This window comes from Bacillus sp. LQ01, from assembly GCF_057624735.1.
The window spans coordinates 115,343-173,013 of the sequence record NZ_JBYEZL010000005.1 but is presented as its reverse complement, the minus strand read 5'-3'; the positions used below and the strand labels follow the sequence as shown (position 1 = coordinate 173,013).

The following is a 57,671-nucleotide window of genomic DNA, read 5'->3' as shown; positions in this document are numbered from 1 at the left end:
TGTGTGACAGAAAATGATAAAATTATGGGGATTTCTTCACTGTGCTTTGATTTGTCAGTTTATGATGTTTTTGGTGCATTGAGCTGTGGAGCGGCCCTTGTAATTATAGATGATCAAAGGGATGTATATAACCTAAAAAAAGTTGTAAAGAAAGAAGGAATCACAATTTGGAACTCAGTTCCAGCAATTATGGAACTGACAGTGGACTTATATAATGATAGTGAACAGGATGATAGTCTAAGGCTTGTATTGCTTAGTGGGGACTGGATACCGCTGGAACTTCCTCAGAAGATAAAGAAAACTTTCAAAAATGCGGAAGTTATTAGCTTAGGTGGAGCAACTGAGGGGTCAATATGGTCCATATATTACCCTATTAAGGAAATTAAGGGTGATTGGAAAAGTATACCATATGGAATGCCGTTGGCTAACCAGAAAATTTATGTATTAAATCAAAATAAGCAATTGTGTCCCGTAGATGTAGAGGGAGAATTGTACATTGGTGGAGTGGGAGTAGCAAGTGGGTATATAAATGATATTGAAAAAACTAAGATGTCATTTATTTCGCACGAAGAATTAGGATATATTTACAAAACTGGTGATTATGGTGTGTTAAAAAAGGACGGATATGTCGAATTTTTAGGAAGAAAAGACAGTCAAGTTAAGATAAGGGGATATAGGGTAGAATTAGGGGAAATTGAAAATTGTATAATCAAATATAAAGGTGTAAATAAAACAGTAGTAATTGACTATACAAACGATAATAAAATGAAAAGCCTGTATGCTTTTGTAGTTTCAGATGAAGACATAAACCCAAATGAACTAAAACAATATTTGCAAAATCAGCTCCCAAATTATATGATTCCATCAAGATTTTTCAAAATAGATGAAATACCATTGACTGTAAATGGGAAAGTAAATAAGAGTATTTTGGGGGAATTAATAAAAAATCATGAACTAGATGAAGTTGCAGCAACTACATGTGAAGAAGCAGAAAATGAAATTCAAGCCCAAATATTAGATATATGGAAAGATGTATTTGGAATAGAAAACATAGGAATAGATACTAATTACTATGAAATAGGCGGAGATTCATTAAAAGCGATATCGATTGTTACTGAAATTAAAAAGAGAATGAATATAGAGGTGCCTATAGGAGAAATATTTAAAAATGACACTATAAAGGTATTAGATCAATATTTGAAAAATAGCCAAGACAATCATAGGGGAAATATGATTGAAAGGGTATCGAAAAAGGATTATTATGCTACATCGCCTTCTCAAAAACGAATGTACATGCTTTCTATGATGGAAAATAATAGAGGAGCATATCATATTCCTATGGCGTTACTTGTCGAAGGTGAAATCGAATGTAATAGACTTGAAAATGCATTTAGAAAATTTATAGATAGACATGAAATCCTGAGAACAGGATTTGAAGTATTAGATAATGAATTAGTTCAAAAGGTTTATGATAAAGTTGATTTTGATTTGGAATACCAATGTTTAGATATAGTCGTAACAGATGATGAAGGTTTAAGAGATTTAACTAGCAAAATGTGTAAGGAATCAACAAAGCCTTTTGATTTAAGTAAACCATCATTAATGAGAGCTAAATTAATTAAAATCGGAGTAGAGAAGCATATATTGGTTGTTAACTTCCATCACATAATAGCAGATGGGGTATCACAAGGAATATTTATGAATGAAATACTCGATTTATATAACAATCTTGATTTACCTAAGATAAATATACAATACAAGGATTATGTAGAATGGAATAATACGTATAATCAATCTAATGCTATAAAAAAACAAGAGCAATATTGGCTGAATTTATACAGTCATCTGCCATCTAAATTAGAATTACCTTATGATTATAGAAAAGAAAATATTGATACCTTTGCAGGAGAAAATGCATACTTTCATATAGAAAAAGAGTTATCTGAACAGATAAGAAGGGTAGCTAAGGATACAGGGTCAACTTTATATATGCTTATGCTTAGCGCTTATCATATATTACTTCATAAATATACTGGAAAAACTGATATCGTTGTCGGAACAGCAGCATCAGGTAGGTTACATCAAGATTTACAAAATATTTTTGGTGTGTTCGTCAATACTATTGCTTTAAGAAACAATATAGATGCTACAAAAAGTTTTAAAGAAATTTTGGAACAGGTAAAAGAAAATACAATTACAGCATTTGAAAACTCAGAGTATCAGTTTGACGAACTAATTCGCAGTATAGACTATGAAAGAGACTCTAATAGAAACCCTTTATTTGATACCATGTTTGTATTGGAAGACGCTAAATTATTTACTAAGAAGCAAGGTGCTTTAAATCTTAGTCCAATTATATTTGAATTAGATAATGCAAAATTCGATATCACTTTTAATATCTTAGATTATGACGATGAGATCGTGTTAAATGTCGAATATAGTACTGGATTATTCGAAAGAGACACAATATTAAGAATGACAGAAAATTATATTAATATTCTGAGGGAAATATCAGAAAATCTTTCGATAAGTGTAAATAAAATAGATATGATCCCACAAGAAGAAAAGCGCTTTTTATTGTATGAACATAACGATACAAATGTAGATTTCTCTAAAAACCAGTTAATACACAAGTTATTTGAAGAACAAGTAGAACGAACGCCAGATAGCATTGCAGTTGTTTTTGAAGATAAGCAATTGACATATAGGGAGTTAAATGAAAAATCTAATCAATTGGCAAGAGCGTTAAGAGAAAATGGTGTTGGTTCTGATAAAATAGTAGGAATATTATTAGAACGTTCGGTTGATGTGATTGTGGGAATTATGGGGATTTTAAAAGCTGGTAGTGCGTATTTACCAATTGATCCTACATATCCTATAGATAGAATTAAATATATACTTCAAGATAGTCAAACTGAAATATTATTGACCCAGGATAAATTAATTAATTTAGTTGATTGTACAGAAGTTGATGATATTAGCATTATTAATATTCATAATGAGCATTTGTTTAAATACGGAACCGAGAACTTACGTATTGATAGCAGCAGTAAAGATTTAGTCTATGTCATTTATACATCTGGTTCTACTGGAAAGCCAAAAGGAGTTATGGTGGAGCATCATTCATTGGTGAACTTATGTAATTGGCATAATTCCTTCAATGAAATAAGTGAAACTGATAAAAATGCTAGTTATGCAAGTATAAGTTTTGATGCATTTGCTTGGGAAGTATTTCCTTATATCATAGCGGGTTCAGAGATTCATATTATAAATGATAATTTAAAATTAGATATTACGAAATTAAACAAATATTTTATTGAAAAAGAGATTTCAATAAGCTTTTTACCTACACAAGTATGTGAACAATTTTTAATGCTTGAAAATACATCTTTAAGAAGATTATTAACAGGTGGAGATAAACTAAATTATTTTGAAAATAAAAGTTACCAGATTGTTAATAACTATGGTCCTACAGAGAATTCAGTAGTAACAACAAGCTTTATTATAGAAAATTCTTATGACAATATACCGATAGGAAAACCAATATGTAATACAAAAGTTTTTATTTTAAACGAATCTAATGGGCTTTGTCCATTGGGAGTGCCAGGCGAGCTTTGTATCAGCGGAGAAGGTTTGGCCCGTGGTTATTTAAATAGACCAGAGCTCACAGCAGAAAAATTCATTCCAAATCCATTCATTCCAGGGGAAAGGATGTATCGAACAGGAGACCTTGTGAGAATGTTACCTGATGGAAATATTGAGTTTTTAGGAAGAATTGACCATCAAGTGAAAATTCGTGGTTTCAGGATTGAACTGGGTGAGATAGAGAGTCAACTTCTAAAACATAAGGAAGTAAAAGAAGCTGTTGTTATCGCAAGAGAAGATAGTAATAATCATCAATATTTATGTGCGTACTTTACTTCCGAATCATCGAAGGGCGAGACTAGGGTTCAAGAAATTCGAAAGTTTTTGGCAAAAGAGTTACCAGAGTATATGATTCCTGCTTTTTTTGTTCAGCTAGACAAGCTACCACTTACTACAAATGGGAAAGTGGATCGAAAGGCTTTACCAAGTCCTGATGAAAGTTCGGTTGCAGGAGTAGTAGAGTATGAGGCGCCAAGGAATACAGTCGAAGAAAAGCTTGTATCCATTTGGCAAGATATTTTAGATATAGAAAACATAGGAATTCAACACAACTTTTTTGAAATTGGAGGCCATTCACTGAAAGCGACTACGATGGTTTCTAGAATCCATAAGGAACTTATGGTGGAGATACCTTTAGGACAAATATTCCAAGCACCTACTATAAAAGGGATTGGAGAATTTATTGACTCTACAAAAGAAAGTGTATATGCATCCATCAAAAAAGTAGAAGAACAAGATTATTATCCGCTTTCATCTGCCCAAAGAAGACTCTACATTTTAAACAAAATAGAGGGTAGCGGAGTATCTTATAATATGCCTTTCGCTATGAAAATAAAAGGTGATTTAGATGTTCATCAGCTTGAACAGGCTTTCCATAAATTAATCGAAAGACATGAAGCTTTAAGAACTTCTTTTGTAATGGTAGATGGTGAACCAGTTCAAAAGATTGAAAAAGACATAGATTTCCAAGTGACGTATAGAGAAATGGGTACCAATAAGCTAGATGATATAATCAATGGATTTGTTAAACCGTTTGATTTGGAGAAGACTCCTCTTTTACGGGTTGAAATCATACATGTTACAGATGATGAGCACGTGATGGTATTAGATATGCATCATATCATTTCAGATGGTGTATCAATGGGGATTTTCATGCAGGAATTAGCTGAATTATATAATGGTCAAAAATTATCTCCATTAAGCATTCAATATAAAGATTATTCTGCGTGGCAAAGAGGCTTGTTTACTCAAGAAGAAATCACAAAGCAAGAAAAGTATTGGATGAATGTGTTCAATGAAGAAGTACCAGTACTAAATATGCCAACGGACTATAAAAGGCCAAAAAGAAGAAGTTTTGCTGGAGATAGAATCAATTTAAAAATCAATAGTGAAACTTATAATCAGTTAAACAAGTTGGCTACAGAAAATGAAGTTACTATGTATATGCTGATGTTAGCAGGATACACGACTTTGCTTTCTAAATATTCAGGGCAAGAGGATATAGTAGTAGGATCACCAATTGCAGGAAGAAAACATGTAGATTTAAATAATGTAATGGGAATGTTTGTGAATACCCTTGCGATGAGAAATTATCCAAAGGGCAATAGATCTTTTAGAGAGTACTTAAAAGAAGTAAAAGAAAATACATTGAAAGCATATGAAAATCAGGATTATCAATTTGAAGAATTGGTAGAAAAGGTAAATGTAAGAAGAGACATTTCACGAAATCCACTATTTGATACGATGCTGGTATTTCAACACACTGATAATATGCTATTAAATTTGGATGGACTAAAGGTTAGCATGTTAGAAGATCAGAGGAAAATAGTTAAGTTTGATATTACTATACATGTAAGTGAGTTAGAGGACGGATTAGGATTAGAAATTGAATACTGTACGGCTCTCTATAAAAAGGAAACAATAGAGAGGTTTTTAGAGCATTTTATAAACGTCTTAAGAGAAGTAGTAGAAAATCCAGAACAGAAATTAAGTGAAATAAATATATTAACAGAGAAAGAAAAAAGTAAGTTATTAAACGAATTTAATAATACCAAAGGAAAATATGCTAAAGAAAAAACACTTCCAGAGCTTTTTGAAGAACAGGTAGAGAAGACACCTAATAATGTGGCACTTGTTTTTGAAAATCAAAGTATAACATATAAAGAGCTAAACGAAAGGGCAAATAGCCTTGCGCATATACTTCGCGAAAAAGGAGTTGGTCCTGACGTAGTAACGGGAATAATGGTGGAACGCTCTATTGAAATGATAGTAGGTATAATGGGGATTTTAAAAGCTGGAGGAGCTTATTTACCGATTGATCCAACTTATCCTAGGACAAGAAAAGAATATATGTTACGTAATAGCCATATAGAGATACTATGCGTAACGAATGAGGTTCATAGCGATATATCTTTTCATGGACAAATTATACAATTAGATAAATTAGAATATAAAGAAAATAGAGCGAATATCAGTAAATTAAATAGTCCCCGAAATTTAGCTTATGTAATATATACATCAGGTTCTACAGGGAATCCTAAAGGGGTAATGATAGAACAAAATAGTGTAAATAACTTAGTCAATGGGTTAAATGATGTAATTTATAAAAGGTTCAATACTAATGTTAATGTCGCGTTGCTAGCACCATTTATATTTGATGCATCGGTGAAACAAATATTTGCAACATTACTTTTAGGGCATACCTTATTTGTTGTGCCAAAGGAAGTAAGTTGGAATGCAATGAGTTTAATTGAGTATTATGCAACAAATAAAATACATGTATCGGATGCTACTCCGGCACATTTAACAATGCTTAGCTATGTAAATAAAATAGAACAAGAATTAGAAATTAAAGAATTTATTGTAGGAGGAGAGGCATTAACGCCTTATTTAATCAAAGGTTTATTTGAAAAATTTGCTGATTTTAAACCTAATATCACAAATGTTTATGGGCCTACAGAGTGTTGTGTAGATTCCACAAGTTATAGAATTGAGTTTGATCAAATAAGCGGTGATAAGGTAATTCCGATTGGAAAACCAATTTTAAACACTAATATATATATATTAGACAAGGGAAATAATCTTCAGCCAATTGGAGTAGCTGGGGAACTGTGTGTATCAGGTGAGGGGATAGCAAGAGGATATTTGAATAATCTAGAATTAACAGCTGAAAGGTTTATTGAAAATCCATTTAATAACGGTAAATCTATGTATCGAACTGGAGATCTTGCAAGGTGGTTACCTGATGGGAATATAGAATTTTTAGGACGGATAGATCATCAGGTGAAAATACGTGGTTATCGAATTGAACTTGGAGAAATAGAAAGTCAACTGTCAACTCATCAAGATATCGAAGAAACGATTGTTATAGCTAGAGAAGATAAGGAAAGTAATCAATATTTATGTGCGTATATCGTTTCACAAAAAGAATTACATGCAAGGGAAATTCGAGAATATTTAGAACAGAAACTTCCGGATTATATGATTCCTGGATATTTTGTGAAATTAGATAAACTTCCGTTGACAACGAACGGGAAAGTAGACAGAAAAGCACTTCCTGAACCAGATGGAAGTATTAATACTGGGGTAGAGTATGAGGAACCGAGAAATGAAGTGGAAGAAAAGCTCGTTGAAATTTGGAGAAGTATTATTGGGATAGAGGATATAGGGATTAATCATAATTTCTTTGTATCTGGAGGAGATTCCATTAAGGCAATCCAAATTATATCTAGATTATCTAGAATTGGTCTTAAACTAGAAATGAAAGATTTATTTGCAAATCCAAAAATTAAAAATCTTGGAAAATATATAAAACGAGAAAAGAAAGAACAAAAGGTTCATGAAATAGTAAAGGGGGAAGTAGAATTAACCCCGATACAAAGCTGGTATTTTGAGAAAAACCAAGAAGAGATACATCATTTTAATCAATCGTTCATGCTATTTAGAGAAAATGGATTTGATGAAAAACAGATAGAAGAAGTATTTAATAAAATTATGGAACATCATGATGCTTTACGCATGATATATAAAGAAAAAGAGGGAGAAATAATTCAATATAATAGGGGTTATGACAAGAACCTATTTGATTTATATATTCATGATGTTAAGGGCGTTGAGAATAAGGAAGAGAAGGTATATGAAATTGCTACAAATATTCAAAAAGAGATGGATATTAAAGAAGGTAAACTTGTAAAGCTTTGTATATTTAAATCGGATGAAGGAGATCATCTTCTGATTGCGATTCATCACCTTGTAGTGGATGGAGTATCATGGAGAATCCTACTCGAAGATTTGGAGACTTTATATTCACAACTAGAAAAGGGTGAAAAGCTAGAAATAGGATTCAAAACAGATTCCTATAAAGAATTTGCATCAAAGTTAAAAGCTTATAGCGTGAGTAGGGAATTAATGAAAGAAAGGGAATATTGGACAAGTATATCAAAAGAGAATGTACAGTTTATCCCTAAAAAGAAAGAAATCACAAAAAACAACTTTGAAAATAGTAGTACAGTAAGTATTACATTAGATAAAGAACTCACTACATCTTTACTTAGAAATACAAATAGGGCATATAACACAGAAATAAATGATATTTTATTAACAGCTTTAGCAGTTGGAACCAGAGAATTGACGGGGAAATACAAGCTAAAAGTAAATATGGAAGGGCATGGAAGAGAGGACGTAATAGAGAATTTCGAAATCAATAGGACTGTTGGCTGGTTCACGACGATGTATCCAGTGCTTTTAGATATAGGGAATGAAAATGAACTTTCGACCAACATAAAGACAGTTAAAGAAACTTTGAGGAAAATACCAAATAAAGGAATAGGTTATGGGGTATTAAAACATTTAGCAAAAGATAAGGGATTTATGAATGAAGAAAAGGCACCAATTTCATTTAACTATTTAGGTGAATTGGATCAAGATATTAACAGGAGAGAATTCTCTGCATCGAAATGGTCTATAGGTGAAACAGTGGGTAAGAAAATTAATAGGAATACATCTATAGAAATGAATTCAATGGTTTTAAATGGTGAATTGGTTATTCATACAACATTTAATAAATTAGAATACAGTGAAAAAATGATAAAGGACTTAAATCAGAAATATAAAGAAAGTCTTGAAATGATAATTAATCACTGTGCGAATAAAGTAGAACCAGAACAAACACCTTTTGATTATGGAGATATAAATATAACATTAGAAGAACTTGAAGAAATAAAAGAAAAATACAATGGTTTTATTATTGAGAAAATATATCCGTTAGCAAATATGCAAAAAGGGATGTTATTCCACGCATTAGAAGATAAAAATTCAAGTATGTATTTTGAACAAATTGTAATGGATATAAAAGGGACTGTGGATGTAGATATTTTAGAAAAATCATTTAATACAATAATGAGGAGACACGAAATATTAAGAGCAGCATTTGAGTATGAATTAGTGGAGGAACCAAGACACGTCATACTTCAAGATAGAAAAGTAGGTTTCAAACATTATGATATTCAAGACGAAAGCATTGAGCAGAAAACAAAGTTTATAGAGAATTATTTACAAAATGATAAACAAAAAGGCTTTAATTTAAGTGAAGACACATTAATGAGAATTAGCTTAATTCAAATGAATCAGGATTCATATAAATTGGTATGGAGTCATCATCACATATTGTTAGATGGATGGTGTCTTGGGATTATATTAGGTGAGTTATTTGATGTTTATGGAAGAAAGATGAAAGGTGAAGATAGCCATTTAGCGGAGCCAACACCATATAGTGATTATATAAGATGGCTGGAAGAACAGGATAAAGAAGAAGGATTAGCACATTGGAAGAGCTATTTGGATGGATATGAAGAACAAGCACAGGTTCCTAAAATCTTGAATAAAGTTAATGAGTATAAAAGAAAAGAAAAAATGATAGAATTTTCAAAAGCAATGACTCGTAACATTATTCAACTCGCAAATAGAAATCAAGTTACTTTTAATACCGTACTGCAGGCAATTTGGGGCATTCTTTTAGCGAGGTACAATAATATAGAAGATGTTGTATTTGGAACAGTCGTATCAGGAAGAGAGGCAAAAGTAGAAGGAATTGAAGCGATGGTAGGATTATTCATTAATACAATTCCGACTCGAGTTAAACTGGAAAAAGATAGTAGTTTTAAAGAGGTTTTAAGAAATGTCCAGGATGAATCAATAGAAAATAATAAATATAACTATATAAATTTAGCTGAAATTCAATCTTTACATGATCTAAAAAGAAATTTAATTGATCATGTAATGGTATTTCAAAATTATTCACTGGATGATAGTAGTTTTAATCATGCAGAAAGTAATACAGGTTTTATGTGTCAAAATATAAGGGGAGAAGAGCAAACCAATTATGGATTCAACATTGTAGCAATTCCTGGAGAACAGTTAGTATTAAAATTAACTTATAACGAAAAGATTTATCCACAGGAAATAATAGACAATATAGAAATGCATCTTAAAAAAGTAACGGAACAAGTTGTTATAAATGAGGATAAGAAATTAAATGAGATAGACATAATCCCAGAGAAAGAGCGAGATGTATTATTGTATAAATTTAATGATACAAAGACGAATTATCCGAAGGATAAGACTATACATCAGCTGTTTGAGGAACAGGTAGAGAAAACGCCTAATCATATTGCCGTTGAATTTGAAGGCACTAAAATGACGTATCAAGAATTAAATGAAAGGTCTAATCAAGTTGCTAGATGGTTACGAGATAAAGGGATTACTGCAAATACAATTGTGGGAATTATGGTTGAGAGATCCCCTGAGATGATAATTGGAATAATGGGTATCTTAAAATCAGGTTCAGCTTATTTGCCGATAGATCCTAAATCTCCTCAGGATAGAATCAAATTTATGATACAAGATAGTGATATTCAAATTCTATTAACGCAGGAGAAGTTCATTAATGATTCCTCATTGGATGTAGAGATGGTTAGTTTAGATAAGAGTGAGAATTTTCAATTGAGTAAAGAGAATTTAGCTCCTATCAATGATTCTGGGAACATAGCTTATATCATATATACATCGGGCTCTACTGGAGTACCAAAAGGTGTGGTTACATCACATTCTAATGCAGTAAGGGTTGTTCGTGACACAAACTATATTAAGATTGATGCAGATGATATTATTTTACAGCTTTCAAATTATTCTTTTGATGGATCCGTATTTGACATCTACGGTGCATTGTTAAATGGTGCAAAATTAGTGATGGTATCAATAGATACAGTATTGAATTTAAATAAGCTAACAAAATTAATAAAAGAAGAAAAAATTAGTGTTATGTTTATAACTACAGCCTTATTTAATACGTTGGTTGATTTAGAAATAGAGTGTCTATCTAATATAAGAAAAATCCTTTTTGGTGGTGAAAGAATTTCAGTATCACATACAAAACGAGCATTGGAGTATTTAGGGAAAGATAAGCTGATTCATGTATACGGTCCGACAGAAAGTACTGTTTTTGCTACGTATTATTGTATAAATGAAATCAATGAAGAATTCGACACAATACCAATTGGGAAGCCATTAGCAAATACTTCAGCATTTATAGTAGATGGAAATCAGAGACTACTTCCAATCGGCGTAGCTGGAGAACTTTGTTTAAGTGGAGCAGGATTGGCTCATGGATATTTAAACCGACCAGATTTGACAGCAGAAAAGTTTGTCTCAAATCCATTTATACCAGAAGAAAAAATGTATCGAACAGGGGATCTCGTTAGGATGTTGCCTGATGGAAATATTGAGTTCTTGGGTAGAATAGATCATCAAGTGAAAGTTCGTGGTTTCAGGATTGAACTTGGTGAGATAGAGAGTCAGCTACTTAAATATAAAAAAGTAAAGGAAGCTATTGTTATCGTAAGAGATGATATTCATGGTGAAAAATATATATGCGCTTACTTTACTTCTGAAACATGGAAAGATGAATTAATAATTCAAGAAATTAGAAAGTATCTAACTAAAAAGCTTCCAGAGTATATGATTCCTGCATTTTTTGTTCAACTTGATAAGCTACCGCTAACTACAAATGGGAAAGTAGATCGAAAGTCATTACCAAAGCCTGATGGGAATGTAACAACTGAGGCAGAGTACGTAGCACCAAGTAATTTTGTAGAAGAGACTATTATTTCAATTTGGGAAGAAATCCTAGGCATCAAATCTATTGGAATTTCTCATAACTTCTTTGAAATAGGAGGAAATTCACTGAAGTTAATGAGTGCTGTTGCTGCTATTAATAAAGTTTTAAATACAGATATAAGCATTCACAATTTCTTTGAGAATCCAAGTGTAATGGGTTTAGCAAATTATATCCTATCAACTGAACATGATCGTCAAAATAGTTCTTATGATTATGTTGAGGAAGAGGTATAACGGTTTAAAATGAAATTCATTTCTTTTGGAGGTAAAAGATATTAGTAATAGGTGTAAAAAGGCAGATTTTCTATAATGTTGATTGTTTTGAGATTTAAGATTTAATTATAAGAAAAGGGGATTTATCCTAGGAAAACTGTACAATCTATACTTCTTCTCAGCAGAGAAAAAGGAATAGATTGTGCAGTTAAACTAGGCCCAATGGTTTGAATTTCAAAGATGTATATGAAATTTGATAGTTGTTTTAGTTATTTACTAATAGTGTGAGAAATTGAATGGGCACCGCGAAGGGAATGATTCTAGTTATGGATATTAAAGGGTTTATAAATGATTTGAAAAAATCAAACATTTTCTTATATCAGAATCAAGGGAAGATAAAAATTATTGGACCTCGTGAACTAATAACAGCTGAATTAAAGGGAAAAATAAAGTTATATAAAGAAAAAATTATTATAGCTTTAAAAAATGAAGATATAGAAAAAAAGAATGAAATTCCAAAAGCGAAACAATCAGAAAATAATTGTTATACCTTATCAATGGCACAAAAAAGGATGCTTATTTTAAATAATTTGGAATCTAAAGGTACGACATATAATATTCCTTTAGTTATCAAAATCGTGGGCGATTTTCAAATGCAAGTTTTTGAGAATGCTTTTAAGGCACTAATTGATAGACATGAAGCATTAAGAACATCCTTTGTAATGATTGATGGAGAAGCAGTTCAAAAGATAGAAAAAGAAATAGATTTTAAAATTGAATATAGTGAATTAGGAGAAGATAGCGTATCAGAACGAGTGGCACGATTTATAAGACCTTTTGATTTAGAGATAGCTCCGCTTCTAAGGATAGAGATTTTACGTGTTAATCAGAATGAGCATATCATGATGCTTGATATGCATCATATTATTTCAGATGGAGTATCAATGGGCATTTTAATGAAGGAGTTAGCTGATTTAGTTAGAGAAAAAGAATTAGCGCCATTAAAAGTTCAGTATAAAGACTATTCGGAATGGCAAAAAGAATACTATAAAGGAGATAACATAAAGCAGCAGGAGGAATATTGGCTCAAGGTATTTGAGGGTGACATTCCAGTTCTGAATATGCCAACTGATTTTCCAAGACCACAAATACAAAGTAGTGAGGGAGATAGGCTTGGTTTTGAAATAGATTCTGAACTAACAAATAAACTTAAATTTCTTGCAAGGGAAAATGGAGTTACTATGTATATGCTTCTTTTAGCAGTATATAAAACGCTTCTTTCTAAATATACAAGGCAAGAGGACATAATAGTTGGTTCACCAATTGCGGGAAGAACACATGATGATTTAAAAAATACAATTGGCATGTTTGTCAATACCCTTGCAATGAGAAGTTATCCAAAAGCAGATACTAAATTCATTGATTATTTAAAACAAGTAAAAGAAAACACATTAAATGCTTATGAGAATCAAGAATATCAATTTGATACATTAGTAGAGAAACTAAATTTAAGAAAAGAAACAAGTAGAAGCGCATTGTTTGATACGATGTTTGATATACAAACTCAAAATAATTTTGAGTTTAATATAAATGGAGTAACCACTGAGGTTTGCGATATTGATTTTAATGTGGCGAAATTTGATTTAAGTCTTACGGCGATAGAATATACAGATCATTTGAAATTTGATTTGCAATATTGCACAAAATTATTTAAAAAAGAAACAATCAAAAGACTTGCAGGTCATTTAGTAAATGTAATAAAGGAAATTACCAATAATCCGGGGCTTAAATTAGGAGAAATAAATTTACTTTCAGAAGAAGAAACGGAAATCATATTACACAAATTTAATGATACTATGGCCGAATTTCCTAAAAATAAGACCTTAAACCATGTATTTGAAGAGCAGGTTCTAAAAACACCAAATCATATTGCAGTTATATTTGAAGAGGAACAATTAACATATAAACAACTAAATGAAAAAGCAAATCGACTGGCAAGGTTGCTTAGAAAAAATGGTGCAAAGCCGGATACTGTAATAGGAATTATGGCGGATAAATCCCCAGAAATGATAATTGGCATATTGGCGATTTTAAAAGCTGGAGCAGCATATTTACCAATTGACCCTGAGTATCCTGAAGAAAGAATTGAATATATGCTAAAAGATAGTGAAGCAAAATTAGTTGTTACTCAGGAGTACTTACAATTCAAAGTAAGAACAGTTCCAAGTATTTTATTTAATGATGAAGAAATTAGTTCTTTAAATAAGGACAACCTAGAAAATTTAAATCATTCATCTGATTTAGCTTATTTAATATATACGTCAGGTTCTAGTGGAAAGCCTAAAGGGGTTATGACTACACATCGTAATGTCATTAACTATATTTATGCATTTTCAAAACAAATTACTTTAAATGAAGAAGATTCTATATTACAAGTAGTTTCATTTTCATTTGATGCTTTTACGGAAGAAACATTTCCTATTTTGGCTAATTCAGGAAAATTAATCATTAGTAAAAAAATTGGTGATCTGAACATAGATGAGCTAGTTAAAAATATTGAAAATTATAATGTGACTTTAGTAAGCTGTTCACCACTGTTACTCAATGAAATTGATAAAAATAAGCATTTAATACTTAATAAAAATATGAAATTTATTAGTGGTGGAGATGTTTTAAAGTATGAATATATAAAAAATATTATTGAGATTGCCGATGTTTATAATTCATATGGTCCTACAGAAACAACTGTTTGTGCAACATATTATAAGGTCAGTTCCAATGATTATATGGGAATGAGTGTACCTATAGGTAAACCACTAAGCAATTATAAATTGTATGTTTTGGATAATAATGCTCAATTACTGCCGATAGGAATACCTGGTGAATTATATATAGGTGGAGAAGGTGTAGCGCGAGGATACAAAAATAAAAAAGAATTAACTGAAGAAAAATTCAAGTCTAATGCTTTTAGTTTAGGAGAACGAGTGTATCGGACTGGAGATTTAGTAAGATGGCTACCTGATGGAAATATTGAATTTTTAGGTAGAATAGATAATCAGGTAAAAATTCACGGTTTTAGAATTGAACTGGAAGAAATTGAATATCACTTATTAAGACAATCGAACATAAAAGAAGCTAAAGTAATTGATAAAGAGGGGATAGATGGAAACAGATATCTTTGCGCATTTATTACAGTTAATGATTTGAATGAAGAACTGAACATAGATAAAGTGAGAGAGTTGCTTGCCAAAGAGCTTCCTGGTTACATGATTCCTTTGCATTTCATAGAGATGGAAAAATTGCCGATTACACTTAATGGAAAAGTGGATGTGAAAGCATTACCGGAACCAGATTTCAATAAATTTATAGAAAATCATTATGAAGCACCTCGAAATCTAGTAGAAGAGAAGTTGGCTTTAGTGTGGAAGGACGTTTTGGGTATAGAGAAAATTGGAATAAATCATAACTTCTTTGAAGCTGGAGGACATTCACTAAAAGCTTTTTCATTGGTATCAAAGATACACAAAGAATTAAATGTTGAAATACCATTAAAACAAATATTTAATTTTCCTACTATCAAAGGCATTGGCGAATATATAAAAGGGAAAGAAACGAGTACTTACTCAAAAATAAAGAAAGCTGAGGAAAAGCAATTTTATAATCTTTCATCGGCTCAAAAAAGGCTATATATTTTAAATCAAATAGAGGATAGTGGAATTACTTACAATCTACCAGTTGTTATACAAATGAAGGGGCGCTTTCAATTGGACACTTTTGAAAAAGCCTTTAAAGCATTAATTGATAGACATGAAGCATTAAGAACTTCTTTTGTAATGATTGATGGAGAACCAGTTCAAAAGATAGAAAAAGAAATAGATTTTAAAATTGAATATAGTGAATTAGGGAAAGAGAACGTATCAGAACGAGTGGCGCGATTCATAAGACCCTTTAATCTAGAGGTAGCTCCTCTTCTAAGGGTAGAAATCGTACAAGTTAGTCAGGATGTGCATATCATGATGCTTGATATGCATCATATTATTTCAGACGGAGTATCAATGAGCATTTTGATGAAAGAGTTAACAGATATATTTGAAGAAAAAAAATTAGCGCCATTAGAAATTCAATATAAAGACTATTCAGAATGGAAAGAAAAGTTTTGTAACGGTGATAATATAAAGAAACAGGAGGAATATTGGCTTAAAGTATTTGAGGATGAGATACCAGTTCTGAATATGCCAACTGACTTTCCAAGACCACAAATACAAAGTAGCGAGGGAGATAGATTAAGTTTTGAAATAGATTCTGAACTAACAAACAAGCTTAAAATGTTTGCAAGGGAAAATGGAGTTACTATGTATATGCTACTTTTAGCAGCATATACAACGCTACTTTCGAAATATACGGGACAAGAAGACATTATAGTTGGCTCGCCAACTGCAGGAAGACAACATGATGATTTGAAAAATACTATTGGTATGTTTGTTAATACTCTTGTGATGAGAAATCGTCCTAAAGCAGACAGTAGATTCATTGATTATTTGAAGAAAGTAAAAGAAAACACCTTAAATGCTTATGAAAATCAAGATTATCAATTTGATGAGTTAGTTGAAAAGCTAGCCTTAAAAAGGGATATTAGTAGAAACGCATTGTTTGATACGATGTTTTCTATTCAAAATTTAGATAATCTAGAGTTGAATATAAAAGGCTTAAAAATCGAACCGTATGACATTGATTTTAAAGCGGCAAAGTTTGATTTAAGTTTATCGGCAATTGAAAATACAGATCATATAGAATTTATTTTAGAGTATTGCACAAAATTATTTAAAAAAGAAACTATACAAAGAATTGGAAATCATGTAGTTAATATCTTAAAAGAAATTGTTAATAATCCTGAACAAAAATTAAGTGAAATAAATTTGCTTTCACAAGAAGAAAGAGAAATGATATTAAACAAGTATAATAATACTGCTGTTGAATATCCAGTAGGTACTATACACGAACTTTTTGAAGAGCAGGTTAAAAAAACACCAAATCATATAGCTGTAGTGTTCGAAGAAAAGCAGTTAACCTATGAAGAATTGAATAAAAAAGCAAATAAACTAGCTAGAACTTTGAGAGAAAAAGGTGTTGTACAAAATAGTATAGTTGCAATAATGGTGGATAGATCAGTAGAAATGATTGTAGGAATATTGGGGGTTCTAAAAGCTGGAGGAGCATATCTGCCGATAGATCCAGAATACCCTACAGAGAGAATAGAATTTATGCTTGAGGATAGTAATGCGGACATTATTATTACCCAAGAACATCTAACGGATAAAAATGGTTCCTACGGTGAAGTAGTAAATATAAATCATATAGATATATATGATATCGATGAAGATAATTTGAATCATATCAATTCACCAGATGATTTAGTGTATATCATATATACATCAGGAACAACTGGAAACCCTAAAGGTGTGTTAGTAGAGCATAAAAATTTGGTTAATGCCCATTACACTTGGAGAGATCACTATGAATTGTCAAAGTATGAAGTAAATTTATTACAAATGGCTAGTATGTCGTTTGATGTATTTGCAGGGGACTTATGTAGAAGTTTATTAAATGGCGGGACAATGTATATAGTACCGAGTCATATCAAGCTAGAACTGGATTTATTATATAAGACAATTAAGAAGTATAAGATTAATATTTTTGAATCCACTCCAAGTCTTATTATACCTTTTATGAATTATGTATATGAAAATAATTTTGATCTCACGACATTACGATTATTAATATTAGGTTCTGATAGCTGTCCTATACATGAGTACAAAAATTTGGTTAAAAGATATGGGGAGAATATGAGAGTAATTAATAGCTATGGAGTTACAGAAGCAACTATTGATTCTAGCTATTATGAAGAAGAGTACGATTATATACCACAAATGGTAAATACTCCTATAGGAAAGCCGTTAAATAACACAAAATATTATGTTTTAAACTCTTTATTAGAACCACAACCTATAGGGGTGTATGGTGAATTGTACATTGGTGGAAAAGGTCTTGCAAAAGGATACTTAAACAAGCCAGATCTTACTCATGAAAGGTTTGTTTCAAATGGCTTTATACCTGGTGAAAAAATGTATAAAACAGGAGATTTGGCAAGATGGCTTTCAGATGGAAATATTGAGTTTTTAGGAAGAATAGACAATCAAGTAAAGGTTCGAGGGTTTAGGGTAGAAATAGGAGAAATTGAAGCTAAACTATTAGGTAATCAAAATATAAATCAGGCGGTAGTAATTGATCGGAAAGATAATGCTGGTTTTACCTATTTATGTGCATACATAATAGCTAAAGAGGAGCTAACTACAAGTGAATTAAGAGACTACTTGTCAAATTATTTACCAGATTATATGATTCCTTCATTTTTTATTCAATTAGATAAAATGCCTCTTACACCGAATGGAAAAATAGATAGAAAAGCATTGCCTCTTGTACAAGAGGGGGACCTTTCTAAGGGAACAGATTATGAAGCGCCTCGAAATGAAGTGGAAGAACATCTTGTATCAGCTTGGCAGGATGTCTTGGGTATTAAAGAAATTGGAATTAACGATAGTTTTTTTGAGGTTGGTGGAGATTCTATAAAAGCGTTACAAATAGTTTCTAAACTATCGAAAGTGAATCTTAAACTCAAAATTAAAGATTTATTTGAAAACCCGAAAATTAAAAATCTTAGTAAGTATGTAAAAAATGAATCGAGAGTAAAGAAAAACTATGAAATAATTCAGGGAAATGTTCCTTTAATGCCAATACAGAAAAGACATTTTGTATTAAACGAAGCATTAAATAATAAAGAGCTAAATCACTATAATCAATCATTTATGCTGTATAGAAAAAATGGATTTGAAGAACAGATTGTAGAAAAGGTGTTTCGTAAAATTTGTGAAAAACACGATGCTTTACGAATGATTTATAAAGAGGAAAATGGTGAAATTATTCAATATAATCGTGATTTAAATGGGGATTTCTTTGATTTATATGTCCATGATATTAAGAATCAAGATAATCAACAGGAGATAGTGGGTCAACTAGCAACAAATATACAAAAAGAAATTTCGATTACTGACGGTAAAATGTTAAAACTTTGCATTTTTAGAACAAATGAGGGTGATCATTTGCTTATTACTATCCATCATCTTGTAATAGATGGAGTATCATGGCGAATATTATTCGAAGATTTCGAAATGTTATACAAACAAGCATATCTCAATGAAAAACTTGATATAGGTTTTAAAACGGATTCATTTAAGGAGTTTTCAGAAAAGTTAATGGATTATGCGGTAGGTAATAAACTTCTAAAAGAAAAAAAATATTGGGCAGACATATCTAAAATGAAAGTAGATTTTTTAGCAAAAAATGAAGAAATAGATGTGACCGATTATAAAAATAGCAAGACCTTAACCATTTCACTAAATAAGGAGAACACTCAAAAGTTATTGGGAGAAACAAACAAAACATATAATACTCAAATAAATGATATCCTTTTAGCGGCTTTGTTAGTAACAGTAAGAGATTTAACAGGAGAAAACAGGCTGAAAATTCTCATGGAAGGTCATGGAAGAGAAGAAGTCATTGAAAACATAGATGTTAGTAGGACTATTGGGTGGTTTACTACAATATACCCTGTATATTTTGATTTAGGTAAAGAAAAAGAAATTTCTATGAGTATAAAATTGGTAAAAGAGGCTTTAAGAAAAATTCCTAATAACGGAATAGGATATGGGGTTTTAAAATACCTAAAAAAGGATCAAGATTTGTTAAATGATGAAACGGCACCTATATTATTTAATTATTTGGGAGAAATGAGTAAAAAAGCGACCGATGAAGAATTTTCTGCATCATGGCTATCACCTGGCGAAAGTATAGGTGGCGAAAATGCAAGAGATGCTTCTATAGAAATTAATTCAATAATTGTAGAGGATACATTAATAATAAACACTACCTTCAATGAAGGGGAATATTCTGAATTTTTAATCGCTGATTTTAACCAAAAGTATAAAGAGAACCTTGAAATGATAATCGATCATTGTATTAATCAAACGGAATCAGAAAAAACAGCTTCCGATTATGGTTACAATAAAATGTCACTAGAAGAGCTTGATGAGTTACTAGGTGAATATGAATTCATCGATAATTAAAGCCTGGAGGCAAAACACAATCATAGCGAATACTTAATTGTACAAATCATATTTATAATTTTTGTGCCTTTTCCGACGGAAACTATTTAGGGGGATAAATATATGAAAGTTAATAAAGTTGAGAAAATCTATCCATTGTCAAATATGCAAAAGGGGATACTGTTTCATGCTATTGAAGATAAAAATTCAGAAGCATATTTTGAACAAATTATATTAGATATAAAAGGTTATGTAGATGAAACTATTTTTGAGGAAAGTTTCAACGAGATTATGAAACGGCACGAAGTGTTAAGAGCATCATTTAATTATAAATTGGACGAGCCATTACATGTAATATTAAGGGATAGAAAAATTAAGTTTAGCTACAATGATGTAAGTAATTTAGATTTAAACACTAAAGATTTATATGTGGAAAAATATATAGTAGATGATAAGATGAAGGGCTTTGACCTAACAAAAGAAACCCTTATGAGAATTTGTTTGATCAAAACAAATGATAACTCATATAAAGTAATTTGGAGCTTTCATCATATATTACTTGATGGTTGGTGTATTGGGATTATATTAGATGAGTTATTTACTATCTATTCACATAAAATGAAAGGTGAAGAGCATCAATTAGAAGATCCTAGACCCTATAGTGATTATATAAATTGGCTAAATAATCAGGATAATGAAGAAGGATTGAAGTATTGGAGTAAGTATCTGGAGGGGTATGAGTTAACTGCTACCCTCCCTAAATTTAATAACTCTAGTGCTGGAAAGTATCAGAGAAGAGAAAAAGTGATAGAGTTTTCAAAAGAGTTAACTGATAAGATTACACAACTGGCAAATAAAAATAACGTCACCTTAAATACAGTGATGCAGAGTATTTGGGGGCTTATTCTAGCGAAGTATAACAATAGTGAGGATGTTGTTTTTGGAACAGTTGTCTCAGGCAGAGATGCAGCTGTAGAAGGTATAGAGAATATGTTAGGTTTATTTATAAATACAATACCAACTAGAATAAAGTTGCAAAGTGAAAAATCATTTAAAGAAGTTTTAAAAGCAACTCAACATGATGCAATAGAGGGTAATGATTATAATTATATTAATTTAGCCGAAGTTCAAGCTCTTAGCAACTTAAAAAGTAATCTTATTGATCATATATTAGTATTTGAAAATTATGCTATTGATGAAAAAGGATTGGAAGAAAAGGAAAGTGGATTAGGGTTCGAAGTTGTATCTGTAACCGACGAAGAGAGAAGTAATTATAGCCTAAGCCTTACTGTAGGAATAGGAGAGAAATTGAAACTAACAATTGTATATGATGAAAATGTATATGAAGAAAGACTAATCAATAATCTAGAGTGTCATATTCAAAATGTAACGAAGCAAGTTATCGAAAATGATGCTAAGAAATTGATCGATATAGATTTAATTTCAGAAGAGGAAAGAAACATCCTTCTTTATAAATTTAATGAAACAACCGTTGAATATCCTAAAGATAGGTTGATACATCAATTGTTTGAGGAACAGGTTGAGAAGACACCTGACCGTGTGGCAGTTAGCTTTAAAAGTAATAACCTAACTTATAGGGAATTAAATGAAAAATCAAATCAAATAGCTAGACTACTGCGAGAAAAAGGTGTTCAATCAAACACAATTGTAGGAATCATGGTCGACCGTTCTTTAGAAATGATTATAGGAATTATGGGGATTTTAAAATCCGGAGCGGCTTATTTACCAATTGATCCTGAGACTCCTAAAGAGAGAATTGACTACATGTTACAAGATAGTAATGTAAAATTTTTATTGACTCAAGATAGATGTATAAGTCAATTTAATTTGAATGTGGAGTTAATTAATTTAGATCAAGAGAATTTTTTAAGGCTAAGTACAGATAATTTGAATTTGATAAATCATTCAAGTGATACAGCTTATATCATTTATACTTCAGGATCAACAGGAACACCAAAAGGAGTAGTTATTCCGCATTATAGTGCAATTAGAGTAGTTAAGAATACAAATTATATTGAAATTAATGAGAATGATACGATACTACAACTTTCGAATTATGCTTTTGATGGGTCTATATTTGATATTTATGGTGCGCTTCTAAATGGTGCAAAGTTAATAATGGTTGAGAAGGACACTGTATTAAGTCTTGTTAAACTAGCTAAGTTAATAAAGGAAGAACAAATAAGTATTATGTTTATTACCACAGCTTTATTTAATGCGCTTGTAGATTTAGAAATAGATTGTTTAGATAAAATAAGAAAAATATTATTCGGTGGTGAAAGAGTTTCAGTTTCACATGTGAACAAAGCCCTTGAGAAATTGGGCAAAGATAAAATTATTCATGTTTATGGTCCAACTGAAAGCACGGTATATGCTACTTATTATTTTGTTAATGAAGTAACTGAGGTTATCCCAATAGGAAAACCGTTAGCAAATACTTCGGTTTTTGTAGTAGATAAAAATTCTAACCTGCTTCCACTTGGTGTGCCTGGAGAACTATGTATTTCTGGAGACGGATTAAGTAAAGGGTATTTAAATAACGAGAGATTAACAGTTCAGAAATTCGTTCCAAATCCGTTCATTCTAGGAGAGAGAATGTATCGAACAGGAGACCTTGTGAGAATGCTACCTGATGGAAATATTGAGTTTTTAGGAAGAATTGACCATCAAGTGAAAATTCGTGGTTTCAGGATTGAACTGGGTGAGATAGAGAGTCAACTTCTAAAACATAAGGAAGTAAAAGAAGCTGTTGTTATCGCAAGAGAAGATAGTAATAATCATCAATATTTATGTGCGTACTTTACTTCCGAATCATCGAAGGGCGAGACTAGGGTTCAAGAAATTCGAAAGTTTTTGGCAAAAGAGTTACCAGAGTATATGATTCCTGCTTTTTTTGTTCAGCTAGACAAGCTACCACTTACTACAAATGGGAAAGTGGATCGAAAGGCTTTACCAAGTCCTGATGAAAGTTCGGTTGCAGGAGTAGTAGAGTATGAGGCGCCAAGGAATACAGTCGAAGAAAAGCTTGTATCCATTTGGCAAGATATTTTAGATATAGAAAACATAGGAATTCAACACAACTTTTTTGAAATTGGAGGCCATTCACTGAAAGCGACTACGATGGTTTCTAGAATCCATAAGGAACTTATGGTGGAGCTACCTTTACGACAAATCTTCCAAACACCTACTATAAAAGGAATTGGAGAATATATTGACTCTACGAAAGAAAGTGTATATGCATCGATCAAAAAAGTAGAAGAACAGGATTATTATCCGCTCTCATCTGCCCAAAGAAGACTCTACATTTTAAACAAAATAGAGGGTAGCGGAGTATCTTATAATATGCCTTTCGCTATGAAAATAAAAGGTGATTTGGATGTTCATCAGCTTGAGAATGCATTCTATAAACTAATCGAAAGACATGAGGCCTTAAGAACTTCTTTCGTAATGGTAGATGGTGAACCAGTTCAAAAGATTGAAAAAGAGATAGATTTCCAAGTGACGTATAGAGAAATGGGTACCAATAAGCTAGATGATATAATCAATGGATTTGTTAAACCGTTTGATTTGGAGAAGACTCCTCTTTTACGGGTTGAAATTATACATGTCACAGATGATGAGCACGTGATGGTCCTAGATATGCACCATATCATTTCAGATGGAGTTTCAATGAACATTTTAAATAGAGAGCTCTGTAAACTGTATGAAGGGAAAGAGTTATCCCCATTGGACCTACAGTATAAAGATTATGCAGTATGGCAAAAAGACTTGTTTACTCAAGAGGAAATGAAGAAGCAAGAAGAATATTGGATAAATGTTTTTAAAGAAGAAGTACCTATTTTAAATATGCCAACAGATTATAAAAGGCCGCCGACACAAAGTGTTGAAGGGGCTCGAAGAAGTTTTGAAATAGATAGTGAGTTGACAAAGAACCTTAATAGAATTGCAAAAGAAAATGGGGTTACCATGTATATGCTTCTGTTAGCTGGATATACAACTTTACTTTCAAGATATACGGGTCAAGATGATATTGTGGTAGGATCTCCAATTGCAGGAAGAAGCCATCATGATTTTAAAAATATTGTCGGAATGTTTGTGAATACCCTTGCGATGAGAAATTATCCAAATGAAGATAAAACATTTCGTAATTATTTAAGAGAAGTAAAAGAAAATGCATTAAAGGCTTATGAAAATCAAGATTATCCTTTGGATGAACTGGTTGAAAAGCTGGACTTACAAAGAGATATGAGTAGAAGTGCATTATTTGATACGATGTTTGTGCTACAAAACTTAGATACCTCTAATGAAGAGATTAAAGGGTTAAGTTTTGAAACATATGATAGTGAACTTAATATAGCAAATTTTGATTTAACATTATCAGCAGTAGAAACTAATAACATCATAAAATTTGATTTAGAATATTGTACAAAATTGTTTAAGAAAGAGACAATAGCTAAAATATCAGAGCACTTTGTTAGTATTTTAAGAGAAATTACTAATAATCAGGAAGTTTGTTTAGGTCAAATAGATATGCTTTCGGGAGAAGAAAAGCACATTCTTTTGAATGAATTTAATGAAACTTATATGGATTATCTAAAGAATAAAACCATTTATCAATTATTTGAGGAGCAGGTAGAGAGAACTCCAAACAAGGTTGCCGTAGAATTTGAGGGGCAACAAGTTACTTATAAGGAGCTCAATGAAAAATCCAATCAAGTAGCTAGAGTACTTTATGATAAGGGTGTTCATCCAGAAATGATTGTAGGAATTATGGTGGAACGTTCTTTAGATATGATTGTCGGTATCATGGGTATATTAAAATCAGGGGCAGCGTATTTACCAATAGACCCTGAATATCCTGAAGAGCGAATTAAATATATGGTAGAAGATAGTAACGCAAAATGCGTATTAACGCAGACTCATTTATACGATAAACTTCATTTTATCAATAATGAATGTATAACTAAAATCTCAATTAATGATGAAACAATAAAAAATCAAGAGCAAATTAATATGGAAAGGCGTAATAATAGAAATGATTTAGCCTATGTCATTTATACGTCTGGTTCCACGGGTTTACCAAAAGGGGTGTTAGTGGGACATCATTCCTTAGTCAATTTATGTAATTGGTATGTAGATTTTCATAAAATAACAGAAAGAGATCGAATTACAAACTATTTGAAAGTCTCATTTGATGCATCTATTGGAGAAATTTTCCCTTGTTTAATCACCGGAGCTACTTTGCACGTTTTAGGCAAAGATATGAGGCTTGATCTAGATAAATTAAATGAATATATGAATAGTAAAGACATAACAGTTGCAACATTCCCATCTAAGGTAAGTGAACAATTTATATTACAAGATAATCATTCTTTAAGAATGTTAGTATCCGGTGGCGAAAAGTTAATTTTAAATAAGAATACTCGCTATCAACTTGTAAATGCCTACGGTCCAACCGAAAATACAGTAGTAACTACAAGTTTCTTAATGAATAACAATGATGATAATATTCCAATTGGAAAACCGGTGTATAATACTAAAGTTTATATAATAAATAAGTATAATCAGCTTTGTCCAATTGGAGTAACAGGAGAGTTATGTATATCTGGAGTTGGATTGGCAAGAGGTTATTTAAATAATCCAGCCTTAACTGCCGAGAAATTTGTGGGAAATCCTTTCGTCAGTGGAGAAAAAATGTATCGTACAGGTGATCTTGTAAGATGGATGCCTGATGGAAATGTTGAATTCATAGGAAGAATTGATCATCAAGTAAAAATACGTGGGTATAGAATAGAACTTGGTGAAATAGAGAGCCAGTTGTTAAAACATCAAGATATAAAAGAGGTCGTAGTAGTAGCAAAAGAGGATAAGAAAAATCATACGTATATAAGTGCTTATATTGTGTCTGAAAAAGCAATATCTTCAGCCAAGATAAGAGAATTTTTAGAAAAGGAACTTCCTGATTACATGATTCCCTCTTATTTTGTTCAACTTGACCAGTTACCACTTACATCAAACGATAAAGTGGATCGAAAAGCACTTCCAGAGCCAGATAGAAGTAGTCAATCAGGGGTAGAATATGAGGCACCAAGAAATGAAGTTGAAACACATCTTGTTGAGATTTGGAGGGATATCCTAGGCATAGAGGATATAGGGATAAATCATCATTTCTTTGTATCAGGTGGAGATTCTATTAAGGCTCTGCAAATTGTGTCCAGGTTGTCTAGAATAAATCTTAAGTTAGAAGTGAAAGATCTATTTGCAAACCCTAAAATTAAAGATCTTAGTAAGTATGTAAAAAAGCAAAACAAACGGTTAAAACCTTATGAAATAGTTACAGGAGAAGTAATATTATCTCCAATTCAAAAATGGTATTTTGAGAAAAATAAAGAAGAACTAGATCATTTTAATCAATCATTTATGCTGTTTAGGGAAGAGGGATTTGATCAAAAGAGAATAGAGAGAGTCTTTAATAAGATATTAGAGCAGCATGATGCCCTTAGAATGATTTATAGAGAAAATGATGGAGAGATCATTCAGTATAATAGAGGCTATAAGGATAACCTCTTTGATTTATACGTTCATGATGTTGAGGGAGTAGAGAATAAGGAAGAGAAAATATATGAATTAGCGACAAATATCCAAAAGAAATCTTCCATCAAAAATGGTAAACTCGTTAATCTTTGTTTATTTAAAACGAATCAAGGTGATCATCTGCTTATTACCATTCATCATCTTGTAGTAGATGGAGTATCATGGAGAATAATATTAGAAGATTTTGAAACTCTATATTCTCAGGATTTAAGAGGTGAGAAGTTAGACGTTGGATTCAAGACTGAATCCTTTAAAGAATTTTCCTCTAAGCTGAGGGAGTATGCTAGAAGCAATAAATTATTAAAGGAAAAAGAGTATTGGCAAGAGATAGCAAATACTGAGGTTGCATTTATACCTAGAAAAAAAGAGCTCAAAAGTGACACATTCGAAAATAGTAAAACAGTTAGTATTTCTTTAAATAAGGAAAAGACTATAAGTTTATTAAGAAAATCTAATAGGGCATACAATACAGAAATAAATGATATATTGTTAACTTCCTTATTATTAGGTGCTAGAGAGATAACAAGTGAAAATTGTATAAAAATAAATATGGAGGGACATGGAAGAGAAGATATCTTAGAAAATGTAGATATTAGTAGGACTGTAGGTTGGTTTACAACTATGTATCCAGTACTTATAGATTTAGGCAATGAGACCGATCTTGCTACTAATATAAAAATGGTAAAAGAAACTTTAAGGAAAATTCCTAACAAGGGAATCGGATTTGGTATACTAAAATATTTATCAAAAGAGAAGTATCTATTAAATGAACAAAAAGCACCAATTTCATTTAACTATTTAGGTGAAATGGATAATGATGTTAACAGAAATGAATTTTCTGAATCAAAATTTTCTTATGGGGAAACAATTGGAGGAAAGATTTCAAGAAATAATTCGATAGAAATCAATTCGATAATTATTAATAATGAATTGGTTATAAATACTACCTTTAATGAGCTAGAGTTTGATGAACTAACAATCAGGAAATTAAATGATAAGTTTAAAGAAAGTCTTGAAACTATAATTGATCATTGTGTTAGTCAAATAGAGGTGGAAAAAACGCCTTATGACTATGGGGATACTAAATTAACTCTAAGTGAACTTAAGGATATTAAAGAAAAGTATAAAGATTTCGAAATTGAAAAGATTTACCCGTTAGCAAATATGCAAAAAGGAATGCTGTTCCATGCTTTGGAAAACAAAAATTCAAAAGCATATTTTGAACAAACTGTCATGGATATAACAGGATACGTTGATGTAGAGATATTAAAAACAAGTTTTAATAAAATCATGCAAAGATACGAAATACTAAGAGCATCATTTGAATATGAAATAGTTGAGGAGCCTAGACAAATAATAATAGCGGATAGAGAAATAGGTTTTCAATATTGCGATATAAGTGAAAGAGGAACTATAGAAAAAGAGTTATTCATAAAAAATTATAGAGAAGAAGATACAGAAAAGGGATTTAACTTAAGTAAAGATACTTTAATGAGAGTATGTTTGATTAGAACAGATGAAAACTTATATAAATTGGTATGGAGTCATCACCATATTTTATTGGACGGTTGGTGTCTTGGAATCGTATTAGGTGAGTTATTCACTGTATATGGAAAATTAATAAATGGTGAAGAATATGAGTTAGAAGAAACGAAACCTTATAGCGATTATATAAAATGGCTGGAAGAGCAAGATAAAGAAGAAGGTAAAAGTTATTGGGAGCAATATTTAGATGGTTATGAAGAGAAAGCGCAAATACCAAAATTACAGATTACTAAGAATAATAGTGAGTATTTAAGAAGAGAAAAAGTAATTGAATTTTCGAACGAACTAACAAATAGGATTACACAGCTTGCTAATAGGAATAGCGTAACCTTTAATACAGTATTCCAGAGTATTTGGGGTATTATTTTGGCGAAGTATAATAATACAGACGAAGTAGTATTTGGAACTATTGTATCGGGAAGGGAAGCACCAGTAGACGGAATTGAAAAGATGATTGGTTTATTTATTAATGCCATTCCAACTAGAATAAACCTTGGAAAGAATCAGAAGTTTAAAGAGGTTTTAACGGTTGTACAGAGTGAAGCTATAGCTAGCAATAATTATAACTATATGAATTTAGCTGAAGTTCAAGCAATGAGTAAATTAAAGAATGATCTTATTGATCATATAATTGTGTTTGAGAACTATGCTGTTGATAAACGTATTGCTGGAAATGAAAAAATGGATATAGGTTTTGAGGTAGAAGATATACATGCAGAAGAGCAGAGCAATTATAGTTTTAGTATTGCTGCAACTCCAGGTGAGAAGTTAAATTTAGTTTTAACTTATGATGGCAATATTTATGATGACAAAATAATAGATAATATCGAAATGCACATTAAAAAAGTAACTGAACAAGTGATTGCAGATGAGAATAAGAAAATAAATGAAATAGACATAATTTCAGAAGAAGAAAGAACAACTTTATTGTATGAATTTAATGATACAAAAGTAGATTATCCAAAAGAGAAGACGATACATCAATTGTTCCAAGAACAGGTAGAAAGGACACCTGAAAATATTGCAGTTGTGTTTGAAAATCAACAATTGACTTATTGGGAACTTAACGAAAAATCTAATCAAGTCGCTACTCTGCTAAGAGAAAAAGGTGTGAAATCTAATACTGTGGTTGGTATTATGGTTGAACGTTCGATTGAAATGATAGTTGGTATGATGGCGATATTAAAAGCCGGGGGAGCATACCTTCCAATTGATCCTGAGTATCCAGAGGATAGAAGAAGATATATGTTAGAAGACAGTGGTATAGAAATATTGTTAAAACAAGAAAATAAACATGTAGATTATGATTTAACTTGTATTGATATAAATGTACAAAAGGTTAAGGATAGATTTACAGAAAACTTGCCTAGTCTAAATAAGTCCTCTGACATGGCTTATATAATATACACTTCAGGTTCAACAGGAAAACCAAAGGGTGTTATGGTGAATCATAAATCTATTCTCAATACGTTATGTTGGAGAATAGAATCATATCAATATAGTGAAAGTGATATTACGTTACAGATGCCTTCTTTCTCTTTTGACAGCTCTGTTGAAGATATTTTTACTACTTTGCTTTCTGGAGGTAAATTAATTTTAATAGAAGATATAAGAATGAATTTCAGTAAATTTATAAATATTATTCAAAATAATAAAGTAACTAATTTGTTAGCTGTTCCAAGCTATTATAATAATCTATTAAACACTATTGATAAGCCTTTAGTAGATTTGAGATTTGTGACAATTGCAGGTGAAGGTTTTAATGAAAATCTAATTACAAAACATTTTCAGAAAATGCCTCACGTAAAATTGTTTAATGAATATGGTCCAACAGAAAATAGTGTTTGTTCTACAATATGTGAATTAAAACAGGAAGATCAGAAGGTACTTATTGGTAAACCAATAAGTAATAACAGGGTTTATATCCTTGATATGGAAAATAATTTATTGCCATTAGGAGTTGCTGGTGAACTTTGTGTAAGTGGGGAAGGTTTGGCACGTGGTTATTTAAACAGACCAGAGCTCACAGCGGAGAAGTTTGTTCCAAATCCATTCATTCCAGGGGAAAGGATGTACCGGACAGGAGATCTTGCAAGGTTATTGCCTAATGGGAATATCGAATTTTTAGGTAGAATTGACCATCAAGTGAAAATTCGAGGTTTCAGGATTGAACTAGGTGAGGTAGAGAATCAACTTTTGAAGCAGAAAGAGATTAAAGAAGCCGTTGTCATCGCAAGAGAGGATAATAATGGTCAACCATATTTATGTGCTTATTTTACGTCTGAAACACGTAAGAAAGAATCCATATTACAAGAAATTCGGAAGGTTTTGGCGCAAGAGCTTCCAGAGTATATGATTCCTGCGTTTTTCGTTCAGTTGGATAAACTGCCACTTACAGCAAATGGAAAAGTGGACCGAAAGGCCTTACCAGAACCTGATGAAAGTGCAGTTGTGGGAGTAGAGTATGAGGCACCAAGGAATGAAGTCGAAGAAAGACTTGTATCCATTTGGCAGGAAATTTTAGGAGTGGAAAAAATCGGTATCAACCAGCACTTTTTTGAAATAGGAGGTCATTCTCTTAAAGCAACTACGATGGTTTCTAAAATCCATAAGGAACTTATGGTGGAGATACCTTTACGACAAATCTTCCAAACACCTACTATAAAAGGGATTGGAGAATTTATTGACTCTACAAAAGAAAGTGTATATGCATCGATCAAAAAAGTAGAAGAACAAGATTATTATCCACTTTCATCTGCACAAAAAAGACTCTATATTTTAAACAAAATAGAGGGTAGCGGAGTATCTTACAATATACCGTTCGCCATGAAGATAAAAGGTGATTTGGATGTTCAGCAACTTGAGAAGGCTTTCCATAAATTAATCGAAAGACATGAAGCTTTAAGAACTTCTTTTGTAATGGTAGATGGTGAACCAGTTCAAAAGATTGAAAAAGACATAGATTTCCAAGTGATGTATAGAGAAATGGGTACCAATAAGCTAGATGATATGATCAATGGATTTGTTAAACCGTTTGATTTGGAGAAGGCTCCTCTTTTACGGGTTGAAATCATACATGTTACAGATGATGAGCACGTGATTGTATTAGATATGCACCATATTATATCAGATGGTGTATCAATGGGGATCTTTACACAGGAATTAGCTGAGTTATACAACGGGAAAGAATTATCTCCATTAAGCATTCAATATAAAGATTATTCTGTATGGCAAAGAGAATTGTTTACTCAAGAAGAAATGAAAAAACAAGAAGAGTATTGGATGCATGTATTTAAAGAAGAAGTACCAGTACTAAATATGCCGACAGATTATAAAAGACCGCCAATTCAAAGTACAGAAGGTGACCTTGTACATTTTGAAATCGATAGTGACATATATGTTAATCTTAAGAAGATGGCGAAGGAACATGGTGTGACGCTGTATATGCTTCTGTTAGCGGGATACACAACACTGCTTTCAAAATATACGGGGCAAGAGGAAATCGTAGTGGGATCTCCAATCGCAGGAAGACCTCATGATGATTTGAAACAGATTATGGGTATTTTTGTTAATACTCTTGCAATGAGAAATTATCCAAAACGAGACGTTTCATTCCAAGATTATTTAAAAGAAGTTAAAGAGAATGCTTTAAAAGCCTATGAAAATCAGGATTATCCATTTGATGAATTAGTTGAAAAATTAGATTTAAAGAGAGATATGAGCAGAAGTGCTTTGTTTGATACAATGCTCGTCTTACAAAACTTTGACTATGATGATTTTGAAATACAAGGTTTAACTTTCTCACCATATCAAATGAAGGCGCATGTTTCTAAATTTGATTTAACACTTACCGCTGTTGAAGAAGAGCGTAGTATCAAATGTGTATTAAATTACAGAACTAAATTATTTAAGAAGGAAACTGTAGAAAGATTAGCTAAACATTTAATCCAGGTTTTTAAAGAAATTATTGAGAAGCCAGAACAAAGCATTCAGGATATTATGTTGCTTTCAGAAGAAGAAGTGCAGATGCTATTGCAGGATGATAAAGATACAAAAGCTGATTATCCGAAAGATAAAACAATTTCACAATTATTTGAGGAACAGGTGAAACGAACACCTCACCATGTAGCCGTGATATTTAAAAATCAGAAACTTACGTATCTGGAACTGAATGAAAGAGCGAATCAAATGGCAAGGTTGCTTCAAGAAAAAGGAGCAAAGCCAGGGATAACAGTAGGTATGTTAGTGGAAGAATCTCTTGAAATGATTATTGGAATTATGGCCGTATTAAAAGCAGGAGCGACTTACTTACCAATAGATCCTGAACAACTGGATAAAAGAACGAATGTCATTTTAAAGGATAGTAATGCTAGCCTATTGATAGTAAAAGGAGAAAGGAAAGAAACTCTCCAATTTAATGGAGAAATAATCTCCATGGAAGATGATTCTATAAAAGAGAGGGATACATCAAATTTATTAGTCAATTATAAATGGAATCATAATGCGTATATCATCTATACATCAGGTTCGACTGGTACACCTAAAGGTGTATGTGTTCAGCACAACAACGTTGTAAACTATATGACTTGGTTTACAAAGGAAGCGAATCTAAAAGAAACAGATAAGGCAATGTTAGTATCTTCCTATGCATTTGACTTGGGCTATACAAGTCTATATTCATCACTTTTAAATGGATGTGAACTGCATCTCGTTACAAAAGAAGTATATACTAATGCTCAGAAGGCATTACAGTATATAGAAGAACAAGGGATTTCTTATTTGAAATTAACACCGTCTCTCTTTAACGTCTTGGTGAATGATCCGAGTTTCTCAAATAATCAGAGCTGTAAAACTTTGAGATTAGTCGTGTTAGGTGGAGAGAAAATCAATCCAATAGATGTTGAAAAATTCTATACACATTACCCAAATCATGCGGTAATGAATCACTATGGACCTACAGAGGCGACAATTGGTTCGGTATATCAAGTTATTGAATATGATACAATGGCAGCTTTCAAAGAATGCCCTGTGATTGGAAGACCAATTCAGAATATGAAGGCTTACGTAGTGGATCAACAAATGAAACTTGTCCCAGAAGGTATTTATGGTGAATTATGCTTATCAGGAGATGGCGTAGCAAGTGGATATTTAAACAGAGCAGATTTGACAGAAGAAAAATTTGTTCAAAATCCGTTTGAACCAAATAAAAAAATGTATCGGACAGGGGATCTTGCTCGAAGACTATCAGATGGTAGAATTGAGCTTGCAGGTAGGATTGATGGTCAAGTGAAAATAAGAGGTTATCGAATTGAAACAGAAGAGATTAAGCGTCATTTAGTTAAACACGAACAAATTAAAGAAGCATTCGTGATTGATCGAGAAGGTCAGGACGGAAGAAGATATCTATGTGCATATATTACGTCCCAGAGGGACCTATCATTTGAAGAATTAAGAGCGTACTTAAAAGTAGAAATCCCTGAATACATGATTCCATCTTATTTTGTTCAGATGGAGCGTATTCCACTTACGGGAAATGGAAAAGTAGACGAAAAAGCCTTACCAGAGCCAGATGTGAGTAAGGGAGTAGATTATGAAAAACCAAGAAATCAGGTAGAAGAAAAACTTGTGAAGGTATGGGAAGATATATTAGGAGTCAAGCCAATTGGGATTAGCCATAACTTTTTTGCTTCGGGTGGAGATTCTATTAAAGCTTTACAAATTATCTCACGTTTATCACGAGAAGGTATCACGTTAGAGATGAAAGATCTATTTACCTATCCGGAAATCAAGTTTTTAAGCAACTATGTCAATATTGAGACAATACAAGAAGGCTCTTATGAAATTGAAACAGGAGATGTGTTGCTCACTCCAATTCAAAAAGCGTATTTTATGAATGGAAAAGAAGAAGTAAATCATTATAATCATGCAGTTATGTTGTATAGGAAAGATGGATTCCGTGAGGAAATGATAAAAGAAGTTATGGAAGTGATTTTTGTACATCATGACGCATTACGAATGATTTATAAAGAGGAGAATAATGAAGTACTTCAATTCAATCGAGAAGTGGAAAAAAATCAATTTGGTTTTAATGTTTATGACGTTTCGAGAGAAGATAATCCAGATGTGAAAATTCAAGAACTTGCGACAATATTACAGAAGAAAATTGATATACAAGAAGGACCTCTTGTAAATGTAGCACAGTTTAAGACGAATGTTGGAGACCATCTGTTACTTATTATTCATCACCTTGTGGTGGATGGAATCTCTTGGAGAATCCTATTTGAAGATTTTGTACTTGGATACAGCCAGCTAATGAAAGGCGAGCCAATAGCGTTTTATCCAAAAACGACTTCTTATAAAGAGTATGCTACTCAGCTCAACGAGTATGCTAAGAGTGCAAAAATCCTTAGAGAAAAGCAATATTGGGTGAACACATTAAAGGATAATGTTAACTTTTTAGAGAAAAAAGAGGAAGTTGGACTATTCCGATATGAGGATAGTGATACTTTTAGTACCGCTCTCGGAATAGAGGAAACAAGCCGATTGTTAAGAGAAACAAATCAAGCATATCATACTGAAATCAATGATTTACTGATTAGTGCTCTTTTAATAGCTACAAGGAGAGTAACTGGTGAAAATAAAATTAGGATTAGTCTAGAGGGCCATGGTAGAGAACGGATTATAAAAAATGTAGATATTAGCCGAACAGTTGGATGGTTTACAACCAAATATCCTGTATACATCAATTTAGGAGATGAAAAGGACCTTTCAATGACTATTAAAACAGTGAAAGAGTCTCTTAGAAGAATTCCGAATAAGGGAATAGGCTATGGGGTTTTAAAACAATTGAGTGGAGATCCAGATTTATGGAATATTGAACAGCCACCTATTTTGTTTAATTACTTAGGTCAAATGGATGCAGATCTCAATAATACAATCTTTTCTTCTTCTTGGATATCGGCAGGAGAGTCGATTGGAGGTAAACATACAAGAGAAACACCTATAGAAATGAATGCTATTGTCTTAGATGGAAAGCTCACTATTGATACGACTTATAATACAAAAGTATATGCAGAGGATGTCGTAGTGGAGTTTACAGAAGCTTTCAAGGCTGCTCTTCTTGATGTAATCCATCATTGCATTTCTAAGGAACAGGCTGAAAAAACACCATTTGACTATGGAGACAAAGAATTAAGCTTCGAACAACTAGAGGAAATCAAGGCGAAAAATAGGTGGGGAGAAATAGAAAAGATTTATCCATTAGCTAATATGCAACAGGGTATGCTATTCCATGCATTAGAAGATCCACAATCAGGTGCATACTTTGAACAACTTGTCATTGATGTCAAAGGGTTTATTGATGTCAACTTATTCGAGGAAAGCTTGAACGATATTATGAAAAGACATGAAATCCTTCGGACAGCAATTGAATATGAAATTACAGAACAACCAAAAAATGTAATTATAAAAGGTCGAAAGATTGGCTTTAGATACCGAGATATTAGACAGCAAGGAATAGATCAGCAAAAAGAAAGTATAACAACCTACATTGAACAAGATCGAGAAAAAGGTTTTGATTTTAGTAAAGATGTCTTAATTAGACTGGAACTTATTCAAACTGATGATAAGGCTTATACAATTATATGGAGTAATCATCACATCTTGTTCGATGGATGGGGCAGAGGTATTATTTTGGGAGAATTGTTCCATATCTATGGAAACAAACAAGTAGGACAGTATCCTAATTTAGAAGAGCCAAGACCATATAGTGATTATATTAGATGGTTAGGAGAACAGGAAAAAGAAGAGGGAATTCAATATTGGAAACAATATTTAGCAGGATATCAAAAACCCGCGAAAGTTCCATCGTTCAAAATTGATAGTACAAGAGAGTACCATGGACAAGAGACGCTCATTGAATTTTCAAGGGAACTTACGAAAAAAATGACTGAATTGGCTAATCAAAATAATGTTACGTTAAACACTGTGCTACAAACTTTATGGGGGATTATTTTAGCCAAGTATAATCATACAGACGATGTTGTATTCGGTTCTGTCGTTTCTGGTAGAGATGCCAAAGTAGCTGGAATTGAAAAAATGGTTGGATTATTCATTAATGCAATTCCAACGAGAATTAATATAAAAGAACAGAAGAGCTTTAAAAATATTTTAAAAGAGGTACAGCAACAAGCAATAGAAAGCCAAGCATACAACTATATGAATCTTTCAGATATACAGTCTCTTAGTGATTTAAAAAGGGATTTAATTGATCATGTAATGATTTTTGAGAATTATGCACTTGATGAACGTTTACTTCAGGAAGAAGAAAGTAAGAGTAGTTTCGTGTTTAAGGATATTAAAGGGATTGAACAAACCAACTATGGATTTACAATAGTTGTCGTTCCAGGTGAACAGCTTGTTCTCAAAATATCATATGATGGAAATCTCTATTCAGAAAAACTCATCCAGAACATAGCAAATCATCTGAAAAATGTTACGGACCAAGTTGTGCAGGATGAACATAAAAATGTGAATCAATTAGAAATCCTTTCAAAAGAAGAAAAGCATTATTTCTTGAATGAGTTTAATGAAACAAAGGCAGAGTATCCAAAAGAAAAAACAATTCATCGCTTATTTGAAGAACAGGTAGAACGGACTCCAAATAAGGTAGCTGTGGTATTTGATAAGCAGCAACTTACTTATAAAGAACTTAATGAAAAATCTAACCAAATAGCTAGGATACTCCAGAATAAAGGAGTTCAACCAGACACAGTTGTAGGTATCATGCTTGAACGTTCTCTAGAGATGATTATAGGAATTATGGGGATTTTAAAATCTGGAGCAGCATATTTACCAATAGATCCTGAATATCCTGAAGAACGAATTAAGTATATAGTAGAAGATAGTGGAACAAATATAATACTTACAAAAGGTAAAGATGCAGTGAGGTTAAGCAAAGAAATAGTATTTTTAGATGAAGAGTATAATCATTATTCTACTGAAAATATAAAAGTAACAAGTAATACTAACAATCTAGCTTATATGATTTATACTTCGGGTTCTACAGGTATGCCAAAGGGAACTATGCTTAAGCAACGAGGCCTAGTCAATTATATAACATGGGCAAATAAGGAATATGTCAAAGGAGAGGCCTTAGATTTTGCCTTATATTCATCTTTCTCATTTGACCTTACAATTACATCATTATTTACACCATTAATTTCTGGAAATAAAATAGTTATTTACAATAATGATGGGGATGAACCAATTATAAGAAAAATCTTTAAGGATAATAGAGTAGGTATAGTAAAATTGACACCATCCCATTTAAGATTGATAAGAGATATTGATAACAGCAATTCAAGTATAAAACGATTAATAGTGGGTGGAGAAGATTTAAAGACTGAGTTAGCAAGAGAGATTTCAAAAAGTTTCAATCATAATGTTGAAATCTATAATGAGTATGGTCCAACAGAAACAACAATTGGCTGTATGATTTATAAATATAGCCTTAATGACGATAAACACATATCGGTACCTATTGGGAAGCCAATTGATAATGTTCAAATTTATATATTGGATGATAATCAAAATATATTACCAGTAGGAATAGAAGGAGAACTTTATATAAGTGGAGATGGTGTTGCTACAGGTTATTTAAATAGACCTGAATTGACAGCAGAAAAATTTATATCAAATCCATATGTACCTGGAGCAAAGATGTATCGAACAGGGGATCTTGCAAGATGGTTGCCTAGTGGAAATATCGAATTTATAGGGAGAACTGACCATCAAGTAAAAATTCGTGGTTATAGAATTGAATTAGGAGAAATAGAGAATCAAATTCTAAAATTAGATAATATAAAAGAAACAAAAGTTGTTGCAAGAATAGACGGTGAGAATAGTCAGTATCTTTGTGCATATGTTGTTTTAGAGAATAAAGAAAAAGCAATTACTGTTACAGAGATGCGAAGATATTTATCAAAAGAACTTCCAAATTATATGATACCGGCATTTTTTACACAGCTTAAGGAATTACCGTTGACAACAAATGGTAAAATAGATATAAATTCATTACCAGCACCAGATGGAAATGTCAAATATGAATTAGAATACGAACCACCAAGAAATGATTTAGAAGAAAAAATTGTTAGAATATGGGAAGAAATTTTAAATATCAAAAAAATAGGTATGAATACTAATTTATTTGATATCGGAGCGAACTCTTTAAACGTTATGACATTTGTTTCAAGGATAGTTGCAGAGTTAAACTTTAGAGTACCGTTTAAAGATGTATTTGATAAACCTACAGTCCGAAGTTTTTCAGCGTTCTTAGAAGGCGCAAAAGAAATGTTAAAGGATTATACAGAGGATTGTATTCAACTTAGTAGCTCAACAAGCACCAATAAAAAACTATTTTGTTTCCCACCTGCTGCTTCAATAGGAATAGCATATATGGGGCTAGCAAAGCATATTGAGTCATATTCGGTTTACAGTTTTAATTTTATTAAATCTGAAAATAGAATTGCACAATATGTTAAAATAATAAAAGATATTCAATCAGAAGGACCGTACACATTAGTGGGATATTCAGCTGGTGGAATTCTTGCCTTCGATGTGGCAAAAGAATTGAATAGACAAGGTTTAGAAGTAGAAAATCTTATTCTTATTGATTCAAAATACCGTACGATTGTAGAACAGAATCTTTATACAGAGGAAGAGTGTAAGAGAGAGCTTCATGAAAAATTCAATCTGAAAAAATATAAAGATTTAGAGAAATTAGCTAGTGATTATTTGATAGAATTAATTATGAAGTCTTATATGTATGTACAGAGTACAACAACAAATGGTAGTATTGATGGAAATATAAGTTATATAAAATCAGTAAAAGAAAAAGAAGATGAAAATAATTTACTGTGGGAGAATGCTACTACGAAAAATTTCAGGATAATTCAAGGGTACGGAACCCATATGGAAATGTTATCAAATTCAAAGCTAGATATTCTTAAAAAGAATGCTAATATAATAAACGACATATTGGCGTTTGAAACAGTTTAATTTTTGATAATTGGCATTTCTTTAAAGGAATGCCAATTTTCTTATTTTAATGACTTGTAAATTAAAGAGAATAAGCGCAATAATTTTGGACATGTATAATAGAAATTATGAAAGCAGGTGTTATTTTGCGAGAAATTAGAATTCTTATAGCGGATGATGAAAAAGAAATTAGAGATTTATTAAAAAAATATATGGAGCGAGAATTATATAAGGTTGATGTTGCTATAGATGGCGAGCACGCTCTTTCGTTATTTAATAAAAACAAATATGATCTGTTTATATTAGATCTTATGATGCCAAAAATTGATGGGATTGAGGTCTGCAGAAAATTAAGAGAAAAAACGAATGTTCCTATTCTAATGCTCACTGCTAAAAATCATGAAACTGATAAGATATTAGGTTTAAGTATGGGCGCAGATGATTATATTACAAAACCTTTTAGTATAAATGAGGTAGTAGCTAGAGTTAAAGCTCTTATGAGGAGATTTTTAGTTTTAGGAAGTGAAGCAGGGGATAGAGAACAAACACGTATAGAGTTTAAAGAAATCTCAATTGATATGAAAAAATATACTGTTTTCAAAGAGGGGAAAGAGATTCCTTTAACTGCAAAAGAGATGGAACTACTAAGGTTTTTTGCTTTAAATCCGGAGCAAGTGTTTACAAAATCTCAGTTGTTCCGTAATGTTTGGGGGGACAACTATTTAGAAGATGATAATACTGTCATGGTCCATATTCGAAAACTTAGAAAAAAAATAGAAGTGGATCCCTCTAATCCTCAATTAATACAAACAGTTTGGGGAATCGGATATAAGTTTGTAGGTGACCAAAATGTATAGCGATAAAATTATCTTACTTAATATTCTTCAATTGTTATGTATTATAGGACTTTTTTTTACAGATTTAAATAATCAGCTATTAGGAATAAATAAACTTGTTTTGTACATAGTACTATTTTTCTTTACGACTTTTCTCTTACTTATAAGGTTCCACTTCGTTAATCGTTTGAAAATAATGATTGAGGAGTTACAACGTGTAATTAAAGGGAATTTAACAACAAGGTTAATTGTAAATGAAGATAATGTATTTAATAAAATGATATTTTCTGTGAATGAATTAATTGAACAGTTAGAGAGAGTTCAAATCGAATCCATTAAAGCTCAAAATGCGAGAAAAAGGCTCTTATCAAGTATTTCTCATGATATCAGAACTCCTCTTACATCTATTATAGGATATATTGATGCTTTAAAAGATGATATAGCTGTTTCTCGAGAAGAGAAAAAAGAGTATCTTGAAATTATTTCAAAAAAATCCAGCAACTTAAAGCAATTAATCAATGAAATATTTAATATGGCAAAGCTAGATGCAGATGAAGTTTTAATAAATCCTGAATCTCTAGAATTAACTGAAATTACCAGAGAAGTATTAATTGAGTATTTGCCTGAAATCAAGAAGAATAATTTGGAGTTAAAGCTTAGTTTGCCAAAAACAAAATGTTTTATCACGGCTGATTATCTAAGTATTATAAGAATTATAGATAACCTAATAAAAAATGCTATTTTATATGGGAAAGAAGGAAAAGTACTTGGGATAGAACTCATGGAATCAAATCAAGAATTCCAATTGCTTGTTTGGGATAAAGGACAGGGAATCGCGGAACATGATTTAGATCATGTATTTGAACGAATGTATCGTGGTGACCAATCAAGAAATTCTATTAATGGAGGTAGCGGATTAGGGCTTGCTATTGCTAAATCCTTAGTAGAAAAAAACCAGGGCAGGATATGGGTTGAAAGTAGTCCATGGAATAAAACAGTTTTTGGTATCTCATTTCCAAAAACAGAAAAGGTTTAATAAATATAGATAATATATGGTTTAAATTAAAATTTGCCCCAAATAATGTAGTAAAGTAGTTATACAATATAGGTTTATGTATTAGTGACCTCTTAAAACTAAAGGTTGCAGGTTTGAAAGGGAGTTATATCTTAATGCTTGAAATGAAGAGTAGTAAGCAGTAATGTATCTAGATTACTGCGGCATTAAGAAGAGATTTAAATAGGTACATTGAAGATATGGAAGACCATGAGTATCTAATTAAGAGTAGGCAGGGAAAGAATAGAAAGAAGTACAGCATATAAGTTACTTAGTAACACTGCGACATTGAACTAGATGAAATAGGAACACATACATTATGTAAGAGATTTGTAAATCATATGTATATGCAGACAAAGAATATAGCCTTGCTTATAAAGAAATTTATGTGAATAGAGTTGTTTAATTTACAATAAAGTCCTTTGAAAAATAATATAGTTGTTTAATTCTTATTGAACTAACGGTGCAGGATAGTTGAATAAGGATGATGATATACTTAAGGGGGAATTTACTTTATTTTATAATTTATGAGGTGGAAAATGGACTCTTTAGAATTAAACAAATCTAAATATATTGTCTCTAATATCAAAGAAATTTTGCATAAAAAGCTTATTCTTGATATACCGTTAACTAAAGATGAGGTGAAAAAATTAAACCTAGTTAATCCCCCTATATACGAAAATGAGAAGTATCTCATTCAAAAACGGTGGTTTTATAGTATTAATATCGGAGAATGGGAAGATGTGGATATTATTATTCAAGGGAATAATGAAAATCCCGATGTGGAGATTATCGAAATGGCAGAAAAAACATTCGATGAACTCCATCTACATATAAGCTGTGCATTAAAATATTTACAAAAATTCTTCCCTAATCAAGAAATGAAGAACTACTATCTATCCACAATATGTTTTGGAAAGATGGTTAATTTTGACGATTATATATTTTCTGGATTTAGTTTAGCTTTTATTTATGATGGTCACTTTGAGTTTCAGTATAAAGTAAAATTTAAAGACGATGGATGGCCTATTGGTTTTGAAGGTGGCCCACTTTAATAATAATAGATAATTTTTTCTTAATGAACTAACGGTGCAGTTTAGTTTAATAACAAAAAAATCCAGAACTAATGTATAATCCATTATGAATATTTAAAAAGTGGAGGGTTGCATACACAACACCTCCTATTCTTTTTCTGCCGCATGTATGGGCTTCTTGTGTAGCTTTGAAAATATAGCGCGAAATCATGAAATGTGTTCTTATAAAGGGAAAAACTTCCCATAGCTCATCCCGATTACCCTGATGCAAAAGCGTAGAATTTCTATATTAGCTGAACTTTCAACCTAATGTCTCCTGTATTGAACTACCCCCACTTTCACTTCGTTTAGAAGTGGAGGATTCCTAAGTAAAGAGTTCTATCGAACTCTAATTGATTAGGCTAACCCCGCAGTCCTTGCGGTTAGAAGCCTTATCGCTTCATTCTTTAGATTGATACTTGCGTTAATATCCCTATCATGGTATGTACGACAAGAAGGACACTTCCATTTACGTAGGTTTAGGTTTTTAACGTCTTTATTTTGATACCCACAACATGAACATAATTGGCTTGAAGCAAATGTTTTCGATACGACAATGACTTGTTTGCCATACCATTTTGCTTTATATTCCAACATGGCTCGAAACTGTGACCAAGATACCTCACTAATTGCTTTTGCTAACTTATGATTCTTTAACATATTCGATACTTGCAAATCCTCTATACCAATAACATCGTGGTTTTTGATGATTTCAGTCGAGATTTTGTCCAAGTAATCTTTTCTAGCATTTGCCATGTATTCATGAATTCTAGCTACTTTTACTCGTTGTTTATTCCAGCGATAAGATCCTTTCATTCTTCTAGAAAGAACACGCTGTGCTTTTGCCAACTTCTCTTCTAACAATCGAAAAAACTTCGGATTTTTATAGGTTGTTCCATCTGACAAAATGGCGAAATCTTTTAGTCCCACATCCATTCCAATGTAAGAATTTGTTTTCGGAAGTTCTTGCACTTCTGTCTCCACTAACAATGACACGAAGTATCTACCAGAAGGGTTCCGTCTAACCGTAGCATTTAAAATACGTCCCTTTACTTCACGACTTTTGGCAAATCGAACAAGACCTAGTTTTGGCAATTTCATTTTATTTCCTACAACGGCAATGTTTTCATTTGTTTGTTTTGTGGTGTAAGATTGTACGTTGTTCTTCTTAGATTTGAAACGCGGGGCACTGTTTTGTTTTTTGAAAAAGCGTGTATACGCATCCGCAAGGTTGCGAACAGATGACTGAATCGCAATACTATCGACTTCTTTTAGCCAAACAAACTCTTTCTTCAAGGCAGGAAGTTTGACAGAGCATGTACCATATGTCAAACCTTTTCCTGTTTCTTTATATGCATGATCCCATAGAGATAGGAAGTGATTGAATACAAAACGAGAACAACCAATCGTTTTATTGATTAGTGTCGCTTGTGCTTTATTTGGATAGATACGAAATTTATATGCTTTATTGATCAACATTCATTTCACCCCCATTTCGGTATAATTCTATTATATAACAAACGTACATTCGGTTGGTAGTAAAGTAACAGTTTATGTATGTCGAACAATTAAGATGGCTTTCTGCCATCCCTTGTCCGAAGCCAATTCATCTCCCACCTACTCACCTCGCGTTCCTTGAGGAAGGAGTCTTTTTGGCTAAAATGATAAATTACACCCTTTCTATTTAATAGTTAATCTGGCGATTTGTGGACAGTGAAAATCCCAGCATAAAATTGGATGAAGTAAAGAAGTTAGGCGGGAGAACAACTACTAGTAAAATTCTGACGGATTCAGCTGAATATATGAACTTAAAGACACAAGAGTACAACTTAATGTAATAAAAAAGAGCCATATATGATGCTATGGCTCTTTTTAAGTATTAAAATATTTCTCCGTGTTCAGCATTTTGTATTGTGTTGTTTGAAGTACAACCAAAAACGGCTACTAATCCTAGAGTGATACCTAAAACTTGAATTACTTTCTTCATTTTCTTCTGTGAATATTCAAAAATAAGTTTCTCAAGTTAAAATATTGTGAATATATTTATAAATGCAAGTATACCGTGATAATATTTGATAAAAGGGGGTAGGAGAAGATGAGTGTTAACCTCATTTCTAACGAAAAAATCACCAAATTATTAAATGATTGGTATCAAGCTATGATTGCACAACGTGTATTACAGTCTGAAAAGATAAAAGAAGATATTGAAAGTAAAATCAATTATATCAAGGAAGATCAAACAATATTAATGTATTACGCTTTACTAAATGCGCGGTACAGCCTTCTAATTCGTGATACGAAGGGTTCAAAAGATATTTTAGACAAAGTCGAACCTTTACCAGACAAAAATGAAACATTTTTAGAGTACTATTATCATTTATTTAAAGCTATTTACGCCATCAATACGGCCAACAATAGTGAAGCAAGGGGTCATTTTGAAGAAGCTGAAAAGCTTCTAGATTACATGCATGATGAAATTGAAAAAGCAGAATTTAATTATTGGCTTGCTGTTTACTACTACCATATAATGAAACCAATTCTAGCAATTCAATATGCTATGAAGGCAAATGAAATATTTATAAATAACGCAGGATATGAACTGAAAATAGCAGCATGTTTAAATACTTTAGGAATGGCAAACATACGACTAAATGAATTTGAAAGTGCAGAAGAATATTTACTTTCAGCATTAGACACTTTCAAAAAATCAGGTGATGAAATTCTAATTAAACGCGTTAAGCATAATTTAGGGCTTTTATATGCAAGTCAAAATATGCCAGAGTTAGCAGTTAAACATTTAGAGAATTCATTAGAGAATAACTTTAAAACTATGTTTCTTTTAGCGAGAGAACATTTCAAGCTAGGAAAGCATACTATTGCTAATGAATATATTGAACAAGGTTATAAGCTTAGTGATGTAGGTTATCGTCATCATTTCGAAATCTTAAGGGCATTACATAATAAAGCACCACTCGAAGAATTTGAGAAATTAGTTATAGAAGGTATTTCTTATTTTGAAGCAGAAGAATTATATGAGTGGGTAAAAGAATATGCTTCTCTTTTAGGTGACCAATTCTACAATTCAAAAAATCATGAAAAGGCAAGCAAATATTTACACATTGCTTTAGACGCAGACAAAATAAGCAAAGAAAGAAGGGCGCTAAAATGAAAAAAGCTATCTTATTAATGATGATGTTGTCCACCGTTTTTACTTTTGGTCTTACTAATGTAAAAGACGTATCACAACAAGAATCAATTGAAGTATTTATGGATCATGGGGAGCATATTTAATTTTCTAAAAAGAGGCTAATAAAGTTTTATTTAATCTAATTATTAAACAGAGATCTGAGCGTATTACTGATGCTTGGATCTTTTTTAATAATAGGGATTTGTGAACATAACTATTGGTTGAGTACGGAAATAATAATTGTGGGGGAAAAAGATGAAATGGGGAATAGAAGCAATAAAGAGTTATGAATTAAATTGTAATGACTTAGATCGATATACATTTTTAGGGGAAGAATACCAAAGTACAAACTGGAGTTATTTATCTCTCTCGCATCTTCAAAATTTCTTAGAAACATCAGGTTTGGATAGAGATATGATATTAGAACTGCTGCCAATTAATTTTAAAGGAATTGTATGGAAGTCTCTCGAGAGCGAGGTCTTGGAATTTCTAAATACTTTAACAAACCCTATTAGATGTTTGGAGATTTTAGATAGATATAACTTAATGGATTCTGCAGCAACTCATACACCAAGCATGGAATATAAACTGAGATGGTTAAAAGAGCGCTGGGTGAAAGGATATTATATTTTCGCCAACTGTTGAGATAAAGCTTGAATAATAGAAAGGAGGATATATTTGAGAGGACCGACTCATGTAGCAGCAGGGGCAGCATTCGCTTTAATTACACATAATTATGCGGGAATAGGGGATGATTCCTATTTATGAAAGCTGGTTTCAAGGTACAGATATTAAAGTAAAAGATTATTTATTTGCGTCTGGCAATATCATCTGCTAGTTTAATCAATTCCTCCATAGTAATCTTTCCACGTAACTTATCCTTTATGACTTTCTCCATTTCCTTTGTAACAGTCAATCCCTCAATTGCTAAGGTCGCCTTTGCTGCTTCAAAAGCTTTTTGTAGCTCTTCCTCATTTTTAAACATAATTTGGATCACCTCTTTCAATTTGAATTTATTTTTAATTCTTATTTCTGCCTACTAAACCTAAAAATATATAAAAATAAGTTGAATGGGGGTTGCTCCATTACAACTTTATGAAAATAAAACGGGATTCAATATCTAATCATTAAAAGGATCAAATTATATATAAAGAATCTAAAACAGAGATATCTAGTACGGAATTATATTATGAGAACAGAGCATATCAAGTTGAAAAGGATGTATCTATGAATTTGCTTTTCCAGTACGTAAAAAACAGGGTACTACATGTTTTTTGTCTGGTCGTAAATGTAAGAAGAATAAATCGTTTGTTAATAAGCGGGAATTTCCGGTGATTCATTACTTTTAAATGATAAAACAAGCACCCATTCGAGTGCTTGTTTTATCACGATTTAGAAGGTTACTCATAACCATGATTTCTATGACTAGGATTTATTCCATCCCTATTTGAGTTTTACTTACTGCTAATTTTTGTCCATCTTTTTCAATGAAACTAACGGTGAAATTAGCTCCTGTGCCACCTTTTGCATTTTTACTCCAACTAGCAGTATACGTTTTTACATTTTTACTTGTAGAATCAGATTTGATGTCAGGTTCACCATATTTAGCAACTAGATCCTCGTATTTATCTCCGCCTTCACCAGTTACAGGATCACCAGTTTTAATAGTATCCACATCGGCAACCGTTATCTTCTTTTTATCGTCCTTTTTCGTTTCTTGTTTTTGGTCTTGTTTTGCTTCTTTCTTAGCCTCTTGTTTTGGTTCATCTTTCTTTTCTGTAGAAGCTTTGTTTGACGAATCATCACAAGCAACTAGACTCATCGCCAAAGCACTTCCTAATGCAATGGTACTCAACTTTTTGAACATGTTTAATTCCTCCATTTTGAAAATTGTAAAATTCCACAGATGATTATACCAAATTAAGGTAAATGGTGATGTCGTATTCTGTCGAGATAAGAAAAAAACAATAACGCAAGTTCTACCGTTCACTCTAATTGGTAACGAATCGTTATTTGAAGTGTATTGGAAATGCTACTATATATCTTTTTTTCTGAATTTTACAATAGAGGGGAAGGAGGTTTTCACATGGGAGGTGTAATCGGTGATGTATTAGGAGGACTCTTTATGTCCATCCCTTCAAAAAGGGAAAAAGTCATTCGTAAAAATTTTAAGCTTTTGGAAAAAGAAGTGTGGTTTAAAGAAATAGAGCATAGATATGGTAGGTTAATGGTTTTTAACCATTCTATTAGAGATTTTGTAGCAAATGAGAACCTAGAGGATATCTTAAAGGATGTTGAGAAAACTCATATATTTCTTCATGAATTAGAAAAACTACTGCAGCAAGAAAAGATTTAATTGCCGTAGCAGTGAAGGAATGTTTGATTCGTAAAGGATACTTCGAGCGTAGAAGTCTAAGGATATAGGTCTAGATGAAACAAGAAATCAATTATATGAAAAATTGCTTTATTGAGTAATATATTCAGCTCTTGGAGAATTATCTATTGTTTAGTGGATAGAATGATTCAATTTGCATGAACAGCGTCAAATAGAGCAAATCAAAAAAGGAAAATTGTTTTGTGAAGCTTGGTACTGATCCATACAAAGAAAAGACACCAAAGGCGCCTTTCTCCGTATGGAACCATCTTAAGTTGAATGTTATGGATATGATTTCTAACCAAAATGATTGTTGCAATTTAATATATTATGAATACATGGATGAGTGCATTCTTATGACAAATAGATTATGCACTATCATACAAGTTAGTATTTTATTAGTAATCATTTTCATCTGAGTTACTATTATAACTAGAATTATAAGAAGGACTATCATACCTAGAGGAATCTTCATTTTTGTAACTAGAAGTGTTGTTATAATTGGAGTTACTATATGAACTTTCAGAACTTGGACTATTAGAAGAGCTATAATAGCTAGGGGAACTGTAGTCGTCATAATAGTCGTTAAAATCATCTTCATCATCCAAATCAGAATTTACAACTTTATTTGTATTTGCTTTCTTTCCAACTGATTGAACTCTATAAGACGCATTCCTTTTTTTATTTTGTTTTCTTTTTCCATTTCCTTTAGATTGCAACGAAGGTGTATACGTTATAGGTATTACTCTAGATAATCCCCTTACAAATAATCGAACAATACATACTAAAATCCACATGCAAATAATAAATACAAAGACATAAAGAGCAATGTTGTAAATCATATTGTTTATTGTATCTATCATCGCACCCTTTGAAATATTAAACATAAAATCAATCACCGCCATTTTTCTATAAGTTTTATATTAAAAACGTAATATTAATCTAAATAGAATTATAAAATATTTTTTCCACTTTTTATATAAAAAATATGAATTTGTTACCGCGGATTAGAATTAAGAAAAAGACACCCTGAGGTGCCTTTCAATGACCTTAGTATCATTTTTTAGTGTGAAAAGGCAAATTGTATACAGTTCGATACTCTCGCTGGATTATTTCATTTGTATATAAATTATTTTAAACTTTTTCTCATTTTCATGCATTTGAAATTTAATAGTGAGGGATAACGCTACATGCCCATCAACTTAAGAAAAATAAATGTCCCAAAAATTATAAAAAGAACAAATTAATTTACTCCTTTTTTACTTGAATTCCACATGACATTTAGTATCAATGATTCCAAAAGCAACTTTACATGGGAACGGATTTTTTCCTTTTGAAGCATCACGCATACATGAAAGCACCCAATAATCCAATTCTAAGGGTAAACGGAATACTTGGATACTACTATCATCGTTTTTTACTGTTACGATTGGTGTATTTACCCTAGTTGTAGTGAAACCGTCCGTTGTTATCATTGCTACTGCATCATTATTATGAAAACCAGCGCTTAAAACCTCGTAAGTTATTCCATCATTCTCATTAATAATCATAGGTATATTTAAATAGGGATAGTTATTTATATTGTTATGAATAACTGTTCTTGCTGTATTCTTTCTTATCTGATTCCCTTGCATTTTATACACTCCTTTATAACAATCCAAACGTTTAAATCTATTCTATTTTACATCCAGTATATCCGAAAATTGTAGTGTCAACTTATTATAGAAAGCATCCGTACATATGATAGCGCTATTTAACGGATCTATATCAATGATGGTCATATAGTTAGTAAGTAAATAGCCGCCTTCATAATATGTGATTAGTATTTCTTCTTCGGACAATAAGGAACATAAAAGCATGTTCTCAATCATTTCTTTTTCTTCAGAGGTTAAAATGGGACGTGCTATTTTATTTTTCTCTTTGATTATTTTACGTATTCCGGCGAATTGTTCGGGCATTGCTGCGAACGGAGACCATTTGATCATTCCTCTTCCTTTTGGCATATTGGCGTTACTCATGATTTATGTCCTCCTATTAGTGTGTTTCTGTGTCTAGCTGTAGCGCTATGCGTGTAGGAAATCCCTCGTAAAATACTGTTTTTCCCAAACTTTGTGCGTATTTCATCCATTACTTTTGTCAACTTCACTTCTTGTTCTCGTTTTGTGACATCATCAAAAAGAGAAATTTGTTCTTCCCCTTCTTGAATTAGGTTTGTTAAGGATATGTTTATGCTACGAATGGGTTCACCAGTATATTGCTGATGTAAAAAGTATGTACAGATATGATAAATATCCATTGTTAAATTTGTAGGACGGCTTAAACTATGTGTTTTTCTAATGCCACCTGCATTATTCTTGCTATAACCAACAGAGAAATGAACGGTTCGAGCAAGTTTGTTTTGTTGTCTTAATCGATAGCAAACTTCTTCTATATGTTCCAGCAGGATAATCGGAAATTCTTCTATTGTGTAGTCACGGATGAGAATTTGGCTTTTTCCAATAGAAGTTGTGGCAGGAACATATTTTTCTGAAATGCGACTAAAGTCAATTCCATGGCTATGTAAGTGTAATTCTTCTCCAATCACGCCGAAGCTTTGTTTTAAATGTTTAAGAGGATAATTAGCTAAATCTCCAATTGAATGTATTCCTTTCCGATTTAACTTTGTTTCAGTTTTATATGAAATTCCCCAAAATTTACTAAGTGGCCGTATGCTCCATAATTTTGTAGGTACATCTTCGTATTTCCAATAAGCAATTCCGTCTGTATTTTGCTTTGCTTCAATATCTAAAGCGACCTTACTCATCAATAGGTTAGGACCAATTCCAATTGTGCATTCAATTCGTGTATGTTCATATATTTCACGTTTAAACTGTAATGCAAATTCATGTGGATTTGGGGCAAATAGATGGATGCTATCGGTAATATCCATAAAAAATTCATCGATGCTGTATTGATGAAAGTCTTCAATAGGAACATATTGTAGAGCTAACTTCGTTATGTAATTGGAGCACTTAATATATGTTCCCATAATTGGATTCACAATAAGAATATCTTTTTGTCGAGGAATCTCGTATAGCCTTGCCATCTTCTTTACACCTATTGCTTTTAAAGGTGGAGTTGCGGCTAAAACAATGGACCCATTCCTATTCACATCACCGACTACAGCTAATTTTGTATGAAGTGGGTCTAATCCCATTTTGATGCAACTAACAGAAGCATAAAAGCTACGAAGATCAACACATAAAATGATTCTATTCCGTAAAATTGAATAGTCATACACTATAACTCCTCCTAATAATAACGAGAACATTCGTTCTTGTTATTATTATACACGAACCTATGTTCTTTGATGAAGTGGTTTTTGAAAAAATATTTAATTATATGTAGTAGAAATATGTTGAACGACAGAGAGAAGTAACAGCCTAATGTTTTTGAGGTTTCTAGGATATAAACGTTTTTATCTATATTAGAAAGTACAGGAAGAAAAGAAGTATCAAGATCAAGCAAGTCAATTTTGGAAGGACCTCGCTTTGGAACTAAAAGATCACCCCGCGGTGGTTGGTTATAATATTATAAATGAACCACATCCAGAAACAGCTAAAAATAATAGATATAATGATTTTTGGACGGAAGATTACGAGAAATGGTATGCAAAAGTGGAGGGAACGACAGCGGATTTAAACAGATTTTATCAAAAGGTAATCAATTCCATTCGTGAAGTAGACCAAGAAACACCGGTTATTTTAGATTCAGGTTTATATGCTACTCCATGGGCCTTTAAATACTTAAAGCCAGTAAAGGATAAAAAAACGCTTTACGCATTTCATATGTATGAACCATATGAATTAACGAGTCAAGGTGAAAAGAAAAATAAAGAATATCAATATCCAGGATTAGTAAAAGTAGGGGATTTAGAGAAACCTGTAATGTGGAATAAGCAGGGATTAGAGAAGTTTTTGAAGCCAATTCAACAATGGTCTAAGAAAAATCATGTACCATCTAATAGAATTATTGCAGAAGAGTTTGGAATTAACCGTACTGTTCCAGGTGCTACCCAATACATACAAGATCTTATTTCTATCTTTAACCAAAAAGGATGGCATAAATCATTCTATGCATTCCGTGAAGACACATGGACAGGGATGAATTATGAATTGGGAACAGAAAAAATAAAATGGGATGAAGAGGGTAAACCGATGCGTCAAGATAATTCACTCTGGGATGTAATAAAAAAAGATTTACAAACGCGTAAATAGTTTAGAATATTAGGCTTAAGGACTAAATATAAGCATCTAATTCAAATAGAATTAGATGCTTTTTATTTCGAAAAAAGGCGGAGTTGAATTAAAGATTCCATCTTTTCTTTTGCATAAAGAGTACCAATCAGGTTTATTTACAACGAAAAATAAGATTTTTAGAGAATAGCTTAGAAAAAAATTGTGGAGGTTCAAACAAATGTGTTCACAATTGTTTAAATCTTTAAAGTAAATAAGTTTTATGAATTTTTCGTGAGATCTCAACCTTTAAATGTTGTAATTTATTTACTTATTTCCCCAATTGGATATATTTCTCTAATTGGATGGAAGTTTAGAATACAGAATCAAAACATAATAGGCTGTTATCGATGAGTTTATCGTAAATTTGTTATTTAATGTGTCATCAAATAACATTTATATACAATAATACATAAAGAAAAGGAGATATTTATGAAAAAATATAGAGTAATAGACACAACTTAAATAGTATGAATAGCTTAGATTGTAAAAACATGGAGAAGAAAACAAAAAAACTTAAGAGTACTAAGGAAAAATGAGGGAGATAATATGGGGAATAATTCAAAACATAAAACTAGAAAAATACTTGCGGCCACTGCTACAATAACTATGCTTGCGACTGGAATGATTTCTTCATCAGATGTCTTTGCGGAGCAAAAGGAGCAGCAAAAAAATTTATCGACATCACTGCAAAATGAAAAGTCAGTTAAATCAGAAAATAGAACATTTACGGTCCCAGGAAAAGGGGATGTTGAGGTACTGAAACAACAGGAAAGAAAAAATATGGCATTTAGTCCATATGAACCAACTGGTTTATATGCAAAGCCAAATGAACAAATAACGATTAATGTAGAAGGTAATCAAGATATTCAGGTATATATTGGAACGTATTCGTATGATGCTTCTTGGAGAGAAGATTCTAAGATAAAATCATTTACATTAAAACCTGGTATAAACACAATCCAATCTCCAAATGGGGGGATGATTTATTTTTATAATAAACAACAAGGTGGTACCATTCGAACAACAATCACAGCAGGTGGAACGACTACGCCTTTCTTTGAACTAGGAAAGCATACGAAACAAGATTTAATAAACATGCTGGACCAGTATCCTAATGCACATGCAGTGGAGTTAAAAGGCGAACGTGTATTAATTACGGCCAGCCCTGCACGTGTTAAGAAATATTTGTTGGGTTCTAATACAGATCCTGTACAACTCTTAAAAAAGATGGATGAAGCTACTCGAATTCAAGACAAAGTAGCTGGATTATCTGAAGAACAAGTAGATAAACATTATGTTCATTACGTAGAAGAAAATCATTCTCCTGATTATTATATGTATGCAACTTCTTATCGAACAGCATATGTAGGAGATGCAATCCAATACGTGTTAGATATTAATAAATTTATAACAGATGGCTGGGGCCCTTGGCATGAGGCAGGACATTTGAGACAACAATCGCCCTGGAAGTTTTATAATATGACAGAAGTACAAAATAATATATACAGCCTTTCTGTAGAAAAAGCATTTAATCAACCATCCAACTTAGAGAAAAGTGGAATTTATCCAAAAGCATTTCAATATCTAGAACAAGTGAATAAAAATTATGATGAAATTAGCGATGTTTTTGTAAAGCTTGTTATGCTTTGGCAACTACAGTTAGCGTATGGAGAGGATTTCTATCCTAAATTGCATCAATTGTATAGAGACATGCCTTCAAGTGAACTTCCACAAACTGATGAAAATAAAAAACAATTATTTATGATTTCAGCATCAAAAGTAGCCAAACAAAATTTGATTCCTTTCTTTGAGAAGTGGGGATTACGTCCAAATAACGATACCATTCAAAAAGTAGCTGCATTAGGATATCCAATTTTAACAGCAGAGATTTGGAAGGGTACGGATTCTAATCCAATTAAACCAGATATGCCTAATGTAAATAATATTTTAGAAGGAAACCAGTTTGCATGGTCACTAAAAGGAATTAGTGATTTCGAGTTTGCTAAAATTAATTTCAATAAATCGACAGAAGAAATGCAAGTAGACTTAAAAGCAGGCGTACCGCATCATTATTTTAATGAAACATATGCGAGTATTAAAGTACAAAATGCATCAGGGAAAGTAGTATACAATAAAGACATTTATGGAAATAAACAGCAAAATGCTGAATCACAAAAAGTTTCAGTTAAAGTAGGAGATTATATTGAGTTAACACATCTAGAAGGTGTGCATAGAGCTACTCTCACAAATGTAGATAATAGTAAACAAGAGAGCTTTGGAAAAAAAGCCATGTACGAAGTTACAAAGGAAGGTCTGAAGAAAGTAAATCAAATTGTTAATCCGAAACCGGACACAGAAGCTCCAACACAGCCACAAGGATTATATGCAAGCACCCTTACTTCTAACAGTGTAGAGCTAAAATGGAATCCTTCTACAGATAATGTAGGTGTAAAAGAATATCAGGTATTACGCGATGGACAATTGATTCAAACGGTACAAGGAACGACGTTTACTGATCAAAACTTAACAGTTAATAAGGAATATAAATATGCAGTGAAGGCTGTAGATGCAGCTGGAAATACATCAATCCAAAGTGAAATTCTTCTTGTAAAAACCAAAGATCAAAATGTATCTTATGAAAAATGGGATCCAAAGAAGGCATATACAAAGGGCGATAAAGTAGAACATCAAGGGACAGTGTATGAAGCTGTTCAAAATCATCAAGGAAATGGTGACCCGAATTGGATATTTGCACTATCGTTATGGAAAGCAATTACAATCAATTAATATGTAAGAATCAGATGTAAAGATAGAACAACATCCAGTATTTTAAAGAATTACTGGATGTTGTTTGAATTTTGATAGATTTCTCTACTACGTTAGTATTCAATAATAAAAATTAGAAAAGGATGTAGATTAGTGATTAGTCAGAAAACAAAGCAAAGATTTAATAAAGTTATTATAATTACCGCAGCATGTAGCATGTTTTCTATGTTTGGAACGTCTATTTTGCACACTAAAGCTGCAACACATTCAGCTGCTCCAGCAGTTTATGTGAGTCCCCAAAATATACCTGCCTCAGATATTATTAGTATAGACTGGTCACCAGTTCAGACACCACCTTATACGTACTGGGCTGTACACAATTGGAATGCAGGTGGTGAAGCTGGAGGATATGCTGGTTTTCAACAACAAAGTGGGTTTGATGAAAATGGAAAACGTACTTTACATTTTGCCTTATGGGATCCAATTTCCTCTAAAGAAGCAATAAAGGCCGAATACTTATCTCCGAATTCGCAAGCTGGACCCTTTGGAGGAGAAGGAACAGGAATGAAGGTTCAAACAACTTATGGTTGGAAAGACTACAATTGGTACACAATGACAATGCGTTCATGGCAAGAAAATGGTCATACTAAATTTGGACAATGGATGAAAGATGTAGCAAAGAATAAATGGCATCAAATTGCAATTATGGACTTTCCGGTTGCTAATGTTGCATTTAATCATGGTTTAGGAATGTTTCAAGAAGACTGGGCTGATAGTGGACAGAATGTTCGAGAAGCGCGCTTGAAAAATGGTTATAGCCGAAAATTAGTTGATAAACAATGGAGTTCTTGGAATAATCAAAGTATTTCTGGAACGCATGATAATACTTATCAATATGATGGAGGATCTACTTCAGAATATGTATGGGTCAAAGCAGGAGGTAATACTCAGTCTACTATTGGGGCAGGAAAAATATTCACGCTAAATCAACCTACTCAACCTGAAATAGGAAAACTAGATTTTGATATCCAATCTATATATTATGAAAATGAAAAATTAAATGTATCTTGGAAACTAAAAGAAAATAGTACACCGCAATTTAAGGGGAAAATTGAAATTTATAACAATGAAAATATGACGGGCCAACCTATTAACGTAATTAATGATATTAAATCTTATCAAAATGGAATCAGTCAATCTATATCATTACCAACAAATGCTTATGCAAAAATTGTATTAACGGATATATTTGATCAAACTGTTGAGAAAAAGGTACAAATCAAAAATGAATCTCCAAACATTTTTGAAGGTAATGAATTTGCATGGTCGCTGAAAGGGATTGGAGATTTTGAATTTGCGAAAGTAAATTTAAATAAATCAACAGAAGAAATGCAAATTGATCTAAAAGCAGGTGTACCACATGACTACTTTGATAGTACATATGCAAGTATTAAAGTGCAAAACACATCAGGTAAAGTGGTCTATAACAAAGAGATTTATGGAAACAAACAGCAAAATGCTGAATCGCAGAAAGTTCCAGTCAAAGTAGGCGATTATATAGAGTTAACACATCTAGAAGGTGTACATAGAGCTACTCTTACAAATGTAGATAATAGTAAACAAGAGAGCTTTGGAAAAAAAGCCCTATACGAAGTTACAAAGGAAGGCCTGAAGAAAGTAGAAAAAATGCCAGAAGCAACAATTTTAGAAGGAAACAAGTTTGCATGGTCATTAAAAGGATATAGTGATAGAGAAATTGCAAAAGTAGATTATGATAAAACGGTAGAAGAGATGAAGGTAAAACTAGAAGCAGGTGTACCACATTCCTATTTTGCTAGTACGTATGCTAGTATTAAGGTCCAGAATTCTTCTGGTAACGTTCTGTACAAAAAGGAAATCGTGGGAAATAAACAACAAAATGCTGAAAGCCAAACTGTGCCCGTCAAGGTAGGCGATTACATTGAATTTACCCATATAGAAGGAGAAGCAGCAAAGGAAAAAACGCGAGCAACTTTAATTAACCTTGAAAATAACAAAAATGAAACCATTGGAAAAACAGCAAGATATCAAGTTACAAAAGAAGGCTTGAAGAAAGTAGAGAAAATGCCAGAAACAACGGTTTTAGATGGAAATCAATTCGCTTGGTCATTAAAGGGATATAATGATCGAGAAATCGCGAAAATAGAATATAACAAAGCAACAGAAAAAATGCAGATTAAATTAGAAGCGGGTATACCCCATTCTTATTTTAGTAATACGTATGCAAGCATTAAAGTCCAGAATTTATCCGGTAATATTTTGTACAATAAAGAAATTATAGGAAATAGACAACAAGATGCTGAGAGCCAAACCGTTTCAGTCAAAGTAGGAGATTGTATTGAGTTTACTCATATAGAGGGAGAAGCACAAAAGGAAAAGACACGCGCCACACTTACTAATCTTGAGAATAGTAAACAGGAGTATATGGGAAAGAAAAGAATGTATCAGGTTACCTCTATGGGATTAAACAAAATAGATTAACATGAAGAACCTTCTAATTATTCGTTAGATGCAAATAGCCGTTCATTATGAACGGCTATTTGGCTTTTATTTAAAGAAAAGTGAAATGAAAATACTCTCTCTTTTGTCTATACTCTCGTTGCTATCAACTGCTACATTTTTTTATTATGAGAAAATAATTAAAAAAATGTGCTTGAGAATTGATACATGTTTAAGTGC

General features: G+C 32.1%; 19 protein-coding genes and 2 pseudogenes (1 of these 21 cut by a window edge). 14 read left to right on the top strand and 7 right to left on the bottom strand.

Annotation, left to right across the window (positions count from 1 at the left end; genetic code table 11):
* The 7 genes and pseudogenes from AC22L0_RS25160 to AC22L0_RS25130 form a co-directional block, all read left to right on the top strand.
* On the top strand, positions 1-12,051 hold the 3' portion of the coding sequence (locus AC22L0_RS25160) for an amino acid adenylation domain-containing protein (protein ID WP_487272510.1). The gene continues 3,771 nt to the left of window position 1, outside the view; the window shows 12,051 of its 15,822 coding nt (coding positions 3,772-15,822); the start codon falls outside the window, past its left edge; its stop codon occupies positions 12,049-12,051.
* Between the two features lie 305 nt (positions 12,052-12,356).
* Entirely contained in the window at positions 12,357-20,210 is a 7,854-nt protein-coding gene (locus AC22L0_RS25155; RefSeq protein WP_487272509.1) for an amino acid adenylation domain-containing protein, read from the top strand.
* Positions 20,211-20,312: 102 nt separating this feature from the next.
* Positions 20,313-39,407: a non-ribosomal peptide synthetase gene (locus tag AC22L0_RS25150; protein ID WP_487272508.1), complete on the top strand. Its 19,095-nt coding sequence runs from the start codon at positions 20,313-20,315 to the stop codon at positions 39,405-39,407.
* A gap of 125 nt (positions 39,408-39,532) precedes the next feature.
* Positions 39,533-40,243, top strand: a complete 711-nt coding sequence (locus AC22L0_RS25145) for a response regulator transcription factor (RefSeq protein ID WP_001206988.1) — start codon at positions 39,533-39,535, stop codon at positions 40,241-40,243.
* On the top strand, positions 40,236-41,258 hold the full coding sequence (locus AC22L0_RS25140; protein WP_000286657.1) for a sensor histidine kinase: 1,023 nt from the start codon (positions 40,236-40,238) through the stop codon (positions 41,256-41,258). Before AC22L0_RS25145 ends, AC22L0_RS25140 begins: the two co-directional genes overlap by 8 nt.
* A 65-nt stretch (positions 41,259-41,323) precedes the next feature.
* Positions 41,324-41,662, top strand: a pseudogene (locus AC22L0_RS25135) (tyrosine-type recombinase/integrase); the annotation flags it as partial.
* Between the two features lie 153 nt (positions 41,663-41,815).
* Complete coding sequence (locus tag AC22L0_RS25130; RefSeq protein WP_074594553.1) at positions 41,816-42,331, top strand: hypothetical protein; 516 nt, start codon at positions 41,816-41,818, stop codon at positions 42,329-42,331.
* A gap of 375 nt (positions 42,332-42,706) precedes the next feature.
* Here the strand turns inward: AC22L0_RS25130 and tnpB are convergent, their stop codons facing one another.
* On the bottom strand, positions 42,707-43,828 hold the full coding sequence (tnpB, locus tag AC22L0_RS25125; protein WP_240853665.1) for an IS200/IS605 family element RNA-guided endonuclease TnpB: 1,122 nt from the start codon (positions 43,826-43,828) through the stop codon (positions 42,707-42,709).
* Between the two features lie 616 nt (positions 43,829-44,444).
* Here tnpB and AC22L0_RS25120 point away from each other — a divergent pair.
* The 3 genes from AC22L0_RS25120 to AC22L0_RS25110 all read left to right on the top strand — a co-directional run bounded on the left by AC22L0_RS25120 (position 44,445) and on the right by AC22L0_RS25110 (position 46,181).
* The gene (locus AC22L0_RS25120; RefSeq protein ID WP_086391989.1) at positions 44,445-45,518 is read left to right on the top strand and encodes a response regulator aspartate phosphatase; all 1,074 of its coding nucleotides are present in this window, start codon (positions 44,445-44,447) and stop codon (positions 45,516-45,518) included.
* Positions 45,515-45,640: an aspartate phosphatase gene (locus tag AC22L0_RS25115; protein WP_086391988.1), complete on the top strand. Its 126-nt coding sequence runs from the start codon at positions 45,515-45,517 to the stop codon at positions 45,638-45,640. Before AC22L0_RS25120 ends, AC22L0_RS25115 begins: the two co-directional genes overlap by 4 nt.
* Before the next feature lie 151 nt (positions 45,641-45,791).
* Positions 45,792-46,181 (top strand): hypothetical protein, encoded by a 390-nt coding sequence (locus AC22L0_RS25110; RefSeq protein WP_487272507.1) that lies wholly within the window; start codon positions 45,792-45,794, stop codon positions 46,179-46,181.
* Positions 46,182-46,344: 163 nt separating this feature from the next.
* Here the strand turns inward: AC22L0_RS25110 and AC22L0_RS25105 are convergent, their stop codons facing one another.
* Positions 46,345-46,521, bottom strand: coding sequence for an antitoxin VbhA family protein (locus tag AC22L0_RS25105; RefSeq protein WP_163051259.1), 177 nt, complete (start codon positions 46,519-46,521; stop codon positions 46,345-46,347).
* 447 nt (positions 46,522-46,968) lie between these two features.
* A complete protein-coding gene (locus tag AC22L0_RS25100) occupies positions 46,969-47,403 on the bottom strand; it encodes a hypothetical protein (RefSeq protein ID WP_000473787.1) in 435 nt (144 codons plus the stop codon).
* A 219-nt stretch (positions 47,404-47,622) separates the two neighbouring features.
* Between AC22L0_RS25100 and AC22L0_RS25095 the strand changes: the two genes are divergently transcribed.
* Entirely contained in the window at positions 47,623-47,892 is a 270-nt protein-coding gene (locus AC22L0_RS25095; RefSeq protein WP_074593103.1) for a hypothetical protein, read from the top strand.
* 416 nt (positions 47,893-48,308) lie between these two features.
* Here AC22L0_RS25095 and AC22L0_RS25090 read toward each other — a convergent pair whose 3' ends face one another.
* The 4 genes from AC22L0_RS25090 to AC22L0_RS25075 form a co-directional block, all read right to left on the bottom strand.
* Positions 48,309-48,815 carry a hypothetical protein gene (locus tag AC22L0_RS25090; protein WP_487272506.1) on the bottom strand — a complete coding sequence of 169 codons (507 nt, stop codon included), beginning with the start codon at positions 48,813-48,815 and terminating at the stop codon, positions 48,309-48,311.
* Between the two features lie 354 nt (positions 48,816-49,169).
* Complete coding sequence (locus tag AC22L0_RS25085; protein ID WP_087964897.1) at positions 49,170-49,544, bottom strand: hypothetical protein; 375 nt, start codon at positions 49,542-49,544, stop codon at positions 49,170-49,172.
* A 42-nt stretch (positions 49,545-49,586) separates the two neighbouring features.
* Positions 49,587-49,928, bottom strand: coding sequence for a YolD-like family protein (locus AC22L0_RS25080; RefSeq protein WP_487272505.1), 342 nt, complete (start codon positions 49,926-49,928; stop codon positions 49,587-49,589).
* Positions 49,925-51,190: a Y-family DNA polymerase gene (locus AC22L0_RS25075; RefSeq protein WP_487272504.1), complete on the bottom strand. Its 1,266-nt coding sequence runs from the start codon at positions 51,188-51,190 to the stop codon at positions 49,925-49,927. Before AC22L0_RS25075 ends, AC22L0_RS25080 begins: the two co-directional genes overlap by 4 nt.
* A gap of 190 nt (positions 51,191-51,380) precedes the next feature.
* Between AC22L0_RS25075 and AC22L0_RS25070 the strand changes: the two are divergent.
* From AC22L0_RS25070 to AC22L0_RS25060, 3 genes and pseudogenes are all read left to right on the top strand, one after another.
* Positions 51,381-52,166 (top strand): annotated as a pseudogene (locus tag AC22L0_RS25070) (glycoside hydrolase family 5 protein); the annotation flags it as partial.
* A 567-nt stretch (positions 52,167-52,733) separates the two neighbouring features.
* The gene (locus AC22L0_RS25065; RefSeq protein WP_487272503.1) at positions 52,734-54,974 is read left to right on the top strand and encodes a M60 family metallopeptidase; all 2,241 of its coding nucleotides are present in this window, start codon (positions 52,734-52,736) and stop codon (positions 54,972-54,974) included.
* Between the two features lie 132 nt (positions 54,975-55,106).
* Complete coding sequence (locus AC22L0_RS25060; protein ID WP_487272502.1) at positions 55,107-57,473, top strand: putative mucin/carbohydrate-binding domain-containing protein; 2,367 nt, start codon at positions 55,107-55,109, stop codon at positions 57,471-57,473.
* Positions 57,474-57,671 lie beyond the last annotated feature (198 nt).

Bases quoted from the DNA above. Each gene is read 5' to 3' on its own strand.
- AC22L0_RS25130 (WP_074594553.1), top strand. From the start codon at position 41,816: ATGGACTCTTTAGAATTAAACAAATCTAAATATATTGTCTCTAATATC.
- AC22L0_RS25085 (WP_087964897.1), bottom strand. From the start codon at position 49,544: ATGCAAGGGAATCAGATAAGAAAGAATACAGCAAGAACAGTTATTCAT.
- AC22L0_RS25140 (WP_000286657.1), top strand. From the start codon at position 40,236: ATGTATAGCGATAAAATTATCTTACTTAATATTCTTCAATTGTTATGT.
- AC22L0_RS25150 (WP_487272508.1), top strand. From the start codon at position 20,313: ATGAAAGTTAATAAAGTTGAGAAAATCTATCCATTGTCAAATATGCAA.
- AC22L0_RS25105 (WP_163051259.1), bottom strand. From the start codon at position 46,521: ATGTTTAAAAATGAGGAAGAGCTACAAAAAGCTTTTGAAGCAGCAAAG.
- AC22L0_RS25120 (WP_086391989.1), top strand. From the start codon at position 44,445: ATGAGTGTTAACCTCATTTCTAACGAAAAAATCACCAAATTATTAAAT.
- AC22L0_RS25155 (WP_487272509.1), top strand. From the start codon at position 12,357: ATGGATATTAAAGGGTTTATAAATGATTTGAAAAAATCAAACATTTTC.
- AC22L0_RS25065 (WP_487272503.1), top strand. From the start codon at position 52,734: ATGGGGAATAATTCAAAACATAAAACTAGAAAAATACTTGCGGCCACT.
- AC22L0_RS25090 (WP_487272506.1), bottom strand. From the start codon at position 48,815: ATGGCGGTGATTGATTTTATGTTTAATATTTCAAAGGGTGCGATGATA.
- AC22L0_RS25080 (WP_487272505.1), bottom strand. From the start codon at position 49,928: ATGAGTAACGCCAATATGCCAAAAGGAAGAGGAATGATCAAATGGTCT.
- tnpB (WP_240853665.1), bottom strand. From the start codon at position 43,828: ATGTTGATCAATAAAGCATATAAATTTCGTATCTATCCAAATAAAGCA.
- AC22L0_RS25100 (WP_000473787.1), bottom strand. From the start codon at position 47,403: ATGTTCAAAAAGTTGAGTACCATTGCATTAGGAAGTGCTTTGGCGATG.
- AC22L0_RS25115 (WP_086391988.1), top strand. From the start codon at position 45,515: ATGAAAAAAGCTATCTTATTAATGATGATGTTGTCCACCGTTTTTACT.
- AC22L0_RS25095 (WP_074593103.1), top strand. From the start codon at position 47,623: ATGGGAGGTGTAATCGGTGATGTATTAGGAGGACTCTTTATGTCCATC.
- AC22L0_RS25110 (WP_487272507.1), top strand. From the start codon at position 45,792: ATGAAATGGGGAATAGAAGCAATAAAGAGTTATGAATTAAATTGTAAT.